At 60.6% G+C, this 55,936-nt stretch carries 54 protein-coding genes and 2 pseudogenes (1 of these 56 only partly in view); 25 read left to right on the forward strand and 31 right to left on the reverse strand.

Going from position 1 to position 55,936, the window contains the following annotated elements; translation table 11 throughout:
- Positions 1-91: 91 nt before the first annotated feature.
- Complete coding sequence (locus tag BLW69_RS07035; RefSeq protein WP_092660821.1) at positions 92-706, reverse strand: DUF922 domain-containing Zn-dependent protease; 615 nt, start codon at positions 704-706, stop codon at positions 92-94.
- A gap of 181 nt (positions 707-887) precedes the next feature.
- On the opposite strand from BLW69_RS07035, the gene folP reads away from it, so the two are divergent.
- Genes folP through folK form a run of 3 tightly spaced genes read left to right on the forward strand, consistent with a single transcriptional unit; the run spans position 888 to position 2,555 of the window.
- Positions 888-1,679, forward strand: coding sequence for a dihydropteroate synthase (folP, locus tag BLW69_RS07040; protein WP_092661130.1), 792 nt, complete (start codon positions 888-890; stop codon positions 1,677-1,679).
- The gene (gene folB / locus BLW69_RS07045; protein WP_092660822.1) at positions 1,679-2,044 is read left to right on the forward strand and encodes a dihydroneopterin aldolase; all 366 of its coding nucleotides are present in this window, start codon (positions 1,679-1,681) and stop codon (positions 2,042-2,044) included. The genes folP and folB overlap by 1 nt, the downstream gene beginning before the upstream one ends.
- A 7-nt stretch (positions 2,045-2,051) precedes the next feature.
- Positions 2,052-2,555, forward strand: coding sequence for a 2-amino-4-hydroxy-6-hydroxymethyldihydropteridine diphosphokinase (folK, locus tag BLW69_RS07050; protein WP_082476318.1), 504 nt, complete (start codon positions 2,052-2,054; stop codon positions 2,553-2,555).
- Here folK and BLW69_RS07055 read toward each other — a convergent pair.
- The 4 genes from BLW69_RS07055 to BLW69_RS07070 form a co-directional block, all read right to left on the reverse strand.
- On the reverse strand, positions 2,545-3,099 hold the full coding sequence (locus tag BLW69_RS07055; RefSeq protein WP_062456618.1) for a hypothetical protein: 555 nt from the start codon (positions 3,097-3,099) through the stop codon (positions 2,545-2,547). The two genes, folK and BLW69_RS07055, sit on opposite strands and share 11 nt — an antisense overlap.
- 103 nt (positions 3,100-3,202) lie before the next feature.
- The gene (locus tag BLW69_RS07060) at positions 3,203-4,276 is read right to left on the reverse strand and encodes a YcjF family protein (protein ID WP_092660824.1); all 1,074 of its coding nucleotides are present in this window, start codon (positions 4,274-4,276) and stop codon (positions 3,203-3,205) included.
- On the reverse strand, positions 4,273-5,739 hold the full coding sequence (locus tag BLW69_RS07065; RefSeq protein WP_092660826.1) for a YcjX family GTP-binding protein: 1,467 nt from the start codon (positions 5,737-5,739) through the stop codon (positions 4,273-4,275). The genes BLW69_RS07060 and BLW69_RS07065 overlap by 4 nt, the downstream gene beginning before the upstream one ends.
- Before the next feature lie 81 nt (positions 5,740-5,820).
- The gene (locus BLW69_RS07070) at positions 5,821-6,330 is read right to left on the reverse strand and encodes a SixA phosphatase family protein (RefSeq protein WP_062458026.1); all 510 of its coding nucleotides are present in this window, start codon (positions 6,328-6,330) and stop codon (positions 5,821-5,823) included.
- 265 nt (positions 6,331-6,595) lie between these two features.
- On the opposite strand from BLW69_RS07070, the gene dksA reads away from it, so the two are divergent.
- Positions 6,596-7,015, forward strand: a complete 420-nt coding sequence (gene dksA / locus BLW69_RS07075) for an RNA polymerase-binding protein DksA (protein ID WP_062456626.1) — start codon at positions 6,596-6,598, stop codon at positions 7,013-7,015.
- Between the two features lie 106 nt (positions 7,016-7,121).
- Here dksA and BLW69_RS07080 read toward each other — a convergent pair whose 3' ends face one another.
- Positions 7,122-8,210 carry a flagellar biosynthetic protein FliO gene (locus tag BLW69_RS07080; RefSeq protein ID WP_092660828.1) on the reverse strand — a complete coding sequence of 363 codons (1,089 nt, stop codon included), beginning with the start codon at positions 8,208-8,210 and terminating at the stop codon, positions 7,122-7,124.
- A 275-nt stretch (positions 8,211-8,485) separates the two neighbouring features.
- On the opposite strand from BLW69_RS07080, the gene BLW69_RS07085 reads away from it, so the two are divergent.
- The 8 genes and pseudogenes from BLW69_RS07085 (at position 8,486) to BLW69_RS07120 (ending at position 18,158) form a co-directional block, all read left to right on the forward strand.
- The gene (locus BLW69_RS07085; RefSeq protein ID WP_092660830.1) at positions 8,486-11,107 is read left to right on the forward strand and encodes a cell cycle histidine kinase CckA; all 2,622 of its coding nucleotides are present in this window, start codon (positions 8,486-8,488) and stop codon (positions 11,105-11,107) included.
- A gap of 246 nt (positions 11,108-11,353) precedes the next feature.
- Positions 11,354-12,442 (forward strand): recombinase RecA, encoded by a 1,089-nt coding sequence (gene recA / locus BLW69_RS07090; RefSeq protein WP_062456635.1) that lies wholly within the window; start codon positions 11,354-11,356, stop codon positions 12,440-12,442.
- A 228-nt stretch (positions 12,443-12,670) separates the two neighbouring features.
- Complete coding sequence (gene alaS, locus BLW69_RS07095; protein WP_092660832.1) at positions 12,671-15,328, forward strand: alanine--tRNA ligase; 2,658 nt, start codon at positions 12,671-12,673, stop codon at positions 15,326-15,328.
- 53 nt (positions 15,329-15,381) lie between these two features.
- Positions 15,382-16,248, forward strand: a complete 867-nt coding sequence (gene ttcA / locus BLW69_RS07100; RefSeq protein ID WP_092660834.1) for a tRNA 2-thiocytidine(32) synthetase TtcA — start codon at positions 15,382-15,384, stop codon at positions 16,246-16,248.
- A gap of 40 nt (positions 16,249-16,288) precedes the next feature.
- Positions 16,289-17,113 (forward strand): inositol monophosphatase family protein, encoded by an 825-nt coding sequence (locus BLW69_RS07105; protein ID WP_092660836.1) that lies wholly within the window; start codon positions 16,289-16,291, stop codon positions 17,111-17,113.
- Between the two features lie 96 nt (positions 17,114-17,209).
- Positions 17,210-17,424 (forward strand): annotated as a pseudogene (locus BLW69_RS23175) (ArsR family transcriptional regulator); the annotation flags it as partial.
- A complete protein-coding gene (locus BLW69_RS07115) occupies positions 17,408-17,893 on the forward strand; it encodes an SRPBCC domain-containing protein (protein WP_092660838.1) in 486 nt (161 codons plus the stop codon). The pseudogene BLW69_RS23175 and the gene BLW69_RS07115, both read left to right, overlap by 17 nt.
- 67 nt (positions 17,894-17,960) lie before the next feature.
- On the forward strand, positions 17,961-18,158 hold the full coding sequence (locus BLW69_RS07120) for a hypothetical protein (RefSeq protein WP_092660840.1): 198 nt from the start codon (positions 17,961-17,963) through the stop codon (positions 18,156-18,158).
- A 344-nt stretch (positions 18,159-18,502) separates the two neighbouring features.
- On the opposite strand, the gene BLW69_RS07125 is transcribed toward BLW69_RS07120, so the two are convergent.
- The 16 genes from BLW69_RS07125 to BLW69_RS07200 all read right to left on the reverse strand — a co-directional run bounded on the left by BLW69_RS07125 (position 18,503) and on the right by BLW69_RS07200 (position 31,401).
- The gene (locus BLW69_RS07125) at positions 18,503-18,772 is read right to left on the reverse strand and encodes a DUF6959 family protein (protein WP_092660841.1); all 270 of its coding nucleotides are present in this window, start codon (positions 18,770-18,772) and stop codon (positions 18,503-18,505) included.
- A 690-nt stretch (positions 18,773-19,462) separates the two neighbouring features.
- Positions 19,463-20,668, reverse strand: coding sequence for a multidrug effflux MFS transporter (locus BLW69_RS07130; protein WP_092660843.1), 1,206 nt, complete (start codon positions 20,666-20,668; stop codon positions 19,463-19,465).
- Positions 20,669-20,786: 118 nt separating this feature from the next.
- Entirely contained in the window at positions 20,787-21,119 is a 333-nt protein-coding gene (gene grxD / locus BLW69_RS07135) for a Grx4 family monothiol glutaredoxin (RefSeq protein WP_062456655.1), read from the reverse strand.
- 151 nt (positions 21,120-21,270) lie between these two features.
- Positions 21,271-21,534 carry a hypothetical protein gene (locus BLW69_RS07140; protein WP_092660845.1) on the reverse strand — a complete coding sequence of 88 codons (264 nt, stop codon included), beginning with the start codon at positions 21,532-21,534 and terminating at the stop codon, positions 21,271-21,273.
- A 16-nt stretch (positions 21,535-21,550) separates the two neighbouring features.
- The gene (locus tag BLW69_RS07145) at positions 21,551-21,787 is read right to left on the reverse strand and encodes a BolA family protein (RefSeq protein WP_062458029.1); all 237 of its coding nucleotides are present in this window, start codon (positions 21,785-21,787) and stop codon (positions 21,551-21,553) included.
- A 150-nt stretch (positions 21,788-21,937) separates the two neighbouring features.
- Positions 21,938-24,145, reverse strand: coding sequence for a phosphoribosylformylglycinamidine synthase subunit PurL (gene purL, locus BLW69_RS07150; RefSeq protein WP_092660847.1), 2,208 nt, complete (start codon positions 24,143-24,145; stop codon positions 21,938-21,940).
- 102 nt (positions 24,146-24,247) lie between these two features.
- The gene (locus tag BLW69_RS07155; RefSeq protein ID WP_244508759.1) at positions 24,248-24,811 is read right to left on the reverse strand and encodes an acyloxyacyl hydrolase; all 564 of its coding nucleotides are present in this window, start codon (positions 24,809-24,811) and stop codon (positions 24,248-24,250) included.
- A gap of 104 nt (positions 24,812-24,915) precedes the next feature.
- On the reverse strand, positions 24,916-25,293 hold the full coding sequence (locus BLW69_RS07160; RefSeq protein WP_062456663.1) for a hypothetical protein: 378 nt from the start codon (positions 25,291-25,293) through the stop codon (positions 24,916-24,918).
- 71 nt (positions 25,294-25,364) lie between these two features.
- Entirely contained in the window at positions 25,365-26,039 is a 675-nt protein-coding gene (gene purQ / locus BLW69_RS07165; RefSeq protein WP_062456665.1) for a phosphoribosylformylglycinamidine synthase subunit PurQ, read from the reverse strand.
- Positions 26,036-26,293 (reverse strand): hypothetical protein, encoded by a 258-nt coding sequence (locus BLW69_RS07170; RefSeq protein ID WP_062456667.1) that lies wholly within the window; start codon positions 26,291-26,293, stop codon positions 26,036-26,038. The genes purQ and BLW69_RS07170 overlap by 4 nt, the downstream gene beginning before the upstream one ends.
- A gap of 17 nt (positions 26,294-26,310) precedes the next feature.
- Positions 26,311-26,553 (reverse strand): phosphoribosylformylglycinamidine synthase subunit PurS, encoded by a 243-nt coding sequence (gene purS, locus BLW69_RS07175; protein ID WP_062456669.1) that lies wholly within the window; start codon positions 26,551-26,553, stop codon positions 26,311-26,313.
- Between the two features lie 15 nt (positions 26,554-26,568).
- Positions 26,569-27,333: a phosphoribosylaminoimidazolesuccinocarboxamide synthase gene (gene purC, locus BLW69_RS07180; protein WP_092660849.1), complete on the reverse strand. Its 765-nt coding sequence runs from the start codon at positions 27,331-27,333 to the stop codon at positions 26,569-26,571.
- Positions 27,334-27,569: 236 nt separating this feature from the next.
- On the reverse strand, positions 27,570-28,124 hold the full coding sequence (locus BLW69_RS07185) for an RBBP9/YdeN family alpha/beta hydrolase (protein WP_092660851.1): 555 nt from the start codon (positions 28,122-28,124) through the stop codon (positions 27,570-27,572).
- A 45-nt stretch (positions 28,125-28,169) separates the two neighbouring features.
- The gene (gene purB / locus BLW69_RS07190) at positions 28,170-29,477 is read right to left on the reverse strand and encodes an adenylosuccinate lyase (protein WP_062456678.1); all 1,308 of its coding nucleotides are present in this window, start codon (positions 29,475-29,477) and stop codon (positions 28,170-28,172) included.
- A 102-nt stretch (positions 29,478-29,579) separates the two neighbouring features.
- On the reverse strand, positions 29,580-30,254 hold the full coding sequence (gene rpe / locus BLW69_RS07195; RefSeq protein WP_092660853.1) for a ribulose-phosphate 3-epimerase: 675 nt from the start codon (positions 30,252-30,254) through the stop codon (positions 29,580-29,582).
- 70 nt (positions 30,255-30,324) lie between these two features.
- Positions 30,325-31,401: a branched-chain amino acid ABC transporter substrate-binding protein gene (locus tag BLW69_RS07200; RefSeq protein ID WP_092660855.1), complete on the reverse strand. Its 1,077-nt coding sequence runs from the start codon at positions 31,399-31,401 to the stop codon at positions 30,325-30,327.
- Positions 31,402-31,583: 182 nt separating this feature from the next.
- Here BLW69_RS07200 and BLW69_RS07205 point away from each other — a divergent pair, with 182 nt between their 5' ends.
- The 4 genes from BLW69_RS07205 to BLW69_RS07220 are packed head-to-tail and all read left to right on the forward strand — an operon-like array spanning position 31,584 to position 34,581.
- Positions 31,584-31,913: an XdhC family protein gene (locus BLW69_RS07205; protein ID WP_062456684.1), complete on the forward strand. Its 330-nt coding sequence runs from the start codon at positions 31,584-31,586 to the stop codon at positions 31,911-31,913.
- Positions 31,910-32,605, forward strand: a complete 696-nt coding sequence (locus tag BLW69_RS07210) for an XdhC family protein (RefSeq protein WP_062456687.1) — start codon at positions 31,910-31,912, stop codon at positions 32,603-32,605. The genes BLW69_RS07205 and BLW69_RS07210 overlap by 4 nt, the downstream gene beginning before the upstream one ends.
- Before the next feature lie 3 nt (positions 32,606-32,608).
- Positions 32,609-34,252, forward strand: coding sequence for an NTP transferase domain-containing protein (locus BLW69_RS07215; RefSeq protein WP_092660857.1), 1,644 nt, complete (start codon positions 32,609-32,611; stop codon positions 34,250-34,252).
- Between the two features lie 2 nt (positions 34,253-34,254).
- Positions 34,255-34,581 carry a TfoX/Sxy family protein gene (locus BLW69_RS07220; protein ID WP_092660859.1) on the forward strand — a complete coding sequence of 109 codons (327 nt, stop codon included), beginning with the start codon at positions 34,255-34,257 and terminating at the stop codon, positions 34,579-34,581.
- A 223-nt stretch (positions 34,582-34,804) separates the two neighbouring features.
- Here BLW69_RS07220 and BLW69_RS07225 read toward each other — a convergent pair.
- The 4 genes and pseudogenes from BLW69_RS07225 to bcp all read right to left on the reverse strand — a co-directional run bounded on the left by BLW69_RS07225 (position 34,805) and on the right by bcp (position 38,941).
- Positions 34,805-35,229: pseudogene (locus tag BLW69_RS07225) on the reverse strand (NUDIX domain-containing protein).
- Complete coding sequence (locus tag BLW69_RS07230) at positions 35,226-36,779, reverse strand: DEAD/DEAH box helicase (RefSeq protein WP_092660861.1); 1,554 nt, start codon at positions 36,777-36,779, stop codon at positions 35,226-35,228. Before BLW69_RS07230 ends, BLW69_RS07225 begins: the two are co-directional and overlap by 4 nt.
- 228 nt (positions 36,780-37,007) lie before the next feature.
- Entirely contained in the window at positions 37,008-38,315 is a 1,308-nt protein-coding gene (locus tag BLW69_RS07235; protein WP_092660863.1) for a M23 family metallopeptidase, read from the reverse strand.
- A 158-nt stretch (positions 38,316-38,473) separates the two neighbouring features.
- Complete coding sequence (gene bcp / locus BLW69_RS07240) at positions 38,474-38,941, reverse strand: thioredoxin-dependent thiol peroxidase (protein WP_092660865.1); 468 nt, start codon at positions 38,939-38,941, stop codon at positions 38,474-38,476.
- 114 nt (positions 38,942-39,055) lie between these two features.
- On the opposite strand from bcp, the gene BLW69_RS07245 reads away from it, so the two are divergent.
- The gene (locus BLW69_RS07245; RefSeq protein ID WP_092660867.1) at positions 39,056-42,463 is read left to right on the forward strand and encodes a YhdP family protein; all 3,408 of its coding nucleotides are present in this window, start codon (positions 39,056-39,058) and stop codon (positions 42,461-42,463) included.
- A gap of 51 nt (positions 42,464-42,514) precedes the next feature.
- Here the strand turns inward: BLW69_RS07245 and tyrS are convergent, their stop codons facing one another.
- Entirely contained in the window at positions 42,515-43,768 is a 1,254-nt protein-coding gene (tyrS, locus tag BLW69_RS07250; protein WP_092660869.1) for a tyrosine--tRNA ligase, read from the reverse strand.
- 207 nt (positions 43,769-43,975) lie between these two features.
- Between tyrS and BLW69_RS07255 the strand changes: the two genes are divergently transcribed.
- Positions 43,976-45,178 carry a GGDEF domain-containing protein gene (locus tag BLW69_RS07255; protein ID WP_062580804.1) on the forward strand — a complete coding sequence of 401 codons (1,203 nt, stop codon included), beginning with the start codon at positions 43,976-43,978 and terminating at the stop codon, positions 45,176-45,178.
- A 56-nt stretch (positions 45,179-45,234) separates the two neighbouring features.
- Here the strand turns inward: BLW69_RS07255 and BLW69_RS07260 are convergent, their stop codons facing one another.
- Positions 45,235-45,912: an alpha/beta hydrolase gene (locus BLW69_RS07260; RefSeq protein ID WP_062580802.1), complete on the reverse strand. Its 678-nt coding sequence runs from the start codon at positions 45,910-45,912 to the stop codon at positions 45,235-45,237.
- Between the two features lie 255 nt (positions 45,913-46,167).
- On the opposite strand from BLW69_RS07260, the gene BLW69_RS07265 reads away from it, so the two are divergent.
- The 7 genes from BLW69_RS07265 (at position 46,168) to sufA (ending at position 53,241) form a co-directional block, all read left to right on the forward strand.
- Positions 46,168-47,334 carry a cysteine desulfurase family protein gene (locus BLW69_RS07265; protein WP_092660871.1) on the forward strand — a complete coding sequence of 389 codons (1,167 nt, stop codon included), beginning with the start codon at positions 46,168-46,170 and terminating at the stop codon, positions 47,332-47,334.
- 147 nt (positions 47,335-47,481) lie between these two features.
- A complete protein-coding gene (sufB, locus tag BLW69_RS07270; RefSeq protein ID WP_092660873.1) occupies positions 47,482-48,951 on the forward strand; it encodes a Fe-S cluster assembly protein SufB in 1,470 nt (489 codons plus the stop codon).
- Positions 48,952-49,014: 63 nt separating this feature from the next.
- Positions 49,015-49,770, forward strand: a complete 756-nt coding sequence (sufC, locus tag BLW69_RS07275; protein WP_092660875.1) for a Fe-S cluster assembly ATPase SufC — start codon at positions 49,015-49,017, stop codon at positions 49,768-49,770.
- A gap of 20 nt (positions 49,771-49,790) precedes the next feature.
- Positions 49,791-51,074 carry a Fe-S cluster assembly protein SufD gene (gene sufD, locus BLW69_RS07280; protein WP_092660877.1) on the forward strand — a complete coding sequence of 428 codons (1,284 nt, stop codon included), beginning with the start codon at positions 49,791-49,793 and terminating at the stop codon, positions 51,072-51,074.
- A gap of 34 nt (positions 51,075-51,108) precedes the next feature.
- Positions 51,109-52,353, forward strand: a complete 1,245-nt coding sequence (locus tag BLW69_RS07285; RefSeq protein WP_092660879.1) for a cysteine desulfurase — start codon at positions 51,109-51,111, stop codon at positions 52,351-52,353.
- A gap of 16 nt (positions 52,354-52,369) precedes the next feature.
- Positions 52,370-52,744, forward strand: a complete 375-nt coding sequence (locus BLW69_RS07290; RefSeq protein ID WP_062456735.1) for an SUF system Fe-S cluster assembly protein — start codon at positions 52,370-52,372, stop codon at positions 52,742-52,744.
- A gap of 104 nt (positions 52,745-52,848) precedes the next feature.
- Positions 52,849-53,241: a Fe-S cluster assembly scaffold SufA gene (gene sufA, locus BLW69_RS07295; RefSeq protein ID WP_062456738.1), complete on the forward strand. Its 393-nt coding sequence runs from the start codon at positions 52,849-52,851 to the stop codon at positions 53,239-53,241.
- Positions 53,242-53,298: 57 nt separating this feature from the next.
- Here the strand turns inward: sufA and BLW69_RS07300 are convergent, their stop codons facing one another.
- The 3 genes in view from BLW69_RS07300 to BLW69_RS07310 are tightly spaced (each overlapping or abutting the next) and all read right to left on the reverse strand, a layout consistent with a single transcriptional unit that may run on beyond the window.
- Positions 53,299-54,504, reverse strand: coding sequence for an ABC transporter permease (locus BLW69_RS07300; protein ID WP_092660881.1), 1,206 nt, complete (start codon positions 54,502-54,504; stop codon positions 53,299-53,301).
- On the reverse strand, positions 54,485-55,222 hold the full coding sequence (locus BLW69_RS07305) for an ABC transporter ATP-binding protein (RefSeq protein WP_062456744.1): 738 nt from the start codon (positions 55,220-55,222) through the stop codon (positions 54,485-54,487). The genes BLW69_RS07300 and BLW69_RS07305 overlap by 20 nt, the downstream gene beginning before the upstream one ends.
- A protein-coding gene (locus tag BLW69_RS07310) for an efflux RND transporter periplasmic adaptor subunit (protein WP_062580786.1) crosses the window boundary here: on the reverse strand, positions 55,222-55,936 show its 3' portion. The gene runs 572 nt beyond the window's last position; 715 of the gene's 1,287 nt are visible here — the last part of the coding sequence; the start codon falls outside the window, past its right edge; the stop codon is at positions 55,222-55,224. Before BLW69_RS07310 ends, BLW69_RS07305 begins: the two co-directional genes overlap by 1 nt.

Consider the following 55,936-nt stretch of genomic DNA (forward strand, 5'->3'; position numbering starts at 1 on the left):
TGGTGCGAAAGCTCCGCGCAAGTCTCGGGAGAGGTCGGGCTACGGGTCGGTGGATTGGCTGTGCCGATCGATGTAGTCTTTCGCTGCCCGATCAGTCGCGCTTCATCCGGTATTTCAGGAGACGGGTCATCCGCTCGTCGAAGTTCTTCGACTCGACCTGGTCGAACCGCATCTGTTCCCGGTCGTGTGCTTCCAGAAGATCGCGAGTCGCATCGGCGACCTTCTTCTCGAGACTATCGCAACTGCTGGGCGTCGATAGGTCCAGAAGCTGTCTCTCGAGAATGCGGGCATGAGTGCGGGCAATCTCGGCATGGCGTTCTTCGTGGCGCTTGATGTCTGCCGAAAGCGTGTCCCATATCATGCCAAGATCCGCGTCTGTACGACGTCGATTGATCCAGCGTGGCAGAACGATATGGGTACGCAGTGTGACCCTTGCGGCGCCGACCGTGCATCGATTGGCGCGCTCGACATAGGTCACTTCCCCGCCGAATTTGATTTCGGTTGCACCGGGATGACGGTGGCCGGTCGTGCGGGTCAGCGGACCGCGTTTTTCCAGCTCCTTGTCGAGGTCTTCGGCAGTTTTGCCGCCGATCTGAAAATACGAGTAAGTCTTGGTGATGATCGGTGCGGCCGATGCGGGAGAGGCGAAGACGCCTGCAAGAAGTACGGTACCGATGAGACGGCGAACCGCGCGCATTGAAAACATTCTGTGGCCTGCAACGTTGAACTTTAAAAGAGCTTGGGGCATAGCGAGACCAAGCGCAACACGAGGTCCCTGAATTTTGCGTCAACTCTCCGAAGATGATTGGCCGGTGATATCGCGGCGCAACACGCACTGGCAATTGGCGCGCGGACGCGTGCTGGAACTCGGCGCGCAAGGCCATATCATGGCGATCGTCAACGTGACGCCGGACTCGTTTTCCGACGGCGGTCGGCATGCGCAAACGGATGGCGCCGTGCGGCATGCGCTGAGCTGCGTCGCCGAAGGTGCTGCCATCCTCGATATCGGTGGCGAATCGACACGGCCCGGCGCGGCGGCGGTGACGCCTGCCGAAGAACAGGATCGCATCCTGCCGGTGATCGAGAAGCTTGTCGGCGAAACCGACGCTATCATCTCGGTCGATACCTATCGTGCGGTAACGGCGCGGCTGGCGATGGCTGCCGGCGCCCACGTCATCAATGACGTACATGGACTTCAGCGCGAACCCGATATGGCTGACGTCGCGGCCGAGACAGGTGCCGGTATCTGCATCATGCATACGGGACGCGACCGGACGGATCGACGTGCGGACATGATCGAAGACCAGCAGTATTTCCTCACGCGGTCTCTCAAGATCGCGCATGCTGCCGGGATCAAGGATGCGGCGATCGTGCTCGATCCCGGGTTCGGATTTGCCAAGAACCGGGACGACGACATGGAACTGATCGCCCGCTTTCGCGAGTTGCAGTCACTCGGATTTCCCTTGCTCGCCGGGACGTCGCGGAAGCGGTTTGTCGGTTCAGTCACGATGCGGGATCCGGCCGATCGGCGGGATATCGGCACGGCTGCAACGACTGCGATCCTCCGACTCGCTGGTGCGGCGATCTTCCGGGTTCATAATGTCGCGGCCAACCGCGATGCCCTGCTGATGGCAGATGCGGTTCTGGCGTCCCGTGCGGCGCAACGGGAGGAGAGCTGATGGGGACCTACAGCATCGCCTTGAAAAACTGCGCCTTCTTCGCTCGTCATGGAGCCTTTGCGGAAGAAGAGAGGCTCGGTCAGCGATTCTATGTCGATCTCGTCATGCATGTGGATGCCGAAGAAGCGCTCGAAGACGACAACGTCGAGAGCACCGTGCACTATGGCAAAGCCTATGAAATCGTCGAGAGGATCGTGACCGGCACGCGCCGCAACCTGATCGAGACGCTGGCCAAGGACATTGCTAAGGCGCTTTGCGCCTGGTCGTCGCAGATCCGAAGGGTCGAGGTGACGGTGCGCAAGCCGAGCGTGCCGATCCCGGGAATTCTTGATTATGCCGAAGTGAGGATCGAGCATGTCGCGTGACGGCTCGATGAAATTGGTAGCCCTTGGGCTCGGCGGTAACGTCGGTGATCCGCGGGCTGCGATGGCAGATGCGTTGAGGGAACTCGATGCCCGATCGGACTGTCGGGTGCTCGCCGTATCCCGGCTTTATGCCACGCCGCCATGGGGAAAGACGGATCAGGCCGAGTTCCTGAACTGCTGCGCCCTGATCGAGACCTCGCTTCATCCCGAGTCGCTTCTCGATGTCTGTCTTGATATGGAAAGGCGGCGCAAGCGTGAGCGCGTCGAGCGCTGGGGCCCGAGAACCATCGATATCGACATCCTGACCTACGGCGACAGCGCGTATCACTCCGAGACGCTGGAGCTTCCCCATCCGCGCATGACGGCGAGGGGCTTTGTGATGATGCCGCTTGCCGATGTCGCGCCCGAAATGGTCCTCGGACAGAAAAATGTCCGCGACTGGCTGGCAGAGGCGGACATCGAAGGCATTAGGATCGCTGACGCAGACAGGGATTGGTGGATTAGGGCTTGATCGAACCGACGGCGATCGAATCCAGATCGCGATCCAGCGACAGGCCGATCACGGGCACCATCTGGTCTTCGACCTTCACCGAAATGGTGATGTTCATCTTGTTCTCGCCGCGCAGGCTGGCGACCATGGCGCCGTTCAGCTGGGCACGGTTGATGCCCATCACGACCTTGTCGCCATTGACGGAGCCGGAGACGATGTCGAGGCCCTTGCCCTGGGCGCCGTCCAGGAACTTGCCGGAATAGCCGGTGCTGCTCTGGCTGATGACCGCGGACATCGGCTGCTGGAAAACGCCGACGCGGCAGGTGCCATCGAGCTTGATGCCGACAGTGCCATCCGGCTGTGCAGCGCCAATCAGGTTGCAGCTGAACTTCGTACCCTTGTACTTGCCCGCGACGATTTCGCCCGGACCCTTCCAGACGCCACCGACCTGCTGGAAAAAGGATTTGTCACGCGAAGCCGCGGAGGCCTCCGGTGCCAGGGCGGGAGCAGTTGCGATGGTCAGTGCAACGATGCCACCGAAAAGCGAAAAGAAGCGCGAATACATGTGCTTTCCCTTGGAAACCAGAAACTTCAAGTGCCTCGCAAATTAGCTTGGAATGGTTAATGACTGGTATCTTTTCGGGTCATTAAGGGTCACAGAGGCGCGATCAATCGGTCTTGCGCGGGCCGACGGGAGAGATGTCGGACATGAAATCGCCGATCCCCGGGCGCTTCACAGCGCGGAAGGGAAGTGGGCGGCAAAGATCCATCGCGGCAATGCCGATACGCGCCGTCAGTAGGCCGTTGATGACACCTTCGCCGAGTTTGCTTGAAAGCCTCGATGCCAAACCATGGCCCAGAACCTGCTGCGCGATTCCGTCTCCAACCGCGATCGAACCTGTTACCGCCAGATGCGCCATCACGTCCCGCATTAGCTTCAACAGTCCGAGCGTGCCTGGGCGCCCGCCGTAGAGGTCCGCCATCGCGCGGATCAGTCGTGTCACCTCGAACAGGACATAGACGAGATCAACGACCGCGCGGGGGCTGACAGCGGTGACGACCGAGACCCGTTTCGAGGCGCCAAGAATGAGGACGCGTGCCTGCCGGTCGAGCGGCGACAGGAGTTCTCGCTCGGCGAGATCGATGAGTTGTGGCCCGTCGATGATGTCGTCTTTCGTCGCATCAAGCGCGGCACGTCCGCGGGCGGTCTCCGCCCGGTGACCTGTCAGTTTCGTGAGCGCGGCGACGACGGTTCTGGCTGCCGTCGGCCTTGGCGATTTCAGGGCGTCTTCCGCTTGCGTCTTCAGCGTCTGGACCGCAGCAAGCCGCATCATCCCGATGATTTCGCGACCGACCATGACCAGAAGCGCGACGATGCCGACGCCCAACGCTGCCGCTGCGGCGTAACCGAGCCAGTCGGACCGTGCAAAGAGATCCCGGATGATCCGATCCGCCCAGAGGCCGAACGCAAGCGACAGGAACGTGCCGAAGGCCGCGGCCGCGAGGTTGGCGAAGGAGAAACGCTTCCGCTTCACCGGCACGGCGACGGCCAGCGCTTCTGGTGAAAGTTCCTGCGGGCTGATGAACGGATCAAGCTCGTCCGGCGTGATGGCAACGCCGTCGTCAAACCGGCGGGGTGCGCGGTTCGGATGGGTCTGCGGCTCTTCTTTCGTCGGAATGTCATCGTCCACGACGAAGGAGGACGGGCGGCGGCGGCCATCGGTGATCTTGCGGTCGTTCATGCGAGGCGATCTCCCAGCAGGAACTGCATGGCGCGGTCGAGCCTGATATGCGGGACCGAAAGGGTGATACCGCCCTTTTCGTCGAGGGCCGGGGGACGGAAGCGAACCACGTTGACATCCGGAAGCTCGGAGCCCGGTTGACCGAGCTGCCGAAACAAGGATTCCGGGTCGGCCGGAAGGTCGCCAGGGAAGATCGCCGTCTGCCGCGTGCCGTCGAAGACTTCGCCGTTGATGGTTTCGCCTGCCATCGGTGTGCCGACGATGACCGGCAGTTGGTGACTGCCGTCCTTCACGGAAGCTTCACGCGTGGCGCGCACGGAGGCGATTGCCATCACGTCGATGCCGGCGCCGGCCATGCCGATCCGCTCGATGGCGCGGTCGACGAGCCGGCCGGTCAGGCGTTCCAGCCGGTCGTGGCTTTCATGATGCAGATGGTCGGCTTTGGTGGCCGCGACCAGCACCTTGTCGATGCGCCGGCCGACGAGCGACGAGAAGAAGCTGTTGTGGCCGGGACGGAAGCAGGCGAGTACGTCGGTCAGTGCGCGTTCCAGATCCTGCACGGCCTCGGGGCCACGGTTGATCGCCTGGAGCGCGTCGATCAGCACGATCTGCCGGTCGAGACGCGCGAAATGCTCGCGGAAGAAGGGTTTGACGACGATTGTCTTGTAGGCGTCGTAGCGGCGCTCCATCATTGCCCGGAACGACCCCTTCGGGGCCGGCGTATCCGGAAGATCGGCGAGGGGCGCAAAGGTGAGGGCGGGCGAACCTTCCAGGTCGCCGGGCATCAGAAATCGCCCGGGCGGCAGGGTGGAGAGCGAGCGCTCATCAGATTTGCAGGCTTTCAGGTAGGCCGCAAAACTCTCGGCCAGCCGACGCGCGGTTCCTTCGTCCGCCGGTGCGTCCATGTCTATGCCGGAGGCGAACGAAAGCCAGTCCTTCGACAACTCGGCGCGAATGCCGGTCCGGGCAAGGTCTACGGTGTTGCGGCTGAAGGTCTCGTAATCCTGTGCCAGCAGCGGCAGATCGAGCAGCCATTCGCCGGGATAGTCGACGATGTCGATCGAAAGCCTTCCGCGGGAAAACATCCGGTTCCATCCACTGGCGCTTTGATATTCCAGCGTGACGCGGAGTTCCGAGATCGCGCGCGTCGAATCCGGCCAGATCCGTTCGCGCACCAGTGCGTCGATGTGATCCTCATACTGGAACCGCGGTATCGCGTCGTCCGGCTGCTGCTCGAGCCGCGCCTGCGAGACCCGGCCGGAGCGCATTGCCTCGAACAGCGGCAGTCGGCCGCCGTTCAGGAGATTGTGGACAAGCGACGAGATGAACACTGTCTTGCCGGCACGCGACAAGCCGGTAACGCCAAGCCGCATCGACGGATTGACCAAGTTCGAGGCGCGATCGGCGAGATTATCGAGAGCAATCTTCGCGTCGTCGGTGATACTGGTGAGCGCTGGCGGCAAGGTGTCGTCCCAAAACTGTTTGTCGCTATATAGGGACCGTCAGGCAATGCGCAAAGGGATGGGATGCCTTGGAATCTGTGGTCACGGCGTGATGAAATCTGTCAGGTTCCATGCGGGTCGCGAGCCGTCGCTTCGGCCTGCGTGATCGATGACAGCAAGGCCTGCCGTCGGATACCCTGAGGGCAGGGCGCGGGCTGCATGCTCTTTTCCGATCAGTTCCCCGAACACGTCCTCGATCGTCGGGTTATGCCCGACGAGCATCACCGATCCGCTGCGGTCGCTGGTAAAAATCAGCGCGAGATAGGTGCCGACCGATCCGTTGTAGACCTCGTCGATGAATTCGGGCTCGATGGTTTCGCTGATTGCGCGGCGCACCGCCTCCGCAGTCTGGCGGCAACGCATAGCCGTCGAACTGATAACAGCGTCGGGGCGGTAGCGACGGTCCGCCGCCTTGTCGGCAACGATTTCCGCTTCGGCGAAACCATCCGTCGTCAGTGTTCGATCGAAATCTCTCTGACCCTGTTCCGGGTTGGCCGCCCGGCCGTGCCGGAGAAGGTAGATGCGTGACGGCGGCGGCGCGAGTGTCGGCATATCGGTGAAAGACGCCATTTCATTCTCCTTTGACCGCCTGGACGGTAATTCCGTAACTTCGGAACTTCAACCACGCCTGCGCCATGATTGCCAGTTGCGCCGCCCAGGAACCGGTTTCAACCGAAGTCGATTAAAGCATAGAAAATAGTCATTTAGCTGATTTTTGTGACAATTTTAAAATTGCCTCAATAACGAGCGGAAGGCTTGAACCGGAACAACCAAAGCGATATAGAGCGGCCACGAGATGTTCTTCAGGAGAATCGCGTTGAGTGAGAAGATCGATCTTAGCAATTATGTACTCTCGGAAACCGACGAGTTCATGAATGCAAACCAGAAGGCGTATTTCCGGGCAAAACTGACGGCCTGGAGAAACGATATCCTGCGGGAGGCGCGGGAGACTCTGGATCATCTGGCAGAGGAAAGTGCCAACCATCCCGATCTGGCCGATCGCGCATCTTCGGAAACCGATAGAGCCATCGAGCTTCGTGCCCGTGACCGGCAGCGCAAGTTGATCTCCAAGATCGACGCGGCGATGCAGCGCATCGACGACGGGACCTATGGCTATTGCGAAGAAACCGGCGAGCCAATCGGACTGAAGCGTCTTGACGCCCGGCCGATCGCAACCCTGTCGATCGAGGCCCAGGAGCGGCACGAGCGTCGCGAAAAGGTCTATCGCGACGAATGATTTCTGCTTGACGCATGGTCTACGGCAGAAACGACAAAAGGCACGGGAAACCGTGCCTTTTGTCGTTTGATGTCATGGATACGTGCAAAGCCCGCGGCCCTGCATGTCATTTATCGCGCGTGGCGGACATTTCCCCAAATATACGGGCGACTTCGTCCTGAAGTGATGGCTCGGCAGTCGCGCCGGTAATCGGTGCGACAGCAGGATCGCGCTGCGGCAACTGGCGGTTTGGTGCTGGTACCGCGATCGTCTCGCGGCCGGCGTTTTCCCGCGCCGCAAGGTTTTGTGCCATTTCCTCTTCCAGAATTTTCTCGAAATCGCTCCCGAGCATCTTCGGCTTTTCGAGGGCCGGCTGTCCGCCGGTCGAGAGGTCCTCAGGATTGATCGGGACAACGCGCGACGGTTCTGTCGGCTGGTCGGGCTCGGCGTGAGCAAGAACCCGACTGCGCGCGGCTTCAAGCGCGTTTGCCGCATCGTCGACCCTGGATGGTGCAGGCTGCGGGATCGCCGTGATCGCTGCCGCGGCGATCGGCGCTGCGGCAACGCCAGCGGCTGTCGAAACCGTTGCCGGGATGACGACGGTCGGTGCCGGACGCTGTGGCTCGGGGGCGGACTGTCTTGCTGGCGGATCCAGTCGCTGCGGGGCGGGTGGCGATACGGACGCAGTCGGCGTCGGCTCCGACCGGGATACCGGGCTCACAGGGCGAGCGGGAATGGGAGACGGCTGGGTCGCGAGTGGTGGCTTCGCACGCGGGGTGTCATCGCGCACTGAAATCTCCCGCATGGGCTCAGGCCGTTCGGCCTCCGGCAGAGCTGCCGGGCGAGGGTCCGGACGCTGCCTCTGGGCAAGTGCGGGGCGCGGTTCAGAAGGCGCGCTTTCAATGGCGGAGGGATGTGAGGGCGAGTTCGTCGCGATGCCGGTTTCGATCACGATATCGGTCGGCCCGCCGATCATGACGAGGTGCTCCACGCCGTCGCGGCGGATCAGCACGAGGCGGCGACGTGCATCGACGGCTGCCGCATCCAGCACCTGCAGCCGCGGATTGCGGTTGCGTCCCCCGCGGACGAACGGCGACGGTCCATTGCGACCGCGCAGCATCCACAGGATGCCGAACAGGAAGAGAAGCCCGATGCCGACACCGAGGACCGCGATTACCATCCGGCTGCCATAGGCGCCCATCAGTTCTTCGGCCATGTGCTGATACTCCTCATGCCAATCGTCACATTTGAAAAGACGACAATTTTCGCTTCGATCAAGGGGTGCTGCGATGCTGTCTTGATGGAAAACATCACTTCGGAGAGGAAAGATAGGGCACAAGTCTTCACTGTCCCGGGTTTTCTGGCACAACGGAGCTTTTTGCGTCGCCGACAACTTGCTAAGAAGGAATCATAGGGTTTTCGGCTCCGTGGAGCATGACGGCCGCAGTAGGATGGCTTCGGCAGTCGGCCGTTGCGAAATGCGAGGGATTGATGACGAAGTTGCAGCAGGGCGGCAACTACGAGACCCCACTGGTCGAGCGTAAGACGCGGGGTGGAACCATTCTTCGGATCGTGCTTCTGGCGCTGGTGCTGCTGGGCGTTGCAGTCGCTTTTGTGGTTTTTCAGCAGGCACTCGACAATGAGATTGTGCTCGGCCTGCTGGGCATCCTTGCCATGGTCGGCATATTTTTCCTCGTCTCTTCGATGATAGGCCTCGTGGAAGTCATGCCGCAATCGCGGTCCGACGATCTCGCCCGCGCTTTCTTGGCCGGCCATCCGGACGGTATCCTGATCACGGACATCAAGGGTCGCATCGTCTACGCGAACGCTGCCTATGGTCGGATGACCGGTGCGACGAAAAAGAGCGATATCCAGTCCCTTGAAACGCTTCTGTCCAAGTCGCGCGAATCCAACGAGGCGCTTTACAGGCTGACATCCGCGCTGCGGGAAGGCCGCGAGGGTCATGAAGAATTCCGCCTGCTGCAGCCGCTTGGCCGCAGCACGGGCACTGCCGTCGTTGGAGAGAATGGTGCGGGCGCCTTCTGGTACAGGCTGAAGGCCGGCCTTCTGGCGGGTTCGGGAAACAACAAGGCGCAGCTCGACATCTGGCAGATTACCGACACGACCTCGGAACGGTCGGACCAGGAGCGTTTCTTTCGCGAACTGCAAAACGCCATCGACTACCTCGACCATGCGCCGGTCGGGTTCTTTTCCGCGGGCAAGAAGGGCGAGATCTTCTATCTCAACGCCACGCTGGCTGAATGGCTGGGTCTCGATCTGACCAAGTTTTCTCCTGGATCGATGACGATCGACGATCTCGTGGCGGGCGAGGGCATGGCGCTGATCCAATCGGTTCAGCCGGCGCCAGGTCTGAAGCGTACGGAAACGCTCGATCTCGACCTGCGCCGTGCCAACGGCCAGAGCCTGCCGGTGCGACTTGTTCACAGCGTCAGCTCCATGCGCGACGGTGCGCCCGGCGAAAGCCGCAGTGTCGTGATCAACCGGCCGCATGGTGAGGACACCGATCAATCCGCGTCGGCAATGCGTTTCACGCGCTTTTTCAACAACACGCCGATGGCCATTGCGTCCGTTGATGGCGAAGGCCGGATCCTGCGCATCAATGCGCCGTTCCTGCGACTGTTCGCCGGGGTTCTGACCCGCGACGACGTGGAAAGCGGTGCGTCGCTGGAGCGTATCGCGCACGAGACGACCCGCGATCAGCTGATGGCGGCGCTTGCTGCCGCACGCGACCGTCAGGGCGACATTACTCCGATCGATTCGCGGCATCCGGGCGACGAGACCCGCTATCTGCGTTTCTACGTCAATGCGGTGATCGACGAGAGCGACGAGGCACCCGAAGAGGCGGCCATCATCTATTCCGTCGAGACGACCGAGCAGAAGGCGCTCGAGACGCAGATGGCGCAGACCCAGAAGTTGAACGCTGTGGGCACGCTTGCCGGCGGCATCGCCCACGATTTCAACAATGTGCTGACGGCAATCCTTCTGTCCTCCGATCACCTGCTTTTGCAGGCGCGTCCGTCCGATGCGAGCTTTGCCGACCTGATGGAAATCAAGCGCAACGCCAACCGGGCCGCCGTTCTGGTGCGCCAGCTTTTGGCCTTCTCGCGTAAGCAGACGATGCGTCCGGCGGTGCTGAACCTCACCGATGTGGTGGGCGACCTGCGGATGCTGGTCGACCGGCTGATTTCCGGCACCAATGTCAAGCTCGATGTCGACTACGGGCGTGACCTGTGGCCGGTGCGTACCGACCTGTCGCAGTTCGAACAGGTTCTCATCAACCTCTGCGTCAACGCGCGCGATGCGATGCCGCAGGGCGGCACGATCCTGATCAAGACCCGCAATGTGACGGCCGAGGAAACCAGCAGCTTCCATCAGGCCGATCTGCCGGCGGAAGATCTCGTGATGGTCGAGGTTGCCGACAGCGGCACGGGCATTCCGCCCGAGATCATGGACAAGATCTTCGAGCCGTTCTTCACCACCAAGGAAGTGGGCAAGGGGACAGGTCTCGGCCTTTCGATGGTCTATGGCATCATCAAACAGTCCGGCGGCTATATCTATCCGGAATCGGAAGTCGGTCGCGGAACGAGTTTCCGGCTGTTCCTGCCGCGTCACATTCCCGAAATACCGGTCATCACGCCAGAGGCCGCAGAGGCTGCAGCTCTGGCAGCCGCACAGCCTGTGGCTTTGAAAGCGCCGGCGGAAGACATGGATCTCACAGGCAAGTCTGCGGTCGTGCTGCTTGTGGAAGATGAAGAAGCGGTTCGCCGGGGTGGCAAGCGCATGCTGGAAACGCGCGGTTATACCGTGCACGAAGCCGGATCCGGCGTCGAAGCACTCGACATCATGGACGAGCTCGAAGGCAAGGTTGATATCGTCGTTTCCGACGTTGTAATGCCTGAGATGGACGGGCCGACGCTTCTGACGGAACTGCGGAAATCCTATCCGGATCTGAAGTTCATCTTCGTCTCCGGATACGCGGAGGACGCGTTTGCGCGCAACCTGCCGGCCGATGCGAAGTTCGGTTTTCTGCCCAAGCCGTTTTCGCTGAAGCAGCTTGCCGTTGCGGTTCGCGAGATGCTCGACTCGGACTGATTTTCTGATCCGCCTGCCAACCTTTATGGAGCCTCGCGATTCGTCCGTCGAACCGCGAGGCTTCTTGCTTTAACGCCTGATTTTCCACAGGTTATGTGCGCGAGAACGTTCCGGGAACGAAATCGCGATAACGCAGTTCAATCAAGCTGATAAAAGCCTCTTGATTGATGAGAACAAAAAGAGTACACGATGTCCATCGGCTGCTTCATTGCTTGCGTGGCGGCAATAACCTAAAGGTGGGACCTCATGGCACAGAATTCATTGCGGCTCGTAGAGGATAAAGGCGTGGACAAGAGCAAGGCGCTCGAAGCAGCACTCTCACAGATCGAACGATCCTTCGGTAAGGGATCGATCATGAAGCTTGGCTCGAACGATAGCATCGTCGAGATCGAGACAGTTTCCACCGGTTCCCTGAGCCTTGATATTGCGCTCGGCATCGGCGGTCTGCCGAAGGGCCGTATCGTCGAAATCTATGGTCCGGAAAGCTCGGGCAAGACAACGCTTGCCCTGCAGACCATTGCCGAGGCTCAGAAGGGTGGCGGTGTTTGCGCCTTCGTCGACGCGGAACACGCACTCGATCCGGTCTATGCCCGCAAGCTCGGCGTCGATCTGCATAACCTCCTGATCTCGCAGCCTGATACGGGTGAGCAGGCGCTTGAGATCACCGATACGCTGGTGCGTTCCGGTGCTGTCGACGTTCTCGTCATCGACTCGGTTGCGGCATTGACGCCGCGCGCCGAAATCGAAGGCGAAATGGGCGACAGCCTGCCGGGTCTTCAGGCCCGTCTGATGAGCCAGGCACTGCGCAAGCTGACAGCGTCGATCTCCAAGTCGAAGACGATGGTGATCTTCATCAACCAGATCCGCATGAAGATCGGCGTGATGTTCGGTTCGCCGGAAACGACGACAGGCGGTAACGCGCTGAAATTCTACGCGTCCGTCCGTCTCGACATTCGCCGCATCGGCCAGGTCAAGGAACGCGAAGAAGTCGTCGGCAACCAGACGCGCGTCAAGGTCGTCAAGAACAAGATGGCGCCTCCGTTCAAGCAGGTCGAATTCGACATCATGTATGGCGAGGGCGTGTCCAAGACCGGCGAGCTCGTCGATCTCGGCGTTAAGGCTGGGATCGTCGAGAAGTCGGGCGCATGGTTCTCCTACAACAGCCAGCGCCTTGGTCAGGGCCGCGAGAACGCGAAGTCGTTCCTGCGAGACAACCCGGAAGTGGCGCGTGAAATCGAGACGTCGCTGCGCCAGAATGCCGGCCTGATCGCCGATAAGTTCCTGCAGAATGGCGGACCCGATGCCAATGACGGCGACCAGGCCCCCGACCCTTGATCGGGCTTGGGTTGGGATGCCGGTCTAGGGCATCCTGACGCTGATCTTCGCCGGTTTTTCGGCTTTCAAATCTTGCCGGCCGCCATCGCAAAGATGCGCGGCCGGTCTGCGTTTCGGGCGGGTTTGGGATGATTAGGGGTGCTGTGGCTGGACAGTCGGGAACGCGGACGATACAAGCCTTTCGTCTTCGAATAACAGCATCGCACCCGGCGATAAAAAGGGCTTAGCATGAGCGGCGTGAATGAAATCCGGTCGACGTTTCTCGACTATTTCCAAATGAACGGCCACGAGGTTGTGTCCTCGTCCCCGCTTGTGCCGCGCAATGACCCGACGCTGATGTTTACCAATGCCGGTATGGTGCAGTTCAAGAACGTCTTTACCGGTCTTGAAAAGCGCCCCTACACCACGGCGACCACCTCCCAGAAATGCGTGCGCGCCGGTGGCAAGCACAACGATCTCGACAATGTCGGTTACACCGCCCGCCATCTCACCTTCTTCGAGATGCTCGGCAACTTCTCGTTCGGCGACTACTTCAAGGAAAACGCGATCGAGCTTGCCTGGAAGCTGGTCACAGAAGGGTTCGATCTGCCCAAGCACCGGTTGCTGGTCACGGTCTATTCGGAAGACGAGGAAGCTGCGACGCTGTGGAAGAACATCGCCGGCATTTCCGACGACAAGATCATCCGCATTCCCACTTCCGACAATTTCTGGCAGATGGGCGATACCGGCCCCTGCGGTCCGTGCTCGGAAATCTTTATCGACCAGGGCGAAAATGTCTGGGGTGGACCTCCGGGCTCGCCTGAAGAAGACGGCGACCGCTTCCTGGAATTCTGGAACCTCGTCTTTATGCAGTACGAGCAGACGGCACCCGGCGAGCGTACGCTGCTGCCGCGCCCGTCGATCGATACCGGCATGGGTCTCGAGCGCATGGCCTGTGTCCTGCAGGGCAAGCAGAGTGTGTTCGACACCGATCTGTTCCAGACGCTGATCGGAACGATCGAGGATGTCCTGAGCGTGAAGGCCGAGGGCAGTGCCAGCCACCGCGTCATCGCCGACCATCTGCGTTCGTCCGCGTTCCTGATTGCCGACGGCGTCCTGCCATCCAACGAAGGCCGTGGTTACGTGCTTCGCCGCATCATGCGCCGCGCCATGCGCCATGCGCAGCTGCTCGGTGCCAAAGAACCTGTGATGTACAAGCTGCTGCCGACGCTGGTGCAGGAAATGGGCCGCGCCTATCCGGAACTGGTGCGCGCCGAGGCGCTGACCGCGGAAACGCTGAAGCTCGAGGAAACCCGCTTCCTCAAGACGCTCGAACGTGGTTTGTCGCTGCTTTCGGACGCGACCAGCACGCTCGACAAGGGCGACATGCTCGACGGCGAGACGGCGTTCAAGCTTTACGACACCTACGGTTTCCCGCTCGACCTGACGCAGGACGCGCTCCGCGCCCGCGAAATCGGCGTCGATCTCTCCGGCTTTACCGATGCGATGGAACGCCAGAAGGCGGAAGCCCGCTCGCATTGGGCAGGCTCCGGCGACAAGGCGACCGAAACCGTCTGGTTCGAAATCAAGGAAAAGTTCGGCGCCACCGAATTCCTCGGCTATGACATCGAGACTGCCGAAGGCGTCGTCCAGGCGATTGTCAAGGATGGCAAGGCCATCGACAGTGCCTCGAGCGGCGATGCCGTCCAAATCGTCGTGAGCCAGACGCCGTTCTACGGTGAATCCGGCGGCCAGATGGGCGATGCCGGTTTGATCTCGACCGACCACGCCAAGCTTGAAGTGACCGACGTCCAGAAGCGGGGCGAGGGGCTGTTTGTCCATATCGCAACCGTGACCGAGGGCACGTTGAAGGCTGGCGACGCGGTCATCCTCGCCGTCGATCACGCCCGCCGTTCGCGCTTGCGCTCGAACCATTCCGCGACGCATCTGCTGCATGAAGCCCTGCGGGAAGTGCTCGGCACACACGTGGCGCAGAAGGGCTCGCTGGTCGCTCCTGAGCGTCTGCGGTTCGACGTGTCGCATCCGAAGCCGATGTCGTCAGAGGAATTGCAGGTCGTCGAGGATATGGCCAACGCCATCATCCTGCAGAACGCGCAGGTCACGACGCGCCTGATGAGCGTCGACGATGCGATTGCCGAAGGCGCAATGGCATTGTTCGGCGAGAAATACGGCGATGAAGTTCGCGTCGTCTCGATGGGCAAAGCCGTTGATGGTCCGAAGGCCGGCAAGCCTTACTCGATCGAACTCTGCGGCGGCACGCATGTCAACGCGACGGGCGATATCGGCCTTGTGCGCATTCTCTCCGAAAGCGCCGTCGGCGCCGGTGTTCGCCGTGTCGAAGCGGTGACGGGGGATGCAGCGCGTGCCTATCTTGCCGAGCAGGATGAGCGTGTGAAGACCTTGTCCGGCGCGCTGAAGGTTCAGCCGACCGAACTCGTTTCTCGCGTCGAGGCGCTGATCGACGAGCGTCGCAAGCTTGAGAAGGAGTTGGCGGATGCCAAGCGCCGGCTCGCCATGGGTGGCGGTCAGCAGGGCGGCTCTGCCGACGACATCCGCGAGATCGCTGGCATCAAGTTCATGGGCAAGGCGCTGGCCGGCATCGACGCGAAGGACCTGAAGGGGCTCGCGGACGAAGGCAAGGCCACGCTCGGTTCCGGCGTCGTGACCCTGATTGGCGTTTCTGAAGACGGCAAGGCAAGTGCGGTCGTGGCGGTGACGCCTGATCTCATCGGTCGCTTCAGTGCTGTCGATCTGGTGCGGATCGCCTCTGCAGCGCTCGGCGGCAAGGGCGGCGGCGGACGGCCGGATATGGCGCAGGCCGGTGGCCCTGACGGTGCCAAGGCCAATGAAGCGCTGGAAGCCGTGGCGGCAGCGCTCGGCGCCTGAGAGTTGGAATGATCGGGCGGCCACTGGCCGCCCGTTTCACATGAGGTTTGGACATGGGATTGAACGCAACAATACAGGATGAGATAGACGAGGTCGTGGATGGCCTCGTGCCGTCCCTATTCAGGGATGCGCCGAGTTCGGTCTCGTTCAACAAGTTGCGCAAGCGGCTGCTGCGGCAGGTTCGTCAGGCATTCGACGATTTCGGCATGCTGAAAGATCAGAAACGCTGGCTGGTCGGCCTGTCCGGCGGCAAGGACAGCTATTCGCTTCTCGCCATTCTGCTCGATCTGCAGTGGCGCGGCCTGCTTCCGGTCGAGCTGCTTGCCTGCAATCTCGATCAGGGACAGCCGAATTTCCCCAAACACATCCTGCCTGATTATCTCACCTCGATCGGCGTCAAGCACCGGATCGAGTATCGCGATACCTATTCGATCGTGAAGGAAAAGGTGCCGGCGGGCGGAACCTACTGCGCGCTCTGTTCGCGGCTTCGGCGCGGCAATCTCTACCGGGTTGCCCGCGAAGAGGGTTGCGACGCTCTGGTTCTCGGGCACCACCGGGAGGATATTCTCGAAACCTTCTTCATGAACTTCTTTCACGGTGGACGGCTTGCCGGGATGCCGGCGAAGCTTCTGAACGACGAAGGCGACGTGATGGTGCTGCGGCCGCTCGCCTATTGCGCCGAGGACGATCTGGCGAAGTTTTCTGCTGCCATGGAATTCCCGATCATCCCGTGCGACCTCTGTGGCTCGCAGGACGGGCTGCAGCGCAATGCGATGAAGGCGATGCTTGCCGATATCGAGACGCGCATGCCGGGCCGCAAGGATACGATGCTGCGGGCGCTGGCGCATGTGAACCCGTCGCACCTGCTTGACCCGAAACTGTTCGACTTCTCCGGCCTCAGCGCCAACCCCGCCGTCTGATCACCGACAAACTGCTCCCACTACTGCAGGATCACACACCATGACCATGCCGCTCGATATAGCCAAGCTTGCCGATATCCTGCGCCTTGCGGCGAAGGAAGAGATCCTGCCGCGGTTCCGGCGGCTTGGAAGCGGCGACGTGCGTTCCAAAAGCGAGCCGTCGGATCTGGTGACCGAAGCGGACGAGGCGGCCGAGCGTCTGATCCGGCGCGAGCTTGAAGCGCTGGCGCCTGATGCTCTGTTTGTCGGCGAAGAATCGGTGGCCGCCGATCCGTCCCTGCTGGGCAAGCTTGGAGGTTCGGATTTCGCGATCGTCGTCGATCCTGTCGATGGCACGTTCAATTTCGCATCGGGCATTCCCGCTTTCGGCGTCATGGTTTCGGTCGTCTGGAAAGGCGAAACGGTGGCCGGCATCATCTACGATCCGATGGGTGACGACTGGGTGATGGCGGAAAAGGGCGCAGGCGCCTTCCTGCGCCGTCCTGACGGCGATGCGGTGCGCCTTGCAGTGGCAGAACCAAGACCGATCGGCGACATGGTCGGAATGGCGTCACCCGGGTATTTCTTCGGCGAGGAGAGAGAGCGGCTGCTGGCCAATTTGGCGAAGGTGCGTTTCTTTGCCAACTATCGATGTGCCGCGCACGAGTATCGCACCTTTGCCGGCGGGCACGTGCAATACCTTCTCTACAACAAGCTCATGCCTTGGGATCATCTGGCGGGCACCCTGATTGCCACGGAGGCCGGCGGTTATGCGGCGCGCTTCGACGGATCCGAGTACCTGCCGGACCACGTGGATGGCGGGCTGCTGGTCGCGACCTGCAAGGACAGCTGGCAGATGCTGCGCCGCGAACTCATCGGCGACTGAGCCTTCAAGGGGTCGGTCCCAGTAGAGGGCGAAACGACACCGTAAGCCAACTCCGTTGTCCTCGTTGAACCCTCGTGTATTCTGGTGCCGGAGGGCGGCATGAGGAAGCATATCCAGGTTCTCGAACGAGCGGGCTCGTTGTCACCGAGTAGATCGGACGGGTGAGAATCTGCAGGCTTGAGAAGCACGGACTTGAGGCGGAGGCCGAGTGCGTAGAGGCGCACCGAAAGCTTCTCGAGGCCCGCTTCGAAGCATTGAATGAACTCATCAGTACCATGCAACGGGAGGTAACCGATGAATCAGCAAGTTGACGTGACATCATTGGAGCGTAGGGGCGATCGCGAATTGGCCGTCACGCGGACATTCAATGCGCCGGCGAGCGCCGTTTTCAGGGCGTGGAGTGAGCCCGAGATGTTCCAGGCCTGGTGGGTGCCAAAATCGGTCCCCGGCCTATCGCTCGTATCGTGCGACATGGACGTGCGTACCGGCGGCAAGTATCGGCTGGAATTCGGTGCTGGCGGCGATTCCGATACCATGGCCTTTTATGGCAAGTATCTCGAGGTCGTACCGAACGAGCGCATTGTCTGGACCAACGACGAGGGCGAAGAGGGCGCGGTCACGACCGTGAGCCTCGAGGACCAGGGCGGAATGACGCTGTTGCGTTTCCACGAGGTCTATCCGTCCAAGGAGGCGCTTGAGGAGGCCCTGCAGGGCTCGGCGGTCGCATTGCCCGAGCAGTTGGACCAGCTCGACGAATTGCTGACCAGCAAAGCTGAGTAGCGCTGTTGCGGAAACGCATCGGGGCAACGTATGCCTTAGGCGCGCTAACCCCCCGAGCTTTTCGCGGGTGGTGAAGGCAAAGCAAACCAATCTCGCGGCGCCGTTTTATGTCCGCAACGGGCCGAAAGGCGTCTTCGGCAGCGTTGCGCCAGAAGCGGTCATCAAGCAACGGCGCTATCACGAAGTCTGCGGGAGCGATACTTCCTTCATCCAAATCGGGATGAGGCAGACAGAAATGAACGCGTTCACCGATATCCAAGCATAGGCAAAGAGCAGGCCCGCGGCTGCCGCAGAACCAGCGCCACCAGTGGCCGCCAGTTCGCTTCCAGTATAATTCCAGTGTTCTCGTGCAATCTTGGCGAAGGCTATTCCGTGAAAAAGGATTGGAAGCAGCCAGATTAGCGTCCTATGCCCATAGTTGAGTGCGAGCCACTGCCCCCTGCGGAAAGCACAGCTGGAACAAGACGGATACTGAGAATGAGAAAGTCTAACAAAGCTACTCCTCCTGCTCGCGTCGCATTCAAAAACTTTTTAGCTCAAGCTGCGAGGGCCGTTTCGGGCCGACAAGCGACTTCGGCAACTTCGCGTCGATATCAGACCTGCTGAACGTCAACGGAAGTAAGGCAGATCGATCGCTTGCTCTGAGCAGACCTGTTCATAGAAGTTCTGGATTGCCAAAAGATCGTGGAGCAGCACTTCGATCTCGTCACCGAGTTCAGCCAGGTCTTGCTTCGCAAGAAGCCTCTGCATTTGAGCAACCTGCGTCGTCATGCTGTGCAGCGTATCGCCTTGGAAAACGACCCCCGGATACTTCCTGTCAGGCATTTGTACGACAGCGTAGTTGGACGGCGGTGTTAACATTGTCGCGTGGGAGGTCATCGTCGGTCCTCGATCCCTATATCATTTCACGGAAGCATGACCGCAATGGGCCAACAGCCGTCTTCCGCTTCGCGCCAGTTGCGGAAGTAGAACGTATTCAAGCTTGATCCAGTATCAACGCAAGGAAGCATAAATTTCAACAACCCGAATGACTGCTGCCGGCCGGTTGCGGACATAGAACGGCGCCGGCCGCTTGCTATGTGCAGCACTATTGCTTCGCTCGATTTACAACGATTATGCGGCCCAGAAATACGATAACAAAGGGTGTCCATAGTGCGAGGACTAAATAGTAGACTGCGGTCGCCCCGACACACTCACTTTCATCGATGCGACAGGACTGAGCTACTCCAAGTCGAAGAGGTGACAGAGCGAGGCCTAGTGCTGCTCCAACAACCAGCAGAGACATCCATGTCCGGAAACCTTGGCGAACGATCAAGGTGAATGTGATGATTGCGATACAAGGCAGCAAAGCTATCAACCCTAAAGGCATAGTTTCTTCCCAGTCAGTCACAGACGTAACTAAATACTATCCGATCTGATTGTTGTCGCAATGTCCGTTATCGGCCGACTGCTGACTATCTCCCTTAGAGTGTCCTTTCGCCCTCTATCGGAACCGACCCCTTCAAGACAAAGCGGATACGAAAAAGCCGGCTCGCTCCGGCCTTTTTTGCGCTCTGATGTCCTGAACTGTCAGGCCCTGTGGTTGTGGGGTCGGAAGAGCTTTCCCTTTTCGCCGATCAGCACGAAAATCAGGCCGATGACGGAGACGGTAAAGAAGCCTGCCACCATTGGGGTCGCCGTGCCGTCGAAGGCCTGGCCGATCGATGCGCCGATGATCGCGCCGCCGACCGTGCCCATGAAGCCGAGAACGGAGGATGCGGTGCCCGCCACGTGGCCGAGGGGCTCCATTGCCAGCGAATTGAAGTTCGAGGCGATCAGGCCGAACAGGAACATGGCCATGGCGAAGAAGGCCAGGAACAGCAGGAAGGGCATCGGTTCGGATGACAGCAGTTGTACGGTCAGCCACAGGAAGGTGACGACAACAAAGCCGATGATGGCGGCATGCGACAGCTTGCGCATTCCGAGCCGGCCGACCCAGCGGGAGTTGAGGAAGGCCGAGATCGACATGAACAGAGCGACCGCAGCAAACGCCACTGGGAACCAGACGCCGAGCTGGTAGATGCCGACATAGACCTGCTGGGCCGAGTTGATAAAGCCGAACAGGGCGCCGAAGATGAAGGTGCTCGCAAGCGTGTAGCAGAGCGCCATGCGGTTGGTGAGAACGATCAGGAAGCCGGCGACGATGGACTTTACCGTGAACGGGCGGACATCGGCCGGATCGAGCGTTTCGGGCAGCTTGCGGGCAACCCAGATCGTGACGATGACCGCGACGACGGCGATGAAGACGAAGATCAGGTGCCAGTCACCAAAGAGCAGCACGAGCTGTCCCGTTCCGGGCGCGATAATCGGCACAATCATGAACACCATCATGATGAGTGACATGACTTCCGCCATGGCACGCCCGCCGAACACGTCGCGAACGATCGAGACCGAGATGACGCGGGTCGCAGCCGATCCGATGCCCTGGATGAAGCGCAGGATGAGCAGGCCCGCAAACGAGGGTACGAAAACGACGGCGATCGCGGAGACGATATAGATGCCGAGACCGATCAGCAGTGGCGTGCGTCGGCCGAAACGGTCGGAGATCGGGCCATAGAAGAGCTGGGCGATGCCGAAGCCGAACAGATAGGCCGAGACGACATACTGTCGATGGTTCTCGTTCTCGACGCCGAGTGCTGCGCCGATCTGCTGTAGTCCGGGAAGCATGATATCGATGGCGAGGGCGTTGAGTGCCATCAGAGCGGCCATCATGGCAATGAATTGTGCCCTTCCCATGCCTTGCAGCTTTGGGACAACGGGATGTGAAGGATTTGTCACGGGGGATTTCCTAAAGAATGGGAAAGGCGCCGTGGGAGCGGCGCCTTCAAAATTTTGGAGAGTATATCAAGCCGGATCAGGCTGCGCGGACGGTAATGCCCTGTTCCTCGATATGGGTTTTGAGCTCGCCGGACTGGAACATTTCGCGGACGATATCGCATCCGCCAACGAATTCGCCCTTGATATAGAGCTGAGGAATCGTCGGCCAGTTGGAATAGTCCTTGATGCCCTGGCGGATTTCCGCGTCGGCCAGAACATTCACGCCCTTATAGTCGAGCCCGAGGTAATCGAGGATCTGGACGACCTGGCCGGAGAAACCGCATTGCGGGAACTGGGGCGTGCCCTTGAGGAAGAGAACGACATCGTTCGTCTTGATTTCGTTTGCGATGAAGTCGTGAATGCCGCTCATGATCTTTCCTTTCACATGCGGTTTCAAGGACCGCTGCGGTGTCTTGCCCCTTAAATAGCAAGGTGACCTTACTAATTCCAGCGCAATTCCGCTTGAAGTGTCAAACTGTTTACGCCCTGGGGCGAGGGACCCGGTGTCCTCGCGCAGAGGGTTACCGGCTGCGCTGCTTGCTGCGACTGTTCGCCGTGCGTCGCCGGCTCGTCTGCTTTTTGGCGGGCTTTACGACTTTCGATCGCGCGCCGGGCTTCTTCGCGGTGAACCTGCCCGTCGTCGCGGACCTTGTGCCTACCGATGTAGCGGCGCGTGTCTGACGCTTTTTGCGCTTGGAAGGCGTGCGGCCGTGCGACTTGCCCAGAAGCTGCTTGACGAGATCGTCGACAACGCTGGTCACGATCTGCTTGATCAGGTCGGACATCGCACCCGAAGCTCCGTTACTCTGATGGAGCGGAGGTCTGAAGCGCGAGGGCGTGCAGAACGCCGCCCATATTGCCCTTCAGTGCTTCGTAGACCATCTGGTGCTGCTGGACGCGGCTCTTGCCGCGGAACGCGTCTGCCACGACCTCTGCGGCATAGTGATCCCCGTCGCCCGCCAGATCGCGGATCGTGACCTTGGCGCCGGGAATTCCGGCTTTGATCATGTCTTCGATATCGCCGGGGCGCATGGGCATGGTGTCTTCCTCATATTCGGCCGCAGACTCATATCGCGGCATGCTTTGACCGAAAGACTGCCTGAAAGCCGTCCTCCGGTCAAAGAGGTAACAACCTCAAATACAGATTGCTAGAAGATTTGGATCGATCGACGTCGCCCGACCCATGCCTCATGCCATGAACGAGGGGAACCAGCTCTCGTGAGCAATGGTGAGATCCTCGACAGTGATGTCGACGATGTCATCGATGACGACGCGTTCGCCGGCGACCTTGCCGAGGCGGCGGAAGGGCACGGCTGCACCTTCGGCATTGGCCTGCAGGAAATTGGCGATGTCGGCGGGAACGGCGATCACGTAACGCGCCTGATCTTCGCCGAACAGGAGCGCATGCGCCGGTCCGCGCTGTTCCGACAGGCTGACGGTCATGCCCTTTTCGGATGCCATGGCCATCTCGACGAGGGCGAGACCCAGACCGCCGGAGGAAATGTCGTGGCAGGCGCTGACGTGGCCGTTGCGGATCGCCGAGCGGACGAAGTCACCGTTGCGGCGTTCGGCGGAAAGGTCGACTGTGGGTGCTGGGCCTTCGGTCGAGCCGAGGATGTCGCGCAGGTAGATCGAGGAGCCGAGATGGCTGCCATCGGTACCGATCATGATCAGCACGTCGCCGTCGCCGGCCGAGCCGATCCTTGCCATCTTCTGCCAGTCGGGCAGCAGGCCAACGCCTGCGATCGTCGGGGTCGGCAGGATGGCGACGCCGTTGGTCTCGTTGTAGAGGGAGACGTTGCCGGAGACGATCGGGAAATCGAGTGCCAGGCACGCTTCACCGATGCCCTTGATGGCGCCGACGAGCTGGCCCATGATCTCAGGCTTTTCCGGGTTGCCGAAATTGAGGTTGTCGGTGGCTGCGAGCGGTTCTGCGCCGGTCGCGACGATGTTGCGCCAGCATTCGGCGACCGCCTGCTTTCCGCCTTCATAGGGGTCTGCCTCGACATAACGCGGCGTGACATCGGACGAGAAGGCCAGCGCCTTGGTGGGATGGGTCTCGATGCGCACGACGCCAGCATCGCCGCCGGGGCGCTGCAGCGAATTGCCCTGGATCAGCGTATCATACTGTTCCCAGACCCAGCGACGGCTGGACTGGTTGGCAGAGCCGACCAGCTTCAGAATGGCATCGTTGTAATCCGTCGGCGCTGCAACGTCGGCCGCGGATAGGTCGGGGCGCGGGTTGTGCTGGATCCAGGGACGGTCGTATTCCGGTGCTTCGTCGCCCAGTTCCTTGATCGGCAGGTTGGCGACTTCCTCGCCCTGATGGATGACGCGGAAACGCACGTCATCCGTGGTCTTGCCGACGATTGCGAAATCGAGGCCCCATTTGACGAAGATCGCCTTGGCGACTTCTTCCTTCGATGGCTCCAGCACCATGAGCATCCGCTCCTGGCTTTCCGAGAGCATCATTTCGTAGGCCGTCATGCGCTCTTCGCGCACTGGGACCTGGTCGAGCTGCAGTTCGATGCCGAGGCCGCCCTTGGCGCCCATTTCGACGGCCGAGCAGGTGAGGCCAGCGGCACCCATATCCTGGATGGCGATGACGGCGCCGGTCTTCATCAGTTCGAGGCAGGCTTCGAGCAGGCACTTTTCGGTAAAGGGGTCGCCGACCTGAACGGTTGGGCGCTTCTCCTCGATATCGGCGTCGAATTCGGCCGATGCCATCGTGGCGCCGCCGACACCGTCGCGGCCGGTCTTCGCACCGAGATAGACGACGGGCAAGCCAACGCCCTTGGCTTCCGACAGGAAGATTCCGTCGGATTTTGCAAGTCCAGCTGCGAAGGCGTTGACGAGGATGTTGCCATTGTAGCGTTCGTCGAACTCGACTTCGCCTCCGACCGTGGGCACGCCGAACGAGTTGCCGTAACCGCCGACGCCGGCAACGACGCCGGAGACGAGGTGTTTTGTCTTCGCGTGGTCAGGAGCGCCGAAACGCAGGGCGTTCATGGCCGCAATCGGCCGTGCACCCATGGTGAAGACGTCGCGCAGGATGCCGCCGACGCCCGTCGCCGCACCCTGGTAGGGCTCGATATAGGACGGGTGGTTGTGGCTCTCCATCTTGAAGACGACGACATCGCCATCATCGATGTCGACCACGCCGGCGTTCTCGCCAGGCCCCTGGATGACGCGCGGGCCCTTGGTGGGCAGCGTCCGCAGCCAGCGCTTGGACGACTTGTAGGAGCAGTGCTCGTTCCACATGGCCGAGAAGATACCGAGTTCCGTATAGGTCGGCTCGCGGCCGATCAGATCCAGGATCCGCTGATATTCGTCGGGCTTGAGGCCGTGGGATGCGACGAGTTCTGGCGTGATCGGGAAGCTGTTCGGAATGGTCATGATCTTCTCTATGTTGCGGAGCGAGATATGCGCCGCTCTTTAGCCTATGTCTTGACGAGGCGCGACAAGAAAATGCCGGCGCGCCACAGGCAAAAGCCGAGATCAGAACCGGTAACCTACCGTCAGACCCGCGCGGGTCAGACCATCGTTTGGTCCGTCGCAGAGATTGGCGTGAGACGAATGGCCCGCCTGCGCCAGGAGCTGCCAGTTTCCGAGAAGTTTGACGCCTGCGGCCACATATTCGTGGAAGAGTGCGCGGCAGCCAAGCTGAGGGTCGTCGCCGCTGTCCAGGTTGCCGTCATGCAGCGCGCCGCCGAAGCCTGCTTCCACGAAGACATTGCGCGTGACCGGCATTGTCCACGAGAAGCCTGCATAGACCTGGCTCGTTTCGCCCGTGGTGCTGAGTTCGCCGCCGACGTGAAGACGGGGCCGCAGGACCTTCTCAACGCCCGTCGCCTGTTCACGACCGAACGGATCGGTGAGGAGCATTCCCGTCAGGAAGACGCCGTTTTCCTTGCGACCGCTGTCCAGGGAGGTGAGGACTCCAAAACGCGCGTCGTCGAACAGTTGTTCGGCAGCAACGATCGGTGTCGCGACCATGGACAGGAATGCCAAGGGTGCAGCGAGGGCGATCCGCGCCGGCAGTGTCAGGGAAATCGGCGGCAAACTACACTCCTCGAATCGGCATTATGTTGCCGTTTGAGGAGAGAGTGGTCTGCGAAACTCGTACGGAGCTTACGCTATCGACAGAAGGCTTCTGACGGTCGAGATCAGCAGTTGGTGTTGCCAGCGGCCCAGCGTTGCACATCGGCGTTGACGCGGCCCGACACAGGCTCGCTCATCAGCGGGCCGAAGGTGGAAAGCTTGGCAGGTCTGCCCTCCGCCTGCACCACGAGAAGCGGACGGATATCGGACGAGCCCTTGCGTGTCAGAAGAAAGCGTGGACGACCGGAGAAGGACGTCAGTTCCGGCGCGAACGCGTAGGACTTGAAGGCCGGGTCGCCCGACCGGAACCAGCAGCGATTGGCGCCAACGGCAACCTTTTCCATCACGTCGAGCGCCGATGCGTTGCTGACCGCTTTGACGGGTGGTTTCGACTGGCAGGACGCGAGCGCGGTCCCGAGAGCGACAAGAGAAATGGCAGTCATAGTACGGTAAGAGATCTGCATGTCGTTCCCGGAGGGTTATGGTATTGTCTGCTACGGAGACCTGAGACAGGTCAGGCAGCGATCACGTCGAGCGCCGAGGCAAAAAGGCCGCGACCGTCACTGCCGCCATGCGCGGCTTCGATCAGGTTTTCCGGGTGCGGCATCATGCCGAGAACGTTGCCGCGCGCGTTGATGACGCCAGCGATATCGCTCAACGAACCGTTGGGGTTGGTGCCTTCCGCATAGCGGAACACGACCTGGCCCTTGTCTTCCATGGAAGCGAGCGTGTCTGCGTCGACAAAGTAGTTGCCGTCATGGTGGGCGACCGGGCAGCGGATGATCTGGCCCTTGCCATAGGCGCGGGTAAAGTCCGTTTCGGCATTCACCACTTCGAGCTTCACGTCCTTGCACACGAACTTCAGCGACGTATTGCGCATCAGTGCACCCGGCAGCATGCCCGCTTCGACCAGGATCTGGAAGCCATTGCAGACGCCCATGACCTTCACGCCCTGTTCGGCCTTCTGCTTGATGGCCTGCATGACCGGCATGCGGGCAGCAATTGCGCCACAGCGCAGATAGTCGCCGTAGGAGAACCCGCCCGGAATGACGATCAGGTCGATATCATCAGGGATCTCGGTTTCCGTCTGCCAGATGGTGACGGGCGCCTGGCCGGAGATCTTGGTGAGGGCGGCGATCATGTCGCGGTCGCGATTGAGGCCGGGAAGCTGGACGACGGCGGACTTCATGGGTGCGGTTCAAACCTTGCCTGTGCCTCAGACAGCTCGCGCAGCTCGAGGCGGGTTTCGATACGGTCGAGACGCAGGTCGTGGCGCGCCAGTGCCGTGTGGATATTATGCATGTCCTGATGGAGCGATATCATCGCACCACGCATGGCATTCACTTCTGCCTTCAGATCCCGTTGGCCGATTTTGATGTCAGATATGTCTGCTTGCACGCGCTTCATCAGTTCGTACATGAGTTCATTCGTGACGTCGGCCATGACACACCCCGCAACCGTTAGTCGATTGCGATAGTATAGTTCTCGATTACCGTGTTAGCCAGAAGCTTTTCGCACATCGACTTCAGGTCTGCTTCGGCTTTTACCTTATCGGTGCCCTCAAGGGAAAGGTCGAACACCTTGCCCTGACGAACATGGCCGACGCCTTCGAAGCCCAAGCTTCCGAGCGCGCCTTCGATGGCCTTGCCCTGCGGGTCTAGAACGCCGTTCTTGAGCGTAACGGTCACGCGTGCCTTGATCACTGAATATCCCCCGAATTACTTGACAAGAACCGGGCCGGTCCCGCGGAGCGGCTCGTTTTCGTTGATGATGCCGAGACGGCGCGCCACCTCGGAATAGGCTTCGACCAGACCGCCGAGATCGCGGCGGAACCGATCCTTGTCCATCTTTTCCTTCGTCTCAATATCCCAGAGACGGCAGCTGTCGGGCGAGATCTCGTCAGCCAGGATGATGCGCATCATGTCGCCTTCGAAAAGGCGGCCGCATTCGATCTTGAAATCGACGAGCTGGATGCCGACACCGAGGAAAAGGCCGGACAGGAAGTCGTTGACGCGGATGGCGAGCGCCATGACATCATCGAGCTCGGCCGGGTTTGCCCAACCGAAGGCGGTGATGTGCTCTTCGGACACCATCGGATCGGCAAGCTGATCGGACTTGTAGTAGAATTCGATGATCGAGCGGGGAAGAACGGTGCCTTCCTCGATGCCCAGACGTTCCGACAGCGAGCCGGCGGCGACGTTGCGCACGACGATCTCGAGCGGGACCATCTCCACTTCCTTGATCAGCTGCTCGCGCATGTTCAGCCGACGAATGAAATGCGTGGGAATGCCGATCTTGTTCAGGTGTGTGAAGAGATATTCCGAAATGCGGTTGTTCAGAACGCCCTTGCCGTCGATCACACCGTGCTTCTTCTTGTTGAAGGCTGTGGCATCGTCCTTGAAGAACTGGATCAGCGTGCCTGGCTCCGGGCCTTCGTAAAGGATCTTTGCCTTGCCTTCGTAAATACGGCGGCGACGGTTCATGATTGTTTTCTCGTTGTTGGCACCCGGGGCAGGCGCAATGGATCGTGTTTGTGGGGTCCATATCGGAAAAGATCGCATTTCACAATGCGGGGGCCTTCCGTCCGGTTTTCATCCCGATGAAAAAAGCTATGCCGGCTCCCTCTACCGCATAGGCCGCAGACGACTCAGTCGTGTACCGCGGCAACTTCCCAGCCTAGCAGGAAAAATGCGTCTTGATTCCGGCGTGCCCCCCGAGTTCAGGGCTTCAGTTTGCCGAGGAACTGGGCAAACACCATCGTACCCTCCGGCCAGGGACCATGCCCCGATTCCGCGTTGATATGCCCGGATTCCCCTGCATCGACCAAGACCGATCCCCAGGACGCGGCGATATCGTCGGCGTGCTCGTAGGATCCGAACGGATCGTTTCGGCTGGCCACGGTAAGCGTCGGGAACGGTAGCGGATCGCGCGGGTAGGGGCCGAAGGTCATCAGGTGTTTTGGCCTGATCTTCGGGTTCTCGACCTCGGGCGGCGCAACGAGAAACGCACCGGCGATCTTCTTCTTGAAAAGAGGGATCGCATGGATGGCGGTTGCCACGCCCAGCGAGTGGGCGACGAGCACCACCGGTCGCGTCGAGGCGTTCACCTCTTCCACGAGCCTTTGGACCCAGTCGTCCTTGACCGGTTTTGCCCATTCCGCTTGCTCGACCCGGCGCGCGGTGGCGAGTTTATTCTCCCACCGCGTCTGCCAGTGTGTAGGGCCGGAATTGGTGTAACCCGGAATGATCAGGATATCGGCTTCGGATGCTTTCATGCCGCTAATCTGTGTTTGCGTGATTTCAATATCAAGCTGCCTGTATCACGCTTCGCCAAAGACGCGGGTGAAGATCGTGTCGACATGCTTGGTGTGGTAGCCGAGGTCGAACTTCTCGCGGATCTCTTCCTCGGAAAGGGCGGCCCGGACTTCCTGATCGGCCAGCAGCTCTTCGAGGAAGTCCTTGCCTTCTTCCCAGACCTTCATGGCATTGCGCTGCACCAGACGGTAGGCATCCTCGCGCGAGGTGCCAGCCTGCGTGAGCGCCAGAAGAACGCGCTGGCTCATGACCAGACCCTTGAACTTGTTCATGTTCTTCAACATGTTCTCTGGGTAGATCACCAGCTTTTCGATGACGCCGGCGAGACGGTTGAGGGCGAAATCGAGGGTGACGGTCGTATCCGGGCCGATGGCGCGTTCGACGCTCGAGTGACTGATGTCACGCTCGTGCCATAGAGCAACGTTTTCCATCGCCGGAACCACCGACATGCGCACGAGGCGAGCAAGACCGGTCAGGTTCTCGGTCAGAACAGGATTGCGCTTGTGCGGCATGGCCGACGAGCCCTTCTGGCCGGGCGAGAAGAATTCTTCCGCTTCCAGAACTTCCGTGCGCTGCATGTGGCGAATTTCGATCGCGACGTTTTCGATCGACGAGGCGATGACTCCGAGGACCGCGAAATACATCGCATGACGGTCGCGCGGGATCACCTGCGTGGAAACCGGTTCTGCCTTCAGGCCGAGCGCTGCTGCAACATGTTCCTCGACGCGGGGATCGATGTTGGCAAACGTGCCGACGGCGCCTGAGATTGCGCAGGTGGCAACTTCTTCACGGGCTTCGAGCAGGCGGGTCTTGTTGCGATACATTTCCGCATAAAAGCGGGCGAAGGTCAGGCCCATCGTGGTGGGCTCGGCATGGATGCCGTGGCTGCGGCCGATGCGGACCGTATCCTTGTGCTCGAAGGCACGGGTCTTGAGGGCTTCAAGAACGCGATCAATGCCGGCGATCAGGATGTCGGTCGCCCGCACGAGCTGTATGTTGAAGCAGGTGTCGAGGACGTCCGAGGATGTCATGCCCTGGTGGATGAACCGGCTGTCGGGGCCGACGAATTCGGCAAGGTGGGTGAGGAAGGCGATTACGTCATGCTTGGTGACGGCTTCGATCTCGTCGATGCGCGCGACATCGAATGTTGCGCTGCCGCCTTTTTCCCAGATCGTCTCGGCCGCCGACTTCGGGATCACGCCGATCGCGGCAAGCGCGTCGCAGGCATGCGCCTCGATTTCGAACCAGATGCGGAACTTCGTCTCTGGAGACCAGATGGCGACCATCTCGGGCCGGGAATAGCGAGGGATCATGAGCGTGCGGCTTTCCTGTCAAGTGTTGCCCAGCCTGTAGCAACAAGCGGGCCAAAGCTCAATAACTTCGGGTTTGTTTGCATGGAAGAGGGCGCCGGATGGTTAGCGCGCGCTGCTTGCCGCTGTTCTCAGTGCTTCGATATTGCCGCGATAGGCGTCGATGCCGTCACCCTTGTAGATGGCGGAGCCGGCAACGAAGACGTTTGCGCCGGCAGCGCTCGCAGCGCCGATCGTGTCTGCAGTAATGCCGCCGTCGACTTCGATCTCGATCGGGCGGTCACCGATCAGGGACTTCGTCGCACGGATCTTGTCGAGCATGGCGGGGACGAATTTCTGGCCGCCAAAGCCTGGATTGACGCTCATGATGAGGATCAGATCGACGTCATCGAGCACGTTTTCGAGCGCCGACAGCGACGTTGCCGGGTTGAGTGTCACGCCTACCTTCTTGCCGAGGCTGCGGATTGTCTGCAGGGAGCGATGCAGGTGAGGGCCCGATTCAGCGTGGACGGTAATGCTGTCGCAGCCAGCCTTGGCGAAGGCCTCAAGAAAGGGGTCGGCCGGTGCAATCATCAGATGGCAGTCGAAGAACGCATCCGTATGCGGTCGCAGCGACTTGATGACATCTGGTCCGAACGAAATGTTCGGGACGAAATGACCATCCATGACGTCAAGATGCACCCAGTCGGCGCCGGCCTGCACAACGTCGATGACTTCCTGGCCAAGCTTGGCAAAATCGGCGGCAAGGATGGACGGGGCGATGCGGATCGGCAGGGTCATGGGATGGGTCTCCGGTTTGAGGGAGGCTTTATCATCCCGTGGCGACAGGAACAATTGCCTGGCCAGACCATCAGTCGGTGGCGGGCCCTATCTCCACAAAGTCCGTACCTTGCCACTCCACCAGACGGAACGGGTTCTGCTTTAATTCGTGGTCCGGGCCGAAGGCGACAGGACCGATCGCGGTCGTGAAGGAGCCTGCCGCAAGAGTGTCGGTCAGGGAACGACCATTGGACGTCTCGGTCACCGCCCGGTGAACAAGTTCCGTTGCCGCATAAGCGGGCAGAACGTAGCCTTCCGGCTCGACATTGCCTGCGCGAAGTTGCGTGACGGCGGTGGAAGCTTCAGGCGCCACCGCGTAATCCGGAAGGGCTGCCGCGAGCACGCCGTTGGCAAGGCCAACAGGACGGTTTGCGGCACGCAGCGCATCTCCGCCCATGACTGTCAGGGAAACGCGTTCTGCCGCAGCATCACGAACGATGATGGCGGTATCGTTTCGGTCGCCACCGATAAAGACATGGGTCGCGCCGGCCTTTGCCAGGCGGCGGACGAGAGCGATCTGTTGCTCCTGGCCTGGCCTGAACACGTCGGTGAACGCGGGGCGGATGCCTGACGGTTCCAGCTTCTGGCGAACGGCGCTTGAGAGCTCGCGGCCATAGATCGTGCCGTCGTCGATGAATGCGATCGGCTCGGCCTTCCAGCGGGATAGGATGGCAGATGCAACAGCATCCGCTTCGGCGGTTTCGGTTGGTGCCAGACGGAAAAACGGCCAGTCGTTGCGAAGTGCATCCTCCATCAGGATCTTCGACCGCACCGAGACCGAAACGGCTGGAATAGCGGCGGCCTTCAAGGCGGGCAGCGCCGTCGTCAGCGTTTCCACGCAGAGGAAGCCGATGGCCGCGCTGGCCTTTGCATCCGTCAGAGACTTCGATACCGCGAGCCCGCCATTCTCGTCACAGCTCTCGTCCAGCTCCACCAGCGTATCGCCATTGGCCTCGGCGGCCGCACGGGCGCCTTGGTAGATCTGGGCTCCGAGGAGGGCGTATGGACCCGATTTCGGTGCGACCACGCCGATGATCGCAGCCGATGCAGACGGAGCAGCGAGGAATGAGGCAAACAGGCCGGCTGATATCAAAGTGCGAATGTCCATGCCTTCCCTTAACTCATTGCGGCTTGCGTTCCAGCACATTTAGCTTTCCCATCCGACCGGTCAAAGAGAATCGCGTCACGACGATAAAAACTGCGCGCAGACGTGGAAAAGCGCGGGTGAGGCTTCCATATCGTCACGACGCGCCGATGCGTGTTTCGAAAATTGCCGTCTGAAAGGCACCGATGACCGTCACATCCAGTCTTGATCCACTCGTCACCGCCCAGAATTGGGCCGAAAGCGGCCGCGACGTGGCGATCGCAACCGTCGTCGAGACCTGGGGATCTGCACCACGTCCGATCGGAAGCCATCTCGCGATCGATGGCGAGGGAAATTTCGTCGGCTCCGTTTCGGGTGGCTGCGTCGAGGGTGCGGTGATTACCGAGGCGATCGAGGTGATTTCGTCAGGCACGCCGAAGATGCTGGAATTCGGCGTTGCCGATGAGACGGCATGGCAAGTCGGGCTCTCCTGCGGCGGCAAGATCCGCGTCTATGTGGAAAGGCTCGGCCGATGAAGTTCGATGATCTGGCGCGTCTCAACGGCGCCCGTCAGGAAAGACGCGCCTCGGCGACAATAACCGACCTTGCGTCGGGCGAAATTTCTCTTGTTTCCGAGGAAACGGTTCCGGAGGGTCCGCTTGGTGCCGGCATCGCGGACGCGATGCGCAGCGGCAAGGCCACGAGCGTCGAAATCGACAACCGCATTCTGTTTATCAATGTCTATCTGCCGCCGCCAAGGATCGTTGTGATTGGCGCTGTTCATATCAGCCAGGCGCTCGCCCGTCTGGCGCCGGTGGCGGGCTACGACCTCACGATCATCGATCCTCGGACAGCCTTTGCCACCGAAGAACGGTTTGGTGATGTCGATGTCATCGCGGAGTGGCCCGAAGACGTGCTGAGAGAGCGACCGTTCGATAGCTATACGGCTGTCGCGGCCCTGACGCATGATCCGAAGATCGATGATTTTCCCTTGTCACAGGCGCTGAAGGCGGGCTGTTTTTATGTCGGCGCGCTCGGTAGCCGCAAGACTCATGCGAAGCGCGCTGATCGACTGAAGGATATGGGACATTCCGAGGCGGAGATTGCCCGGATTTCAGCGCCGATCGGTCTCGACATCGGTGCTGCGAACCCGGCCGAGATTGCGCTTGCCACACTTGCCGACATCGTCAGGTCGTTGCGCCGGCGCGACCTCCTTACGCAGGGTTAGGGGATGAAATACGCCAGCTTCCCGTTGCGTGAGGCCGAAAACATCGTGCTCGCCCATTCAATCCGGTTTGAAGGTCAGCGCGGACGACTGCACAAGGGTCACCGGCTAGCGCCTGATGACATCGAGCGTCTTCGCGAAGAGGGTATCGCTTCCGTCATAGGCGTGCGGCTAGATGCAGGAGACGTTCTTGAAGACAAAGCGGCGGGAATGCTGGCCGCCGCAATCGCACCTGATCACCTCACGTTTTCGGAGCCAGCAACGGGACGTGTCAACGTTTATGCGGCAACGGCCGGTCTGTTCGTCGCCAACACGCACGTCGTCAACGCGCTCAACGGCGTGGACCCGTCGATCACGCTTGCCTGTCTCAAGGATCGCGTATCGGTCAAGGCAGGCGACATGGTCGCAACGTTCAAGATCATTCCGCTCGCTGTCGATGGCGATTGTCTCGGGAAGGCTGTGGCGCTGCTTGGGGCTTCTACACCGTTTGAGGTCAAACCGTTCGAGGCTCATGCTGTCACGTTGATTGCAACGGAGCTTCCGACGCTGAAGACGTCGGTGATGGATCGAACGGCGAAGCTCATCGAGCAGCGGCTTGCACTTTCGGGCAGCACACTGGTGCGCGAGATCCGTATTCCGCATACGCACGACGCCCTGACCGCCGCACTGCAGGCGCTTGATCTCGGGAACTGTCGCGAGCCTTCGCTGGTGATCGTGTTTGGTGCGTCCGCCGTTGCCGATGAAGAGGACGTCATTCCGGCTGCGATCCGAGCCGCTGGCGGTGAGGTGATCCGCGTCGGCATGCCGGTCGATCCCGGCAATCTTCTTGTTTACGGCGATATTGGTGGTGTCACGGTGCTGGGAGCACCCGGTTGTGCACGGTCTCCGAAGGAAAACGGTTTTGACTGGATGCTCCACCGGCTGCTTGCCGGTGAAAGACCGACATCGGACGATATTGCCGCACTGGGTGTGGGAGGACTTTTGATGGAGATCCCGACAAGGCCTGCGCCGCGGGACCGCAGCGAGAGCAAGGACGATGTCTCGCTTTCGGTTGCGGCTGTCCTGTTGGCCGCCGGTCAGGCCAGGCGCATGGGAGAAAGTGGCCTTCACAAGCTGCTTGCTGAGTTTGACGGTGTGCCGCTCGTGCGCCGCTCCGCCGAGATGCTGTTGGCCTCGAAGGCCACACCCGTGGTCGTTGTCACCGGTCACCGACAGCAGGATATTGCTGCCGAGCTATCTTCGCTCGACGTCCGTCTCCAAGACAACCCCTCCCATGAAGCCGGGATGGCAAGTTCGTTGATTGCCGGATTTACGCGGCCGGATGTCGCTGCAGCAGATGGCGTCCTCGTCATGCTGGCAGATATGCCGGGCGTGACCGTCAGCCATATCGATGCCTTGCTCGGTGCCTTTGGGGACGCCGGTGGCGAGGCGATCGTGCGCGCAGTCTCCAACGGCAAGCGCGGCAATCCGGTTATTCTGCCGCGCGCCACCTATGATGCTGTACGGAACCTGCAGGGCGATGTCGGCGCAAGGGCGATTATCGAAACCTCCGGTCTTCCGGTGATCGATGTCGATATCGGTCCGGCAGCCCATCTTGATGTGGATACGCCCGAAGCCGTCATTGCTGCAGGTGGCGTTCTGATGACGTAACGATGGATAATATTGCGATCGAAGAGATGTTCGAAGGTCTCGGGCCCGTCAGCATCCGTCGGATGTTCGGCGGCAAGGGCATCTACCAACAGGGCCTCATCGTCGCAATCGAGCTGCGCGACGAACTGATGCTGAAAGCCGATGCCGTAAGCGCGCCTGAGTTCGCTTCTGCAGGCGCGAGGCAGTGGAGCTACGAAGGCAAGAAGGGCAAGTCCGTGATGATGCCTTACTGGACGGTACCGGAAGACGCGTTCGAGGACCCCGACCTCATGTCAAAGTGGACAAGACTGGCTTACGAGGCCGCAATCCGGAGTGAAATCGACAAGTAACCTATATTTTTGGCACTGCGAGATTTCGCGTATTGAATAGGCAATAGGTTTCGCGCTAAAATAGGCATCGTAATGGGGGATGCAGGCTTACCGAGCAGTCGGTGCGTTTCCATCTGACGTAAAATACAACGCTATTTCATCACGGGCAGCCGTTCCGGGAAACCGGGACGGCTTTTTGCGTTGCTGTTTTATCAACGTCCGCCGCGGGCTGGAAGTTGTGTGTTCAGATTTTGGAAAGATGTTCAAATGCGCGGATCGAGAAGACCGAGAGTGGCAGCGGCGGATCGGCAGGGTCAAACCATCCCAGATCCGAAAGCTTGTCCGGTTCGGTCAAGCGTGGCTCGCCGGAGAAATCGCGTGTGACGTAGATCATGGAGATCCAGTGTTGTGCGTCTTCCGGGAGAATCTGTTCAGTCGTGCAGAGAAACTCAACTTTGCCGATCGACAGGCCGGTTTCTTCCTCGGCCTCACGACGTGCCGCATCCGCGGACGGCTCCATCTTATCGACCTTGCCGCCGAGATGTTCCAGTAACCGGCTTCCGGCGCCTTCAGGCGACGGCAGAGGAGAACCCTCCCATCATCCCGCAAAATGACCAACCCGGCGCCGACGCCGGGAAAGTCTATGCCGGGTCTCAAGAACAAATTCAGACCTTGGCGTTGGCGACGATCAGCATGAATGCCGGAATGTCGTCGCCGAAACCGACTGGTGTCGGACCGTCATCGTGGTCGCGGTAGTGACGGCGACGCTCGCGGTTGTCGTCATTGGCAGGATTCGGAGCAGGGGCCGGGCGAGGAGCGCGTTGTGCGCCATTGTTCTGCGGCTTCCTGTCGGCGCTACGTTCGCGCTTTACGTCTTCTACCCTGGCTTCAATCATATTTTCCGTCTGGCTCCGATCATCCTGGCTCGTCGGTTCTGCAATCTTGACCGGAGCTTCTACGCTCCTGGTCTGCTCGGCGCGCTTGCCGCGACCGCGATCCTTGTCGCGCTCGCCACGCTTGCCGCCACGATCGCGACCCTGGCCGCGTTCCTGACCCTTGTCGCTGCTTTCCATCGGTGCCGGCAGGGCAGCGATGTCACCGTTCAGCCATCCGATCTTTTGAGTGATCAGCTTTTCGATGGCATCGAGATACTTAGCATCGGATTTTGTCACAAGCGTGAACGCACGACCGGACCGTCCTGCACGGCCGGTACGGCCGATGCGGTGGACATAGTCTTCCGCATGGATTGGAACGTCGAAGTTGAAGACGTGGCTGACGTCGGGAATATCGAGACCGCGCGCTGCGACGTCGGAGGCGACCAGTAGCGTGATCTGGTTGTCCTTGAAGCCTGCCAGCATGTTGGTACGCGAGCGCTGGTCCATGTCGCCATGGAGCGCGCCGACCGAGAAGCCGTGGCGCTCGAGCGAGCGGAACAGGTCGGCGACATCCTTCTTGCGGTTGCAGAAGATGATCGCGTTTTTCAGGTCGTCCTGCGCGCGGATCAGGTCGCGAAGGGTTGCCCGCTTCTCGTAATCCTTGTTGTGGGCGGCGACCAGGCGCTGCGTCACCGTCGTTGCTGTCGAAGAAGGCTTTGCCACTTCGATGCGTTCCGGGTTCTGCAGGAAGCGGTCGGCCAGTTTCTGAATTTCCGGCGGCATGGTGGCCGAGAAAAACAGCGTCTGACGCGTGAACGGGATCATCTTGGCGATCTTTTCGATATCCGGGATGAAGCCCATGTCCAGCATGCGGTCGGCTTCGTCGATCACGAGGATCTCGACGCCTGTCATCAGCAACTTGCCGCGCTCGCAGTGGTCGAGCAGGCGGCCTGGCGTGCAGATCAGCACGTCGGCGCCGCGCTCAAGCTTGCGATCCTGTTCGTCGAACGACACGCCGCCGATCAGAAGAGCGACGTTCAGCTTGTGATTCTTGCCGTATTTTTCGAAGTTCTCGGCGACCTGTGCCGCGAGTTCGCGGGTCGGCTCGAGGATCAGCGTCCGCGGCATGCGGGCGCGGGCACGGCCTTTTTCCAGAAGTGTCAGCATCGGCAGCACGAAGGATGCCGTCTTGCCTGTTCCCGTCTGCGCGATGCCGCAGATATCGCGGCGCTGCAGGGCAAAGGGGATGGCACCAGCCTGGATCGGTGTCGGGATTGTGTAGCCCGAGTCGGTGACTGCAGAGAGTACTTTCTGGCTAAGGCCAAGATCAGCGAATGTGGTCAAAGGGAAATCTGTTTCCGTTGCAATTCGGGGAAGTGATCCGGTGCCGACGGTAACTGGCGTACGACAACTGGCCCGCGACATAGGACCAAAATGCCGGAAAGTCAAGAAATCCCGGAATATTGCTGCCGGATGTGGTGAATAGAGGCGGCAAGGCTTCCAATGTGTTGTCGAACGCGCTCAGTTTCGCAACGCATGACCCATTCCGGACCTCTCGCGCATCTTTGCGGCCTAATTGAGATAATTGTCGAGCTTCATACCGGCGTTCAGGAAATGCACGGGGTCGACCGGCGAACCGTCGCGTCGCACTTCGTAATGAACATGTGGTCCCGTGGACCGTCCGGTGGAGCCTGCACGTCCGATCACCTCGCCGGGAGCCACAGTCTCTCCGGCTCTGACAAGGATGCGCGACATGTGACCATAGCGCGTGGTGATGCCTTGGCCATGATCGATCTCGACCAGATTGCCATAGCCTGCTGAGGGACCGGCGACAACGACTTTGCCGGCGCCCGTACTCTTCACGTCGTCACCGGTCTCGGCTTGAAAATCGATGCCTGCATGCAGCGCGAGGCGTCCGACAAACGGGTCCATCCGGTTACCAAACCGGCTGGTGACGGAACGGCCGGGGGCCGGGTTTCCGAACGGCAGCTCGCGCGCCACGTCGCGGACGCTTTCGAGCCGGTTAAGCGCGGAATCGAGATCATCGAGCGATGTGTCGAACGTGTCCGAGAACAGCTGAGGCTGGACGTAGGGGCCACCAATACCCGGCTCCGGTTCGGTCGGAGGAGCGGCCGCGACCTGCACGCCCGTACGCCGGAGGATGGACGTGATGGCGTCTGCCGTCTGCGATGCGCCAGTGGTGAGATCGGCGATCTTGACGATCTGGCGCTTCTCGATGTCCTTCAAGGACAGAGTCACCTTGGAAAAGATGCGGTCGGCTCGATCCGCGAGATTTTCGCGAAGCGGGGTGTAGGCCAATGGGTTGGCGACGCCGAGATCCGCCGGAGCGGAATGGTTCGACAACAGGCCTTCGATCGCGTCCAGTCCATGACTGACGGATGCCTGCTTGTCCTTGCCTTCTGCCTGATAGGCTGAAGCTGGTGACGACGAGGTGCCGGCGGACGGGACGATGCCCGATTCTTCCGCGCGGTCTAGAAGCGAACCAAGCTTGCCGTGCCGCGAAAAGAGGGCGTTTTGCTGTTCAAGCAGTTTCTCGACCTTTTGCTCCACGACCTGCTGATCGAGCAACTGGCGGGATGTGATGCGGTCGAGCTGGGCGCGCAGGGCAGAGATCCGGTCTTCGTAATCATGCTGCATGCGCGCCTGGCGCGCCATCGTTGCGCCGATCAGATCGTCGCGGATCACGAGATAGCTGGTGGCGCCGAGATATCCGATCGCCAACGCGCCGACGACGCAGACGGAGACTGCCGCCATCCAGGGGCGGATCGTCATGTGGCGGATCTTTTCGCCGCTTGCGAGAATGAGAACGTGCTCGGGAGCACGATTTCCAAAAACGCGGCTTTGAGTTCCGTTTGCCACCTTCTGCTCCTGAAGATGCGCATGAGACGAGTCGTGCGCGGTGATCCTTCCTCCGCACTAGACCGCTTTATAGTTAACAAACCGTTGTTTTCCGTGCCGCAGAGCAGGAGGCGTGACACCTCCCTGTCGCATCAACATGCGACAGGGAGGTGTCTGGCTTACAGGGCCTGTACGGCTTTCAGCACCTCTTCGGCGTGACCGGCAACCTTTACCTTCGGCCAGACATTTGCGATCCGGCCATGGGCATCGATCAGGAACGTGGTGCGGTCGATTCCCATGTACTTGCGCCCGTACATGCTCTTTTCCTTCCAGACGCTGTAGAGGTTTGCGACGGCGGTATCCTCGTCCGATCCGAGGATCACTGCGAGCGCATGCTTCTCGACGAACTTGTCGTGCTTCTTCACCGTGTCCGGGGACACGCCGATGACGGCGGCGCCGGCTTTTTCGAACTCGGGGAGGAGGGCGGTGAACGCCAGCGCTTCGGTGGTGCAGCCGCTCGTATCGTCCTTTGGATAGAAGTAGAGAACGACCGGCTTGCCGGCGAACGTCTGCAGCGAGACGGTACCACCGCCGTCGCGGGGAATATCGAACTGTGGGGCGATGTCGCCAATGGCCAATTCAGACATGAATTTCCTTTCTTTCGCCGGGATCTTGAGCAATTGTCGGCCCATCGGTAGTCTATTGGTGCCCGTTGCGTCTAGTCAGGCTGCAGCGGGTCTTGAGAAGGTAATGTCAGCCTGATGGCGGAAATTCGCGGCGAAAAGGTCAGCTTCAACCGCAAGGATATGGTTCCGCTGCACGAACTTCCCTCTGCACAGGCGGAAGATCCCATTATCGTACACTGCCCACCGCGCAGATCGCGCATGCGCCGCGTGGGCAAGACCTTTTTGCTGTTTACGATGCTGATTCTGGCTGCTGCCGGAACTGCGATTGTCGCCATCGAGAGCGGCGTCGTCGACGGCGCGCTGACGGCGCGGGCCCAGTCGGCCCTCAACAACGCGATCGGGCCCCGTTATGTCGCTTCGGTCGGTTCGACGGCGATCCGGTTTGATTCGGTGATGCGGATCGCGATCGAGGCGCGCGACGTGGATATCGTCGAGCAAGCGAGCGGTCAGCGGCTGAGCCGTGCCGAAGCGCTGCGGATGGCGATCGATCCGATGAAGCTTCTCGGTGGTCGCGTTTCCATCAACAACATTTCCGCGCAAGGCATTCGGCTGGAGACGGCGCAGTTGCCGGCAGGCGACCCTATGGCGCTGTCGCAGGTTCGCGTCGATGCGATGCCGAAGCTGCTCGAGCAGGCGTTCCAGCGCCTTGATGAAGTGCGCGGCCTGATCGAGCGTACCGGCACCGCTTTCGTTAGGATTGCCGGCATCGAAATCGTGCTGCCGTCTGCCCCTGGCCAGAAGCCGCTGATGTTCGTCGTCAACGAGCTCAATATGCAGCGCAACATCGAGGGCGAGATCGATATCAGGGGGATCGTCAGCCTTAACGACCGCCAGGCAACGCTGGTGGCAGGATCCCAGACTATCGAAGGCGTGACGACCGGACTTTCCGCAAAGCTCATGGGGCTGGACGTGACGTCCTTCCTGTTGCATCGGGATGCAGCCGGGATGCCGCGCGAAGGGCTGGACAGTGCCGTCGATCTTGAACTTGCTGCAACCCGTTCGCGCGAGACCACTGTTCCGGTCATCACCGCAAAGCTCAAGCAGTCGCCCGGACGGTTCTATTTCGACAGTATCGAGCAGCCCTTCAGCGGCGCGGATATCGATGTCGCCTATGATTTCACCAAGGACGCGATCGAAATCCAGAGATCGGAAGCGCGTTTTGGCCCGACTGTCCTTCCGTTCACCGGCGCGGTCGTCGATCTCAACAGGGTCGATCCGGCAGACCACCGGCCGGGGTTCGGCCTCGATCTCCTCGTCAGCGGCGGAACAGCAGCCGGCGCGTCGAACGCCGAAGAACCGGCACAGTTCGATCTGAAAGCCGTCGGACGCTATCTCTCGGCCGATCGCGAGTTGCAGTTCGACGAGATGGCGATGTCCAGTCCGCTTGGGCGGATGGCCGCTGCGCTGAAAGTGCGCTTCGGCACGCAGTCTCCGGAAATCAGCTTCGGCGGTCAGTTGCCACAGATGCAGGTGACTGCAATCAAGCAGCTCTGGCCCTTCTGGATGGCCCGCAAGGCACGCGACTGGGTGATGGGAAACATGTTCGGGGGAACGCTGAGCAACGGCTCCATCGCCGTCTTCATTCCGGCAGGACGCATGAAGGGACCGGGCGTTCCGCTCGATCTCAACCGCAACGAACTGCAGATCAGTTTCGACCTTGCCGACGGGCGCGTCAACCTGCCCGCCGACATCCCGCCGCTTCGCGACATCTACGGCCGTTTCGACCTGAAGGGCGAAGCGATGCAGGTCGACATCACGCAGGCGGGTTCGTTTTTTCCGTCGGGGCGCGCGGTCAAGGTTGAGGGAGGGCGCTTCTCGATCCCATCGACCTACGCGAAGCCTCTGATGGCCGATATCGCGCTGAAACTGAGCGGGCCGGCAGATGCCATCGCGGAACTCACGAGTTTCAAGCCCATCAACGGCCTCAAAAACACAGAGTTCAAGCCATCGGATTTTTCCGGCACTGCCAGGGTGGATGTGAAGGCGCAGTTTGGTCTGGTCAATGACCAGAATCCGCCGAAGCCGGTCTGGAATGCGCATGCGGACCTGCGCGACGTTGCGCTGGCGACGCCGGTGTCCGGTCGCAAGATTTCCAATATCGACGGCACGCTCGATATCGATCCGCAGGCCGCCAGACTGAGCGCGAAGGCTGCGATCGACGAGGTGCCTGCAGACGTCACCCTCGTGCAGCCGATCGACAGCGCGTCGACTGTCAAGCGTGAACAGGTCATCAAGGCAGTCCTCAGCGACAGCCAGCGGGACAAACTGGTGCCCGGTCTCTCGGAGATCGTCCAGGGCACGATCAGCGTGGAACTGACCAGGCTCGATGATACCAGGCAAGGCGTCAGCCTCGATCTGACGCGCTCTGCGCTCTCGATCCCGGGCATCGGCTGGACGAAGGGCAACGGCGTCGGTGCCAAGGCGCAGTTCGAGATTGCCGGGGAGGGCCTCCAGCGGACAGAGCTCAAGAACTTCGAACTGGTGGGCGACGGGTTTGGCGCGCAGGGCAATATCGTCCTCACCAATGGTAGCCTCGCGTCGGCGGAGTTTTCGAGCGCCCGCCTGTCGCCGTCCGATAATTTCAGCGTTGCGGTGAAGCAGTCGAAGGGTGTCTTCGATGTGTCGATCGGCGGATCCTCTGCCGATATAAGGCCTATCATTACCAAACTTCGCTCGGCTACGCCGGGCACAAGTGGGTCGGGTTCCTCTGCCAAGAGCAGCGGTGGCGCGACGATCCGTGCCAAGCTCGATCGCATGGTCGGCTTCAACGACGAGGCCTTGTCGAACGTCACTCTGTTGTTTGCGATACGCGATGGCGACATTGCCTCGGCCGACCTTTCCGCCGTAACGGAAAGCGGGCAGGCCGTTGTCAGCGACATAACGAAGGGCAACACGATCTCGATGACCAGCGGCGACGCCGGCGCCATCGTGCGGTTTGCCAATATCTACAACAACATGCGGGGCGGTCTTCTCAATTTGCGGCTGCGATCGCAAGGGTCCGACTGGGCCGGCAATGTCGACATCCGAAGCTTCGCTTTGGTGGACGAGCAGCGCCTGCAATCGCTGGTATCGACCCCTGTGGGCCGGGATGGGGAAAGCCTCAGCAAGGCGGTCAAGAAGGAAATCGATCTCAACGCCGCGCGCTTCCAGCGCGGTTTTGCCTCGCTCGTCTACCGGAACGGAGCGCTCTCTGTTGCCAACGGCATCGTACGTGGCGAGCAGATTGGCGCGACATTCCAGGGCATGCTGCGCGACGCCCGCGGCAGCATGGACATGACCGGCACCTTCATGCCGGCCTATGGAATCAACCGGCTTTTCGGCGAGCTTCCCCTGATCGGTGCCATCCTCGGCAACGGACGAGACCGTGGACTGATCGGCATCACCTTCAAGCTCGAAGGCGTCTTCGACAAGCCGAAACTGACGATCAATCCGCTGTCGATCATCGCGCCCGGCGTGTTCCGGCAGATCTTCGAGTTCCAATAAAAAAAGGCCCCGCGAACGAGGCCTTCTCACTGTTCTGCAGACCGCTGGCACTCAGGCCGGGCGGACGAGGATATGCTTCTTCTTGCCGAGAGACAGCTTGATCACGCCATCGGCCGTGACGTCGCCGGTGCCGATGACGGCGCGTTCGTCCGAGACCGCCGTATCGTTGATGCGCACGGCGCCACCCTGAATATGCCTGCGAGCTTCGCCGTTGGAGGCTGCAAGGCCTGCCTTGACGATCAGTGCCAGGAGGCCAAGACCAGCCTCCAGTTCCGACGATGCGACGTCGATCGACGGCAGGTTGTCGGCGAGCGCACCTTCCTCGAACGTCTTGCGGGCGGTTTCAGCCGCTTGTTCGGCATTGTCGCGGCCGTGCAGCATGGCGGTGACTTCCGTCGCGAGGATCTTCTTGACCTCGTTGATTTCCGAACCGGCAAGTGCTGAGAGGCGGGCAATCTCGTCCATGGGCAGCGTGGTGTAGAGCTTCAGGAAGCGCGAGACGTCCGCGTCCTCGGTGTTGCGCCAGTACTGCCAGAAGTCATAGGCCGACAGCATGTCCGGGTTGAGCCAGACCGCGCCGTTCATGGACTTGCCCATCTTGGCACCCGACGACGTCGTCAGAAGCGGCGAGGTGAGAGCGTAGAGCTGCGGTGTCCCCATGCGGTGACCAAGGTCGATCCCGTTGACGATATTGCCCCATTGGTCGGAGCCGCCCATCTGCAGGCGGCAACCGTAGCGCTGGTTGAGCTCCACGAAATCATAGGCCTGAAGGATCATGTAGTTGAATTCGAGGAAGGATAGCGACTGCTCGCGGTCGAGGCGCGTCTTGACGCTGTCGAAGGACAGCATGCGGTTGACCGAGAAATGACGGCCTACATCGCGCAGGAATTCGAGGTAGTTGAGATCGCGCAGCCAGTCGCCGTTGTTGATCATCAGCGCGTCCTCCTGACCTTCGCCGTAGCTCAGGTAGTTGGAAAAGACGCGCTTGATGGAGGCGATATTGCTTTCGATCGTGTCGATCGTCATCAACTGGCGCGCGTCATCCTTGAAGGATGGATCGCCGACCATGCCGGTGCCGCCGCCCATCAGGGAGATCGGCCGGTGGCCGGTCTGCTGCATCCAGTGCAGCATCATGATCTGGATGAGACCGCCCGCATGGAGGCTTGGTGCCGTCGGATCAAAGCCGATATAGGCCGTCACGGTTTCCTTGGCGAACAGTTCGTCGAGACCCGATTCGTCGGAAATCTGGTGAATGAAGCCACGCTCATCGAGCGTGTGGAGGAAATCGGACTTGAACCTGGACATCTTACTTCTCTGTGGATGCGTTTTTTGTCTTGAGAGCCGGCGTCTAGCACTGTTTTGGTGGTTTATCACTCCAAAAATGCAGCGAAATGCGCTTGCACTTATCTGTGACTCGCCGTCATGGTTCATTAATCTTTTGTTTTCTGCCAAGCCACTAAGGTGAAGGCAGGACTGCGGCATTCCTTATTTTCTAAATGCATTGTTGGGTTGATGAACGGGGCAGTTTTTTTCCTGGGGGTGAATTTCGTCGTCGCGATATGTTTCTGTATCGTGTTTGCGGTTGTTTCCACCCGCAGTCGGTCGCGCGTTGCCGCGCTTTGGTTCGGGGCCGGTTTCGGCGTCGCTTCACTGGCCGCTGTTTGCGAGATTGCCGTCGCCTATCTGCCCTTTCCGCGTCCCTGGGCGATCGGAGCTTTTGCAACCGTTCTCGGTGGCATGATTTTCCTGCTTTTCGGCATTGGCAGTCTCTATGACGTTCGCATCAACCGTCGACTTGCCGGATTGATGTTCGCCGTCAGCTCCTTCGGAAACGTCTTCGTCTATGATCTGCGGCCCGGCACGCCGCTTCACGCATTTTCCTACCAGACTCCGTTTGCCCTGGTTATCCTCGCAAGCGCCGGCGTGGTTCTGCAGGCTTTGTTGCGCTCGAACCGGCAACTGCTGATCGACAAGGTCGTGTGCGCGCTCCTTGCGGTCACAGGGGTACACTTCATCGCGAAGGCCGTACTTGCGATCGCCGTTGGTGCCGGGTCCGTCGCGACAGATTATATCCGCACCGACTATGCGCTGATCTCCCAGAGCCTGACGGCCGTTCTGATGGTCGCGGTCGGCCTGACACTGCTGTCGGTACTGGTGCTCGAAATCATGGCGGATGAACGCAGCGTGTCGGAAAGCGACGCTCTGTCGGGCCTTGCAAACCGGCGCGGCTTCGAGCGCCGGGTGAGATCCGCAATCGCGACGTTTCCAAAAGGACCGCATGCGGTGGTTTTATGCGACCTCGACAGGTTCAAGACCATCAATGACACCTATGGGCATCATGCCGGGGATATGGTGATCCAGAGTTTTGGGACCTTGCTTTCCTCGTGCGCGCCAAAAGAAGCAATCGTCGGCCGGATGGGCGGCGAAGAGTTCTCCGTGTTCCTTCCCAACACGCCGATGGACGTTGCGCTGATGGTGGCTCAGGCTCTGAGGGGCGGCACGATGGCGATGTCGGTGGCGGGTCTGCCACCCACCTCAAGGATCACGGCGAGTTTCGGCGTCGCCAATCTCACCAGCCCCGATGCGCTCGACGAAATGTTCCGGCAGGCGGATGTGGCGCTCTATGCCGCGAAGCGGGCCGGCCGTAACCGGGTTCATGAAGCGACGTCAGACGATGGGCGTCCGCGTGCGGCACATGTGCGACCGGTCAACTGAAGATACGAAAATGGCCGCAAACGCGGCCATTTTTGTTTCTTCGATGCACAGTAGCCTTAGCGGATGCGCTTGGCAGCCGGCTCGGGGACGAGTTCGCCATTGAGGCGGCGATCGAGGTAATCCTCGCATTCGCCCATCAGCGTTTCGGTCTGGCCGTTGAAGAAGTGGTTCGCGCCCTCGACGATCTTGTGCGTGATGAGGATGCCCTTCTGGGTCTTCAGCTTCTCGACGAGGCCGTTGACGTCCTTTTCAGGCGCAACTCTATCGGCATCGCCGTTGATGATCAGGCCGGACGAGGGGCAGGGGGCAAGGAACGAGAAGTCGTAGATGTTCGGCTGCGGCGCAACGGAGATGAAGCCTTCGATTTCCGGGCGGCGCATCAGAAGCTGCATGCCGATCCAGGCGCCGAAGGAATATCCGCCGACCCAACAGCTCTTGGAATCTGGATGCAGGCTCTGGACCCAGTCGAGTGCCGAGGCTGCGTCGGACAATTCACCGGCGCCGTGGTCGAACTCGCCCTGGCTGCGTCCGATCGAACGGAAGTTGAAGCGGAGCGTCGTGAAACCGCGCTTCTGGAACATATAGAAGAGCTGGTATACGATCTGGTTGTTCATCGTGCCGCCGAACTGCGGGTGCGGATGCAGGATGATGGCGATCGGCGCGCTCTTTTCCTTGGAAGGCTGATAGCGGCCCTCCAGGCGGCCTGCAGGGCCGTTGAAAATCACTTCGGGCATCGGTACTCCGGTCGGTCAAACGTGATCTGATGCCAGACTGGGTTGCTATCCACGGTTCATCCGTCGAGTTTGACTTGACGAAGCCGCTCAGCTTTTCTAAAACCCAGTTTAGAACCATTCGAAATTGGGGCCGCCTTGGCAGCGCCCGATGCGATGTCTCTTAAGGCAAGCGTGGCCGGAATTTCAAGAAAAATGCGGCCTGCGGCAACCCTAGATGAGACCCAACGGTAATTAGGGACGGAATCTGATCAGGCAATGGCGTTGAACCGCACCTATCTCGACTGGAACGCGACCGCGCCTTTGAGCGCGCCGGCGCGTGCCGCGATGCTGGAGGCACTCCAGCTTCCCGGCAACGCATCGTCGGTGCATGGTGAGGGCCGGTTGTCGCGCGCGGCCGTCGACAAGGCGCGGCGCCAGGTTGCGGCCTTGGTCGGTGCAGATCCTGCGCATGTTACCTTTACCAGTGGTGCGACGGAGGCATCGAACCACGTTCTGACGCCTGACTACAGGATGGGCCGTTCGCCGGTCGCGATCGGCGCTCTCTATATTTCGGCGATCGAGCATCCGGCGATCCGGGAAGGTGGCAGGTTTGATCCTGCCCAGGTGATCGAGATACCGGTGACGCCCACAGGCATCGCGGATCTTTCGGCGCTGGAAACTCTGTTGGCGGCGCATGACCATTCACTCGGTCTTCCGATGGTCGGGCTGATGCTGGTCAATAACGAGACGGGCGTGATCCAGCCGGTGGCGGAGGCTGCAGAGATCGTCCACAGGCATCGCGGGCTTCTGGTTGTGGATGCGGTGCAGGCCGTCGGTCGCATCCCGGTCGACATCGTCAGGCTGGATGCCGACTTCATGGTGATCTCGTCGCACAAGATCGGCGGACCTAAGGGCGTCGGCGCCCTGATTTCGCGCGGCGAAGTTCTGATGCCGAAGCCGCTGATCCGGGGTGGCGGACAGGAGAAGGGTCACCGTTCGGGGACCGAGAATTTTCAAGCGATCGTCGGCTTCGGCGCGGCGGCTGCGGCGATGAGCGAAGACCTCGATGCGCGGAATGCCGGTATCGGCGCGTTGCGGGATCGTCTCGAAGGCGAGATGCGCAAGGCTGCTGCCGATGTGATGATCCACGGGGCGGATGTTTCCCGCGTCGGCAATACCTGCTTCTTCACGCTGCCGGGGCTGAAGGCGGAAACGGGTCAGATCGCCTTCGATATCGAAGGCATTGCACTTTCGGCCGGTTCGGCCTGTTCTTCGGGCAAGGTCGGCGAGAGCCATGTGCTGACGGCGATGGGCCGGGATCCACAGCTGGGTGCCCTGCGCATCTCGCTCGGTCCCGACACGACAGACGAAGACATTACGCGAGCGGTTGCGGCTTTTGCCAAAATCGCAGCCCGTCGCAAGGCACAAGGCGTTGCGGCGTGACAGCGCTCTAATTTGTGCGAGCGCAACTTTCTACTTGCCTAAAGGTGTGAAAACCGCCTTTTGGCGCCTACATACGGGAGGAACAGAACCTCCCGGAGACATGACAGAATTGCCGGAATTTGAGCCGGCAAGATTTGGAGAATGAACATGCCAGCTGTCCAGGAAACAATCGATCAGGTCCGTGGGATCGATATCGATCAGTACAAATACGGCTTCGAAACCATCATCGAAGTGGACAAGGCGCCCAAGGGCCTTTCGGAAGACATCATCCGCTTCATTTCAGACAAGAAGCAGGAGCCCGAATGGATGCTGGAATGGCGTCTGGACGCCTACAAGCGCTGGCTGACGATGGAAGAGCCCACCTGGGCACGCGTCGATTATCCCAAGATCGACTTCAACGATCTCTATTACTATGCTGCGCCGAAGACCACGTCCGGTCCGAAGTCGCTCGAGGAAGTCGATCCGGAGCTGCTGCGCGTCTATGAAAAGCTTGGCATTCCGCTGCGCGAGCAGGAAATCCTTGCCGGCGTCGACAGGCCGCGCGTTGCCGTCGATGCGGTGTTCGATTCCGTGTCGGTTGTCACGACCTTCAAGAAGGAACTTCAGAAGGCCGGCGTGATCTTCATGTCGATCTCGGAAGCCATTCGCGAACATCCGGATCTGATCAAGCAGTATCTCGGCACCGTCGTTTCGGCCACCGACAACTATTACGCCACGCTGAATGCTGCGGTGTTTACCGATGGTTCGTTCGTGTTCGTGCCGAAGGGCGTTCGCTGCCCGATGGAACTGTCCACCTACTTCCGTATCAACGAGAAGAACACCGGCCAGTTCGAACGCACGCTGATCATTGCCGAGGAAGGCGCTTACGTGTCCTATCTCGAAGGCTGCACGGCGCCGCAGCGTGACGAGAACCAGCTGCATGCCGCAGTGGTTGAGCTCGTTGCTCTCGACGATGCCGAGATCAAGTATTCGACGGTTCAGAACTGGTACCCGGGCGATGCCCAGGGCAAGGGCGGTATCTACAACTTCGTCACCAAGCGTGGCGACTGCCGCGGCCACCGCTCGAAGATTTCCTGGACCCAGGTCGAGACCGGTTCGGCGATCACCTGGAAATATCCGTCCTGCATCCTGCGTGGCGACGACAGCCGCGGCGAGTTCTACTCGATCGCCGTGTCGAACGGTCACCAGCAGATCGATAGCGGCACCAAGATGATCCACCTCGGCAAGAACACGTCGAGCCGCATCATCTCGAAGGGGATTTCTGCCGGCGTTTCGCAGAACACCTATCGCGGTCAGGTCTCCATCCACCGCAAGGCCGAAAACGCCCGCAACTTTACCAACTGCGACTCGCTTCTGATCGGCGACAAGTGCGGTGCGCATACGGTGCCGTACATCGACGTGAAGAACTCGTCGGGCCAGATCGAGCACGAAGCGACGACCTCGAAGATCTCCGACGACCAGAAGTTCTACGTCATGCAGCGCGGCATTCCAGAAGAAGAAGCGATCGCCCTGATCGTCAACGGCTTCGTCAAGGATGTCATCCAGCAGCTGCCGATGGAATTTGCGGTCGAAGCTCAGAAGCTGATCGGGATTTCGCTCGAAGGCTCCGTCGGCTGATCGGCCTGTCATTTGAATAGCGCGCCTGGCGCGTCACTAAAGAGTATCCGGAAAGATAGACCTATGCTTGAAATCAGAAACCTGCATGCCCGCATCGCCGAAGACGGCACCGAAATCATCCGTGGCCTGAACCTTACCGTGAAGGCTGGCGAAGTTGCTGCCATCATGGGGCCGAACGGCTCGGGCAAGTCGACGCTGTCCTACATCCTGTCCGGCCGTCCGGACTATGAAGTCACCGAGGGCGAAGTCCTTCTGAACGGTGAGAGCATTCTGGAGCTCGATCCGGCGGAACGTGCCTCCAAGGGCATTTTCCTCGCCTTCCAGTATCCGGTCGAGATCCCGGGCGTCGCCACGATGCAGTTTCTCAAGGTGGCCATGAACGAGCAGCGCAAGGCGCGCGGCGAAGCCGAACTGACGACGCCGGACTTCATCCGTCGCGTCAAGGAAGCCGCCAGCGAGCTGAAGATCGACATGGACATGCTGAAGCGTCCGCTCAATGTCGGTTTTTCCGGTGGCGAGAAGAAGCGTGCGGAAATCCTGCAGATGGCGCTGCTCGAGCCTTTGCTCTGCGTGCTCGACGAGACCGACTCCGGCCTCGACATCGATGCGCTCAAGATCGTGGCGGATGGCGTCAACGCGCTGAAGTCGCCGGATCGTGCGACGATCGTCATTACCCACTACCAGCGCCTGCTCGACTATATCGTGCCGGATACGGTTCACGTTCTCTACAAGGGCCAGATCATCCGCACCGGTGACAAGGCGCTGGCGCTCGAACTCGAGGCCAATGGCTACGCGGACATCATCGGCAGAGCAGCCTGAGACGCGGGAAGGAATTTGGCATGAACATGCAAATCAATCAGCCCGTCCGGCTGACGGCCGCCGAAACGGCGCTCGTCGAGGCTTTTGCGGCCCAGGTTGGCGAACTGCCGGGCAACGGTGCCGTCACGGGAACCCGCGATCGTCTTCTCGATGATCTGAAGCGGTCGGGCCTGCCGACGCGACGGATCGAGTCCTGGCACTATACGGATCTGAAGAACCTGCTGCGCGCAGTCCCGGAGCGGGTCGTCGGCGGCGTATCGGTTCAACCGGTCGCGCCGCTGGTCGAAGGGGCTAAGGTCCTGTCGATCGTTCAGGGCATGGCGGACAACCGCGCGACGATCGATGGCGTCGAGCTTTCGGTCTTCAGGGACCAGCTCGCCGATGGTTCGGCTGTGGCTGGGCTGGCAGCGTTCGACAAGGACGACGCGATCGGCCGCATCAACGGCAGCTTCGTGCGTGACGGCTTTGCGCTTTCCGTACCGGCGGACGTTGCGGTCGAGCAGCCGATCGAGCTGCAGGCGGTTCACGGTGCCGGTCAGGTCCATACGCGGTTTCCGGCGGTGTTCGGAGCGCGGTCCAAGGCAACGATCATCGAGCGTCACTGCGCGGTGACTGATGATGCGGCACTCGTGTCCTCGATCAGTGACCTGACGCTGCAGGACGGCGCTGAGATCACCTGGATCATCCTCCAGACTCAAGGGGCTGACGACACCCATCTCGGTCAGATCCGCATATCGCTCGGTACCGATACCAAGCTGCGACTGTTCATCGTCAACGCCGGCGGCAAGCTGGTGCGGCAGGAGCTTCGCGTCGAGGTTCAGGGGGAGGGATCGGAGTTCACGCTGCGTGCCGTCAACCTGCTCGGTGGCGACACCCATACGGACGTGACCATGGTTCTCGGCCATAACGTTCCGCATACGAGCTCGACGGAAATCATCCGCAACGTCCTGTTCGACAAGGCAAGCGGTGTGTTCCAGGGCATGATCAAGGTTGCCCCGGACGCGCAGAAGACCGATGCGAAGATGGCGTGCAACACGCTTCTGATGTCCGACGACGCCGATTTCTCGGTGAAGCCGGAGCTGGAAATCTTTGCCGACGACGTGATCTGCGGCCATGGCGCCACGGTTTCCGATATCGACCGTAACCATCTCTTCTACCTGATGGCGCGCGGCGTACCTGAAAACAGGGCCCGTGCCATGCTGGTCAACGCCTTCGTGGCGGAGATTGTCGAGGAACTGGAAGAAGAAAAGCTCGTCGAGGCGCTGGAAGGCGTCATCTCCGACTGGCTCGAAAAGCACGCCTGATTTTAAAGGCGCGCGTCCGCAAATGAGGCATGACATGGACCAGATCACACCTGCGACAGCTTACGACGTCGAAGCGATCCGAAAGGATTTCCCGATCCTTTCGACCATGGTGCATGGCAACAAGCCGCTGGTCTATCTGGACAACGGAGCTTCTGCCCAGAAGCCGCAGGCCGTGATCGACGCGATCGCGCATTCCTACTCGAACGAGTATGCCAATGTGCATCGCGGCCTTCACTACCTGTCCAATGCGGCAACGGATGCCTATGAGGCGGCGCGCGAAAAGGTGCGCCGTTTCCTGAATGCCGGTTCCGTCGACGAGATCATCTTCACCAGCAATTCGACGGCGGCGATCAACACCGTCGCCTACGGTTACGGAATGCCGCAAATCGGCGAGGGCGACGAGATCGTCATCACCATCATGGAGCACCATTCCAACATCGTTCCATGGCACTTCATTCGCGAACGCCAGGGCGCGAAGATCGTTTGGATCCCGGTCGATGACGACGGTGCCTTTCATCTCGACGACTTCGAAAAGGCGCTGACGGACAAGACCAAGCTGGTCGCCATCACGCATATGTCGAATGCGCTCGGGACTGTCGTTCCTGTCAAGGAAGTGTGCCGTATCGCCCACGAGCGCGGCATTCCGGTTCTCGTCGATGGCAGCCAGAGCGCTGTCCACATGCCGATCGATGTGCGCGATATCGACTGCGACTGGTTCGTGATGACCGGCCACAAGCTATACGGTCCCTCGGGCATCGGCGTCCTCTATGGCAAGGCGGACCGTCTGAAAGAGATGCGGCCGTTCATGGGCGGTGGTGAGATGATCATCGACGTGGCCGAGGATTTCGTTACCTACAACGATCCGCCGCACCGGTTCGAGGCCGGCACACCGCCCATCGTTCAGGCGATCGGTCTCGGTCATGCGCTGGACTATATGGACAGGGTCGGCCGTGATGCGATTGCAAAGCACGAGGCGGATCTGACCGCCTATGCGACCCAACGGCTGAGTGCGATCAATTCGCTGCGGATCATCGGCAATGCGCTGGGCAAGGGCGGGATCTTCTCGTTCGAGCTTGCCGGCATTCATGCGCATGACATTTCTATGGTGATCGACCGGCGCGGTGTGGCGGTCAGAGCCGGCACCCATTGCGCCATGCCGCTCTTGAAACGCTTCGGCGTTACCTCCACATGCCGTGCATCCTTTGGCATGTACAATACCCGCGCCGAAGTGGATGCGTTGGCCGATGCGCTCGACTACGCCCGCGATTTCTTTTCCTGAAGGACTTTTGAAGGCCATGGACGACCAGATACCGAAATGGGATGCCCGCGAGGGGATCATCCAGTCCGCAATTCCCGAAGACGAGGTGGCGCGGCTTTCCGACGACATCGTCGCGGCGTTGAAAACCGTCTATGACCCGGAAATTCCGGCCGACATCTTCGAACTCGGATTGATCTACAAGGTCGATATCGAGGACGACCGGATGGTGAAGATCATGATGACGCTGACAGCGCCCGGTTGCCCGGTTGCCGGCGAAATGCCGGGCTGGGTGGAGAATGCCGTGGGCGCCGTCGAAGGCGTGTCCGGGGTCGAGGTCGAGATGACCTTCGATCCGCCGTGGACGCCGGAGCGGATGTCCGAAGAGGCGCAGGTTGCTGTCGGATGGTATTGATCGGTTAAGGCACCGGTACTAAGTTGGAATCACGAGACGTACTCTCGAAACACCAGGTCTAGAAACACCGGGCCTTGAACCCGGTCGTGGAAGGAAAGAATGCCATGGGCTTTGCTGTCATGACGATCACCGACGCTGCTGCACAGCGCGTCAACCAGATCACCTCGAACTCCGGTCCTGATGCGCTCGGCTTGCGCGTCGGTATCAAGAAGGGCGGTTGCGCCGGCATGGAGTACACGATCGATCTCGTGACTGTGCCCAATGCCAAGGACGACCTGATCGAGCGGGAAGGCGCCAAGGTGTGGATCGAGCCTTCGGCCGTTCTTTACCTGCTCGGCACCCAGATGGATTTCGAGACGACCAAGATGCGGTCCGGATTTACCTTCGTGAACCCGAACCAGACATCGGCCTGCGGTTGCGGCGAATCCGTCGAACTGAAGCCTGCCGATCTTGCGGCGCTTGCGCAGCAGCGCACCACGCAATCTCCGGCTGCCTGAGTCGATAATTTGAGATGTTAAAGAGAAAGGGCCGCGAGGCCCTTTTTTCATGCGCGTTTATTCGTGGCGTAGCGCCTCTATCGGATTGAGCTGGGCTGCCCGCCTGGCCGGGAAGTAGCCGAAGATCATGCCGATCGCTGCGGAAAAGGCGAAGGCCATAAGGATGATCGTCGGGCTTGCCACGAACGGCACCTGAAGAAAGCTGACGACGCCGTAGGCGAGCGCAAGCCCGGTGATAATGCCGGTCACGCCGCCGAAGATCGACAGCATCACAGCCTCCACGAGGAATTGTCTGAGAACCTGGCTTTCTAGCGCGCCGATCGCCAGACGAATGCCGATCTCGCGGGTGCGTTCGGTGACCGAGACCAGCATGATGTTCATGATGCCGATACCGCCTACAAGAAGACTGACGGCCGCGACGGCACCAAGAAGGCCCGTCAGCAGAACCGTCGTTCCCGTCATCGCGGCTGCGATCTGCGACATGTCGTTGACGGAGAAGTCGTCATCGCGTCCGATCGCGATGCGCCGCCGCTCGCGCAGCAGGCCTTCGACGTCCGACTGGACCTTGGCGGTCGAGACGCCGTCCTGAGCGGAAATGACGATGCTGGAGATCGTCGTCGTCCCGCCGATCCGCCGCTGGTGCAGTTTCAGCGGCATGATGACGGTGTCGTCCTGGTCGTCACCCATGCCGGACTGACCCTTGACCGCGAGCACGCCGACGACCGGGCAGGCGATGTTGCTGACCCGGATCAACTGTCCGACCGGGTTGGCGGCACCGAACAGCTGCTTGCGCACCGTCTCGCCGATGATGCAGGCCGCATGGCTGCCGCGATCCTCGTTCGGATTGAAATTGCGGCCGAGCGCCATATCCCAATCCTGCACGATGAAATAGTCGTTGGTGGTGCCGACAGCGCTCGACGAATGGTTGGCGCCGCCGGCGATGACCGTGGCTGTCCCGCGATTGATCGGTGCGACGCCCCGAAGACCGGAGATCTGCTCCTTGATCGCCAGCACATCCTTGTCGTTGAAGCGCTTGGCTTCGGTGCTCGCGCGTCCCGGTCCCCACTGACCGGGGCGGATGAACAGTGTGTTGGTGCCGAGGCGGGAGAGTTCATCGCGCACCTTGGCCGTCGTACCATTGCCGATCGTGACCATGGCGATGACGGCGGCGACGCCGATCACGACGCCCAGCACCGTGAGAAAGGAGCGCAGAAGATTGCGGCTGATTGCCCGCCAGGCGAGCTTAGCGGCTTCCAGCAGCATGGCTTGCCCTTTCGAGATTGGGTTCGTCGGAGACAAGATGACCGTCGGTAAAGCGCAACAGACGCGACCCGTAGGCTGCGATGTCTTCCTCATGGGTGACCATGATGACGGTAATGCCGTTGTCGCGGTTGAGCCGGGTGATCAGATCCATGATCTCCATGCTGGTCTTGGTGTCGAGATTGCCGGTCGGCTCGTCGGCGAGAAGCACGGCCGGATCGGTGACAATGGCTCTGGCGATCGCGACGCGCTGCTGCTGACCACCTGAGAGTTCCTGAGTGGTATGGCCTTCGCGTCCGGCGAGGCCGACCTGCGCCAGCGCCGCAGTTGCGCGCTCACGCCGCTCCTTGTGCGCCATGCCGCGATAGACGAGCGGGAGCTCGACGTTTTCGACGGCCGATGTGCGAGCCAAAAGATTGAACCCCTGGAACACGAAGCCCAGCATGTGGCGTCTCAGAAGTGTCCGCTGCTCGCGGCTGAAATCTGATGTCGGAACGCCTTGAAATAGAAACTCGCCGGATGAGGGGATATCGAGCCCGCCGATAATGTTCATCGCTGTCGACTTGCCCGAACCGGAGGGTCCCATGATCGACACGAATTCCCCGGCCGATATGGCAAGGTCGATCTGGTCCAGCGCCCGGATCGTCGCTTCGCCGCGCCCGTAGAACTTCGAGACCTTGTCGAATGCGATGAGGGGGGCAGGCGTGACGGCGAGGTCCATCACTGCGCCCTTGCGACGGCATCCGTCACCAGTTCATCGCCGTCGCGGATTTCGCCTGATTTCAGAACCGTGAACTGGCCATCGGTCGGCCCGGTTTCGACCGGCACCCGCTGGGCTTCGCCGTTGCGCAGCACCCAGACGGCGCGGGTGTTATTCGCTGCCTGTTCGCCACGATTGCGGTTGCGGGGCGGGCGTGGTGGCGAGAACAGCCGGGAGAGGACATTGCCGCGCTGCCGTGCGGTGGCGGCCGGCGAGTAGCGAAGCGCTGCGTTCGGGACAAGCAGCGCATCCTTGACCGACTGGACCGTGATGTCTGACGTGGCGGTCATGCCCGGCCGCAGCAGCAGATCGGCATTGTCGACGGTCAGGATCGCCTTGTAGGTGACGACGTTGGACACTGTCTCGGACGCGAACCGGACGGTTTCGATTGTGGCCGGAAAGCTCCGCTCTGGATAGGCGTCGACAGAGAAGCGCGCCGGCTGCCCATCCTTGACCTGACCGACATCCGCCTCGTCGACGGAGACCTGGAGTTCCATGCGCTTGAGGTCGCCGGCGATTGTGAAGAGGACCGGTGCATTGAGCGAAGAGGCGACCGTTGCACCGGGATCGACTTCGCGGGTCAGCACGATCCCGTCGATCGGAGATACGATCGTCAGTTTGCCGAGATTGACCTCGGCGAGCCTCAGGCTTGCTTCGGCAGACAGAATCGCGGCC

The organism is Rhizobium sp. NFR12 (genome assembly GCF_900108545.1).
GTDB classification, from domain to species: domain Bacteria; phylum Pseudomonadota; class Alphaproteobacteria; order Rhizobiales; family Rhizobiaceae; genus Neorhizobium; species Neorhizobium soli.

Excerpts from the sequence above, each read along its gene's own strand:
- BLW69_RS07035 (WP_092660821.1), bottom strand. The coding sequence starts at position 706 with ATGTTTTCAATGCGCGCGGTTCGCCGTCTCATCGGTACCGTACTTCTT.
- folP (WP_092661130.1), top strand. The coding sequence starts at position 888 with ATGGCGATCGTCAACGTGACGCCGGACTCGTTTTCCGACGGCGGTCGG.
- folB (WP_092660822.1), top strand. The coding sequence starts at position 1,679 with ATGGGGACCTACAGCATCGCCTTGAAAAACTGCGCCTTCTTCGCTCGT.
- folK (WP_082476318.1), top strand. The coding sequence starts at position 2,052 with ATGAAATTGGTAGCCCTTGGGCTCGGCGGTAACGTCGGTGATCCGCGG.
- BLW69_RS07055 (WP_062456618.1), bottom strand. The coding sequence starts at position 3,099 with ATGTATTCGCGCTTCTTTTCGCTTTTCGGTGGCATCGTTGCACTGACC.
- BLW69_RS07060 (WP_092660824.1), bottom strand. The coding sequence starts at position 4,276 with ATGAACGACCGCAAGATCACCGATGGCCGCCGCCGCCCGTCCTCCTTC.
- BLW69_RS07070 (WP_062458026.1), bottom strand. The coding sequence starts at position 6,330 with ATGCCGACACTCGCGCCGCCGCCGTCACGCATCTACCTTCTCCGGCAC.
- BLW69_RS07080 (WP_092660828.1), bottom strand. The coding sequence starts at position 8,210 with ATGGCCGAAGAACTGATGGGCGCCTATGGCAGCCGGATGGTAATCGCG.
- BLW69_RS07085 (WP_092660830.1), top strand. The coding sequence starts at position 8,486 with ATGACGAAGTTGCAGCAGGGCGGCAACTACGAGACCCCACTGGTCGAG.
- recA (WP_062456635.1), top strand. The coding sequence starts at position 11,354 with ATGGCACAGAATTCATTGCGGCTCGTAGAGGATAAAGGCGTGGACAAG.
- alaS (WP_092660832.1), top strand. The coding sequence starts at position 12,671 with ATGAGCGGCGTGAATGAAATCCGGTCGACGTTTCTCGACTATTTCCAA.
- ttcA (WP_092660834.1), top strand. The coding sequence starts at position 15,382 with ATGGGATTGAACGCAACAATACAGGATGAGATAGACGAGGTCGTGGAT.
- BLW69_RS07105 (WP_092660836.1), top strand. The coding sequence starts at position 16,289 with ATGACCATGCCGCTCGATATAGCCAAGCTTGCCGATATCCTGCGCCTT.
- BLW69_RS07115 (WP_092660838.1), top strand. The coding sequence starts at position 17,408 with ATGAATCAGCAAGTTGACGTGACATCATTGGAGCGTAGGGGCGATCGC.
- BLW69_RS07125 (WP_092660841.1), bottom strand. The coding sequence starts at position 18,772 with ATGACCTCCCACGCGACAATGTTAACACCGCCGTCCAACTACGCTGTC.
- BLW69_RS07130 (WP_092660843.1), bottom strand. The coding sequence starts at position 20,668 with ATGGGAAGGGCACAATTCATTGCCATGATGGCCGCTCTGATGGCACTC.
- grxD (WP_062456655.1), bottom strand. The coding sequence starts at position 21,119 with ATGAGCGGCATTCACGACTTCATCGCAAACGAAATCAAGACGAACGAT.
- BLW69_RS07140 (WP_092660845.1), bottom strand. The coding sequence starts at position 21,534 with ATGTCCGACCTGATCAAGCAGATCGTGACCAGCGTTGTCGACGATCTC.
- BLW69_RS07145 (WP_062458029.1), bottom strand. The coding sequence starts at position 21,787 with ATGCCCATGCGCCCCGGCGATATCGAAGACATGATCAAAGCCGGAATT.
- purL (WP_092660847.1), bottom strand. The coding sequence starts at position 24,145 with ATGACCATTCCGAACAGCTTCCCGATCACGCCAGAACTCGTCGCATCC.
- BLW69_RS07160 (WP_062456663.1), bottom strand. The coding sequence starts at position 25,293 with ATGACTGCCATTTCTCTTGTCGCTCTCGGGACCGCGCTCGCGTCCTGC.
- purQ (WP_062456665.1), bottom strand. The coding sequence starts at position 26,039 with ATGAAGTCCGCCGTCGTCCAGCTTCCCGGCCTCAATCGCGACCGCGAC.
- BLW69_RS07170 (WP_062456667.1), bottom strand. The coding sequence starts at position 26,293 with ATGGCCGACGTCACGAATGAACTCATGTACGAACTGATGAAGCGCGTG.
- purC (WP_092660849.1), bottom strand. The coding sequence starts at position 27,333 with ATGAACCGTCGCCGCCGTATTTACGAAGGCAAGGCAAAGATCCTTTAC.
- BLW69_RS07185 (WP_092660851.1), bottom strand. The coding sequence starts at position 28,124 with ATGAAAGCATCCGAAGCCGATATCCTGATCATTCCGGGTTACACCAAT.
- purB (WP_062456678.1), bottom strand. The coding sequence starts at position 29,477 with ATGATCCCTCGCTATTCCCGGCCCGAGATGGTCGCCATCTGGTCTCCA.
- rpe (WP_092660853.1), bottom strand. The coding sequence starts at position 30,254 with ATGACCCTGCCGATCCGCATCGCCCCGTCCATCCTTGCCGCCGATTTT.
- BLW69_RS07200 (WP_092660855.1), bottom strand. The coding sequence starts at position 31,401 with ATGGACATTCGCACTTTGATATCAGCCGGCCTGTTTGCCTCATTCCTC.
- BLW69_RS07205 (WP_062456684.1), top strand. The coding sequence starts at position 31,584 with ATGACCGTCACATCCAGTCTTGATCCACTCGTCACCGCCCAGAATTGG.
- BLW69_RS07210 (WP_062456687.1), top strand. The coding sequence starts at position 31,910 with ATGAAGTTCGATGATCTGGCGCGTCTCAACGGCGCCCGTCAGGAAAGA.
- BLW69_RS07215 (WP_092660857.1), top strand. The coding sequence starts at position 32,609 with ATGAAATACGCCAGCTTCCCGTTGCGTGAGGCCGAAAACATCGTGCTC.
- BLW69_RS07220 (WP_092660859.1), top strand. The coding sequence starts at position 34,255 with ATGGATAATATTGCGATCGAAGAGATGTTCGAAGGTCTCGGGCCCGTC.
- bcp (WP_092660865.1), bottom strand. The coding sequence starts at position 38,941 with ATGTCTGAATTGGCCATTGGCGACATCGCCCCACAGTTCGATATTCCC.
- BLW69_RS07245 (WP_092660867.1), top strand. The coding sequence starts at position 39,056 with ATGGCGGAAATTCGCGGCGAAAAGGTCAGCTTCAACCGCAAGGATATG.
- tyrS (WP_092660869.1), bottom strand. The coding sequence starts at position 43,768 with ATGTCCAGGTTCAAGTCCGATTTCCTCCACACGCTCGATGAGCGTGGC.
- BLW69_RS07255 (WP_062580804.1), top strand. The coding sequence starts at position 43,976 with ATGAACGGGGCAGTTTTTTTCCTGGGGGTGAATTTCGTCGTCGCGATA.
- BLW69_RS07260 (WP_062580802.1), bottom strand. The coding sequence starts at position 45,912 with ATGCCCGAAGTGATTTTCAACGGCCCTGCAGGCCGCCTGGAGGGCCGC.
- BLW69_RS07265 (WP_092660871.1), top strand. The coding sequence starts at position 46,168 with ATGGCGTTGAACCGCACCTATCTCGACTGGAACGCGACCGCGCCTTTG.
- sufB (WP_092660873.1), top strand. The coding sequence starts at position 47,482 with ATGCCAGCTGTCCAGGAAACAATCGATCAGGTCCGTGGGATCGATATC.
- sufC (WP_092660875.1), top strand. The coding sequence starts at position 49,015 with ATGCTTGAAATCAGAAACCTGCATGCCCGCATCGCCGAAGACGGCACC.
- sufD (WP_092660877.1), top strand. The coding sequence starts at position 49,791 with ATGAACATGCAAATCAATCAGCCCGTCCGGCTGACGGCCGCCGAAACG.
- BLW69_RS07285 (WP_092660879.1), top strand. The coding sequence starts at position 51,109 with ATGGACCAGATCACACCTGCGACAGCTTACGACGTCGAAGCGATCCGA.
- BLW69_RS07290 (WP_062456735.1), top strand. The coding sequence starts at position 52,370 with ATGGACGACCAGATACCGAAATGGGATGCCCGCGAGGGGATCATCCAG.
- sufA (WP_062456738.1), top strand. The coding sequence starts at position 52,849 with ATGGGCTTTGCTGTCATGACGATCACCGACGCTGCTGCACAGCGCGTC.
- BLW69_RS07300 (WP_092660881.1), bottom strand. The coding sequence starts at position 54,504 with ATGCTGCTGGAAGCCGCTAAGCTCGCCTGGCGGGCAATCAGCCGCAAT.
- BLW69_RS07305 (WP_062456744.1), bottom strand. The coding sequence starts at position 55,222 with ATGGACCTCGCCGTCACGCCTGCCCCCCTCATCGCATTCGACAAGGTC.